We start from the raw sequence: 57,671 nt of genomic DNA, 5'->3' as shown, positions 1-57,671 counted from the left end.
TACAATGATACAAAAGTTCTGATACATTTATCAAAATATAAATATATTAGAACAAAACTGCTTATTATCGTATATCATAACACGTTTTCATGCAGATTGTCTATGTAAATACATTTTATTTTTATTTTTTTATTGAAAATGACAGGAGGGGTGGAGAGAGGCGAGAGGAGTAATTACTCGGTTAAGCAGGAAGTTTGGTTACTTGTAGTTCATAGCTACTTATACATCTCTGGGAGATGTGAGCAGTTCACATGGATGAGGGAGTCGAAGACGCCAATTTCAACCCACACATCTGCCAAAAACGGCAGCCGGAATTATATTTCAACTCACACATCTCCACGAGATGTGACTGCTGTACTGAATGTGCTGGCAGCTCCTGGATGATTTCTACTCACACATCTCTACGAGATGTGACTAATGTGGCGGATCTTCTGGCACAGCGGTTCAAGATTTCTACTCACACATCTCTATGAGATGTGACGACTGGAGGAGAAGAAATGAAAGTATATTTTGAAATTTCAACTCACACATCTCTATGAGATGTGACGATATTCTCCATAACCCCATAGACATCTAAGCCATTTCAACTCACACATCTCTATGAGATGTGACAACGCAATCCAAACGGATACGGCTGCGTTACGATTTCAACTCACACATCTCTATGAGATGTGACCCGGCCATTAAATTCATACTCTTTATTATTGAAATTTCAACTCACACATCTCTATGAGATGTGACTGCCACCTATCCACCAGGTAGCCTGCTGAGGTGTATTTCAACTCACACATCTCTATGAGATGTGACAATCTTTCTGGCTCAGCTGCCGGCACACATCGGCATTTCAACTCACACATCTCTATGAGATGTGACTTCGGTGTCGTGCATATGCTCCATGCAATTTTCGATTTCAACTCACACATCTCTATGAGATGTGACAAGACACACCTTTGAAACCAACCTTGATAATGCCATTTCAACTCACACATCTCTATGAGATGTGACTGATCTGGTTGAGTCGCCTAACCGGTTAAGCCCCATTTCAACTCACACATCTCTATGAGATGTGACATGTCACAGCACAGATTATTGACGCACAATATTTATTTCAACTCACACATCTCTATGAGATGTGACCGCTATATATGGTGAGAGATAATTTTCAAACTACAAAATATTCGAATAGCAAGCAAAATATTGTTAAATTAATCACCAAAGTTTCTAAAATAATTGCAAAAAGATTAATTTTTTCGGCGAAAGCCTTAGAGAAAAAAGCATCATTACAGGTTCGCCATAACGTATTCAAATGCGTTTTCTGCCTGTTTAAAATCCTCCGTTATTATAAGCTCTTGTAATCACATAAGATGGTTCATAATATGCACTGCTGTTGTAATTATCTATCGTATTGCATATCGCATCATTATATACACGGATCATTCCGTCTATATAATCTTCGTCCGGCTGAAGCGTTGACAAGATCAGCCGTGTATATACCTTTCCTATCTGTGTTTCTGATGGGATTTCATCCACTAATTCTGGGTCAACATCTGTTATATCATAATTGCCTTTTTTCAGTTTGTACTCATCAATCCATTCAGCTTCAATCTTCAGAGGATTTTCACAGTGAAGTACATTAGCCAGGCTAATCAGACACATCCACTCATCTTTGGATATAGAATTGACAACATATTTATTCTTCTGATGTAATTTTCTCGCTACACGTTCTATCATATAACACAGAAAATAAAGATCATTCTCTGTTATTTGCTCATCCGTGAAAAATATATTTGTCATAGTGAATAACTCCCTTCAAATCTTATAGCCTGTAATGCTTTCTCTGCACAGAACACCATCTGATGTGTCGGATACTTAAACTTAACCAGTTCCCAGAAAGCCTCTTTCGAAATTCGTCCAGCCATATAATCCTCAACATAATCCCAGATTGTATCATCCGCCATTGGTCCCTCGACAATATCATAATCATGTTTTAAACCAAGTCGGCAGTTTACAACAAACTGCAGCCATTCCTCTATCATCTCACTAAACTTTTTAATATTCTGGCCCTCATCAGGTGAATATTCATACAAATTTACAATATGCTTTCTGCGCTTTGCCTGATTTTCTAAAATTGTACAATAAAATCCATAGCCAAAATCTTCGTAAAAACCGTTTTCCAAAATTTGCGGTTCTTGAACTATAACATTACTTCCATGATATCAAGTCATATACTTTTTACTCCTTCACAGATTAGGATTTAGTATACATTCAAAAATCTTTTCAGTTCCTCCACAAACTGTCCGATATGCAGACCATCTACAAATGAATGATGCGCCTGCACGGAAATTGGAATCATGATTCTTCCATCTTTTTCATAATATTTTCCCCAATCAAAAAGAGGTGTTGCATTATCTTTCTTTCCTGAGTTTGTGTGCGATATATGAGTATATGTAACCCAAGGCATTGGAGAACATTGGAAAACATCATTTCCTAATGGCCCTGTAAAATATTCTTTCTGTTCTTTTGCTGTTTTTGCTGCTAACTCACAGTATTCTTTCAAATCATCTAACATCGGAACATTTACCACTTTGAACAAACCCGTATTTTTGTTCAAATAAGTAAAGGCGGTATCTATTTTATTATAAAGGGCAACTTGCCCATCTACAAAACGATAGCGAAAAGCTTCTATACGATTGGCACATTTGCATATTGCATATACCATAGCTAACGTAAAGGATAATTCTTCTTCTTTAACCATATGCTTAAAATTTGTAATATCCACTTCAAATGTCACGCAAAAAGCAGGCTCAACACTGTTTCGAAATACAGCACAATGAATTGCCCTTTCCCATGTTTTTTCATCTATTATCTGATATGAATTAGCCATATATTATCCCTCCACTTCCAATCTGTTGGCCTGATTTTTATTTATTATATCATTCGTTTATTTCCCTTTCATTCGATTTCTCTCTCATGCGAAAAGGGAGCGGAACATCCTCTGCCCACTCTCCTTCAAATACTCTACATAATTCATTTCTTCACACTATATCATACCCAAATGCGAAAAAACCGCACTTACTTGTGATATGTTTCGCTTTCAAAAACATCTACTTTTTCAAAAAGTGAAGCGGCCTTCCTGTCGGTATCTGTCACATCTTCCGCAGGAAATAATCCCCGGGCACGACGAATCCGCAATCGTAATTTCCGTTCTTTCTTTTATAATAATACACGCTTCCTCCGTGAAGCTTCACGATCTGCCGGGTCAGGCGCATGCCCATGATGTGAGGCTGGCTGACGGCTTCACGGCGTTCGCTGGCTTTCTGCCTGTGATTTTTATCCTCTTCTTCGGCGTCCAGGCAGGCAACGATTTCATCCGGGATGCCCGGACCGCTGTCCTCAAAAAGATAATGGAGGTTCTGTCCGTCGGACGACAGGCGGACATTGACCTGGCAACCTTCGGGATTATGGCGGATGCTGTTTCCCAGCACATTATGAATGGCCCGCTTCATGAGAGGTTCGTCCGCCAGAAGGCGGAATTTTTCTGCTTCATCGGTAACGGCAATTTCAATGGAATACTGTGACTGCAGTCCACTGTTATAAATATCTGCGATACATTCCCGGAGGGTCTGTGCCGGGGCACAGGTTTTCAGATGAAGTGGAAATGTATCGTAACTGAGTTTTGAGGTAAGATTCAGATCCTCGATGAGCTGTTTAATCAGACCGCTCTGCCGCTGGATAGTCTGAACCATTTCTTTTTCTTCTTCGCCGAGAAGCGGATTATCCATCAGACGTTCTGAATATCCTACAATCAGCGTCAACGGCGTGCGAATATCGTGGGAGACGCCGGCAATCCAGTCGGCTCTCGCCTGGTCTCTCCGGGACAGCTTTTCCTCCTGATCCATCAGAATATTGGAAGCGGCATTTAATTTTTCTGCCAACTCCCGCGCTGACCCTTTTTCTCTTAAATGCACCGGTTCTTTTCGGGATAGTCCCTCAATCCCCTCGGAAATCGGTCTCACCGAGACATAGAAACGCCATCCGAAGATCACAACAAATAACAGGATTACCGCCAGATTCACTATCACAAAAAGCTGTATACAATAAGGAAAATTGACAATCTGCTGCACAGACACAGGCAGGTTCAATATGGCAATTTCATCCGGAGACTGTGCACAAACAAGAAGCATATTATTGACATTCCAAACTCGAACCGGATAATCATTGAGGTACCACCTGGAAAAGGATGCCACATCAAAAACCGAATATTGCCGTGGAATATCATCAGGCAATTTCCATTCCCAAATTACTTTGCCTTCTTCATTTAATGCCATTGCCCAGACAAATCCATATTCTTTCAGAGCATTTCTTCCTTTCTTTGACATTCTATACCCATTTTCTGTCAAAGAAATGTCCTGTCCCGCGCTTTCCAGCGTATTGCGAAGCGTAATACTGCTGGTACCGTCCCCGCCTGTCGTTGAATACATCATATAAAACAGCACGACAAAATTGCTGACAAGAATCAAAACAATGATAAGAAAGGCGGACGCCAGATAACGCCGTATACCACGAAAAAAAGTTTTCATTATATATTTTCCTCTACCATAAATTTAAAATAAAATCCCATTTTTTGCGGATGCAATCGTGTTTTTTAGCAAACAGATTATTTTGCCAGACGGTAACCAAGCCCTCTCGCCGTCAGCAGCCATTTCGGATGAGACGGATCTTCCTCGATTTTTTCCCGCAGATGCCGGATATGTACCATCAGAGTATTTTCATAACCATAATAAGAATCCTGCCAGGCAGCGTTGCACAGAGCGTCAAATGTAACGATGCGCCCCCGGTTCTCGTAAAGTTTCTTTAAGAGAATCAACTCCTTTGCCGTTAGCGGAATCTCCTGTTTTCCAGTCTTTACCGTTCCTTCCGCAAAAGAAATCAGACGATTTCCCAGCTGGAAACATTCCTCTTTCTTTTCTGTCTGTTCCTGTCTGGCATAAGTTCTCTTCAGAATCGCACCCACCCGCAGCACAAGCTCCTGAGATAAAAACGGCTTTGTGATATAATCGTCGGCCCCGAGGCCCAGACCAAACAGCCGGTCATTATCTTCATCTTTTGCTGAAAGGAAAAGAATAGGGATATTGGACGTCTCACGGAACTTCCGAAAAAGTGTAAAACCGTCCCCGTCAGGCAGCATAATGTCAAGAATCGCCATCTCCGGCTCCTCTCTCTCAAAACATTTCACAGCTTCTTTTACATTTTCTGCCGTAACGATACTGGAGTAACCATTTCTACGAAGTGTATCCGCAGTCATGACCAGAAGCTCCCGGTTATCATCCACCAAAAGAATCTTTTTATCGTATATATTCATAAAATATTTCCCCTTTTCTCTATTTGCCGGAAATCCAACTCTGTCAGCCATGCGGTATTTTCGCGCCGCATGAAAAATGATTTTATTCGATTCATTTCCGACCATGCTTTTATATGTATTATATCATTTTATGAGTGTGGGGAAGCTTATTTTTACCTTAAATTTTAAGAATACCAAAAGTACCGCGCATCTGTGCGCTGAGAGTAATTATAGCGCATAAATACACGGTATTTAGAAAAACGAAGTATTCTGTTCACTTTGAAATTGCTTAATATTCTTCATGCTGATCATGAAAGTAAATCTTCAATACAGATAGAAAAGTCTTTGAAGATTGCAGACGTGATAGAATCAGAAAAGGAGGACTGTGTCGAATCTTCTTCACTCTCAAATGAATATAGTTGTACGGTTTCCTTGATTGGATTCACAATCCAATATTCCCGAACGCCGGCTGTGCGATACTTAAACAGTTTCGTCAAATAGTCCATTCGCTGGGAACTCGGGGAGACAATCTCGATGATCCAATCCGGAGCACCAACACAGCCTTTGTCATTGAGTTTATCATGGTCGCATATGACAGAAATATCCGGTTCAACATAATTCTTATCGTCAGCATTTAAAAAGACGGCGAATGGAGCAATATAAACTTCGCAGGAATGATTCTTGGATTTGATGTAATTACTAATAGTGATGGATAATTCCATAACGAGTTCCTGATGTATCCGATTGGGCATCGCCATCATATACATATCACCGTCAATCAGCTCCGCGCGCTGCCCTTCCGGGAGAGAGTAGATATCTTTAATGGTGCGATTTTTTTCTCTTGGTAATGACATGGTGCTACACTCCTTTCCCTAATCATTTATTACATAACTTTAATATGAATCTCAATTTAAAAGGAATTTTATTTGTTAGATACGCTTTAAATATAGAATAGTTTATATCATATATCAATAAAAAACAATCGAAAAGTGTAAAATGTATCAAAAGAGACGGACGGACAAATCAGATAAAAAAGACTGCAAAATCAACGGATAAAAACCGGCCACAAAGGCCGGTTTGGGGAGAAAGGTATGAAAAAAATCTACAAAGACAACAGCTTTGCTGTTGATGTGGTTTATTCTACAAATTTTTTGTGAACGATCTGTGAGGGAAAATTGAAGACTTTTTGAGAAAAAAGTGGAGAAAGTGTGAAAATGAATCTGATTTATTTATAAATGGGCAGTAAAAAATGGAGCATACGGGACTTGAACCCGTGACCTCCACACTGCCAGTGTGGCGCGCTCCCAGCTGCGCTAATGCCCCAGTGAGAAAATTATATCACAAGCAGGAGATTTATGTAAAGGAGAAATAGCGAAAAAACAGGACTTGTTCAAAATTAAGGTAAAAATAAGCTTCCCTTCAGCCCCTTCTAAGGTCCCCGTTGTATGATACTTTTCGAAAGGAGTTGAAGGATATGAACAATATTATCACAACAAATGCACTGACTAAAGAATATGACCATAAAAAAGTAGTAAACACATTAGATCTGCATGTGCCGGAGGGCAGTGTCTACGGATTTCTGGGGCCGAATGGCGCCGGGAAGTCCACGACTCTCAAGATGCTTCTGGGGCTTGTGAAGCCCACCGGCGGGGAGATTCGTGTTTTTGGCAAAAAGCTATCGCAGGAGAACCGGCTGGAGATTCTTAAGCAGACCGGCTCGCTCATTGAGGCGCCTTCCTATTACGGGCATCTGAGCGGCAAGGAGAATCTACGGATCATCTGTAAGCTAAAAAATGTGCCGGAAAAAGATATTATGCGGGTGCTGCATCTGGTGCGGATGGAAAAACAGATGGATAAGAAGGTAAAGAATTATTCGCTGGGTATGAAACAGCGTCTGGGTATTGCCGCCGCGCTGCTGGGAAGTCCGCGGCTTCTGCTTCTGGACGAGCCGACCAACGGTCTGGATCCGGCTGGTATTCAGGAGATTCGGGAGCTGATCCGGGACTTGCCGGAACATGGCATCACTGTGCTTGTTTCCAGCCATCTTCTGGCGGAGATCGACCAGATGGCCACGGACGTGGGAATCATCGACAAAGGGCATCTGATCTTTCAGGACAGCCTTGTGATCCTCCATGAACACAGCCGTTCCAGGATTCTGTTTCAGACTTCTGATAATGAGGCGGCGTTTCGTCTGCTGAATACCGCAGGAATGTCTGTCAAATGGGAGTCGAACAGTTTTTATCTGGACCATGTATCTGACGATATCGTCATGGATGCCGTCGGGCAGTGCGTAAACGCCGGTATTGGCGTCTTCCGCGTGACGGAACAGCAAAAGAGTCTGGAGGACATTTTCCTCTCTCTTACAGGAAAGCAGGTGAGCTTATGAAAATGCTGACGGCTTTAAAAGCAGAACAAATGAAACACCGGCGCCGGATGCTGCTCCTGCTGCCTGCCGCATTGATTCTTTTTGAGTTTCTGTGGGCGCTGTGGAGTCTGGAGCCGAGAAAGGCGTCGGATCTGGCGCAGGGATATCTGAGTTCCTTTTATCTGTTTCCGATATTGAATTCATTGATATATCCGATTTTTCTCGCTGTGCTTGTAAACCGGGTCTGTGATATGGAGATAAAGGGAGATACTTTTAAGCTGCTCTATACGCTGCAGGATAAAAAGCAGTTTTATAACTGCAAATATCTCATGGCATTAAAATATGTCGCTCTGTCGGCTCTCGGTTCGTGGCCGATCATCTGGGTGACAGGCAGGATCTACGGCTTCACAGACATGCTTGAACCACATATGGTTTTGCAGCTTTGTCTTTCCACCTTCATTGTGAGTACGCTTCTGCTGAGCATCCAGCAGGTCTTATCCCTGCTGTCATTCAATCAGATACTGCCGCTGGTGGCAGGGCTGGCCGGTTCTTTCCTGTCGCTGTTTTCCATGTTTTTCCCTCCGGCGGCGGCAAGGCTTATCCTGTGGGGATATTACGGAATCTTTGGCTTTGTGTGGATGGACTGGGATCGGTCGACGAGGATCAGCACCTATTATGAGCAGAACTTCGACTGGATAGGGCTGCTGTTATTCGCCGTTGTTTCTCTGATCGTTTATTTTGTATGCCGGTCCATTGCTTTAAGAAAGGAAGTGTGATTATGCTGTACCGTTGTATTCAGGCAGAGAATCTGAAATTAAAACATTCCGTCATTTACCTGGCGTTTCTTGTGATTCCAATCATTCCCGCCATCATGGGAACCTTTAATTACATGCAGAATCTGGAACTGCTGAAAAGCGGCTGGTATTCTCTGTGGACGCAGGTTACGCTGTTTTACGCTTCCTTTTTCTATGCGCCCCTCATCGGCATCTACTGCTCCTATACCTGGCGGCTGGAGCATACCCATAATAACTGGAATACTTTTATGAGCATGCCGGTTTCCATCGTGAGCAGCTATCTGGCAAAACTTGTCTGCATCATGAAGGTGACGGTTCTGACACAGCTCTGGATCAGCATTCTGTTTTTCATTGGCGGAAAAATGTGCGGGCTGCCGGGCATTTTTTCTCCGGAAATTATCCTCTGGCTTCTCAGAGGAACACTGGCGGCTGTCACCATCGCTTCGCTGCAGCTTCTTTTATCTATGCTGATACGTAACTTTGCCATCCCCATCGGCATCGCTCTATTTGGAAGCATCGCAGGCATGTTCATGACCAATGCAGATCTGGGCAATTTCTGGCCTTACTCACTTATGATGCTCGGCATGAATTCCAATCAGAACGAAGACGTACTCTCCTCTTTTGCAGGCACAGCTTCTTTTTTTGCTTCCGTCATCCTCTTCTTTCTTCTTTTCTTCGGCTGTGCCGTCTGGTGGCTCAGGACAAAAGATGTACGTTCCTGATAAATGTATTTCTGACCGGAAAATGTATCCGCTGTCAGAAAAAGCCGGGGAGGCCTTTATAGACAAAGACCTCCCCGGTTCCCGTATCATAAGATTATTCTATCTGCTGTATTGCGGCACACTCTCTTCATAGTCGTCGTCTTTGTGACATTTTTTCTCTCCGCAGATTGCATACTCCAGTTTTTCCTTCAGAATCTCTTCCAGATTGGTCACCGCCTCCAGAAGTTTGCGAACACTACAGTTCAATTCAAATAATTCCTTTGTGGAAACCTCCTGCATGCAGATGATTGCCTGCATTTTTTCGCCCTCCGCATTCAAAATGTGCGCCAACGCAGTTTCCTGCAGAGCAATTGATTCAATGATATCTGTAAGGGCCTGTTCTTTTGTCCCTGTTCCCGGTGTGATGATCGGCATTCCCATGTTATATTCTCCTGATTTCTATTTTTTATCAGTCAGGCTTTGCATTTGCTTCATTGCCTTTCTGTACTTTATATTATGCAATCTTCGCCGTTTCGTCACAAATCTCTCCAAAAATCGAGGAATTACGCCAGATGCCAGATATCCCTATTGTACTCCTCGATGGTTCTGTCTGAGGAGAAGAATCCCGCCTTTGCGATATTGACCAGCGCCTTTTTCGCCCATTCTTTCTGATCCGTATAGGCAGTAAGCGCCTGTTCTTTCGCCTTCTTATAGGAATCAAAATCCAGCAGAGTCATAAACCAGTCTTTATTGATCAGCTCATTTTTCAGCCGTTCCAGATGTTCTTTCTGTCCCACCTGAAGCATGATATCACTGGTGATAAAGTCAATAGCTGCCCGGATGGCCGGATTATTTTCATAATAATTCCTTGCGACATAGTCTCCTTTGGCGTAATGTTCGATCACCTCTCCGCTGGAAGCGCCGAATACAAAAATATTATCATCACCGACCTCCTGATGAATCTCCACATTTGCTCCATCCTCTGTTCCAAGGGTTACCGCGCCGTTTAGCATGAATTTCATGTTTCCGGTGCCGCTTGCCTCCTTGGACGCCAGAGATATCTGCTCAGAAATGTCACAGGCCGGAATCAGTTTCTCTGCCTTTGTCACGTTATAATTTTCCACCATAACAACTCTCAGATATTTGTTGGCTTCCGGATCGTTGTTAATGATTTCCTGCAGACAGAGAATCAGATGGATAATATCTTTGGCGATAGTGTATGCCGGAGCTGCTTTTGCGCCAAAGATGGCTGTAACAGGAGCTGCCGGAATCTTTCCTGCCTTTATCTCCAGATATTTGTCAATGATATAAAGAGCGTTTAACTGCTGGCGCTTATATTCATGAAGACGTTTTACCTGAATATCAAAGATAGTGTCCGGGCTGATGGTCACATTCTGTGTTTCTTTCAAGTATGCGCAAAGATTCTCTTTGTTCCTGTGCTTGATTTCCATCAGTTTCGTGAGCACAGCGTCATCATCTTTATACTGAAGCAATTTGGAAAGCTCAGAAGCATCCTTTTTGAAACTGTCTCCAATGAGAGACTCGATGTAATCCGACAACATCGGATTGCAGTGAAGAAGCCAGCGGCGGAAAGTGATTCCGTTTGTTTTATTATTAAATTTTTCCGGATAGATCCGGTAAAAATTGTTCAGCTCGGAGTTTTTAAGAATCTCTGTGTGAAGCGCGGCCACGCCGTTTACACTGAAACCATAATGGATATCGATGTGCGCCATATGAACCGTATCATACCGGTCGATGATGGCAACGCTCTCATCCTCATATTTTCTTCTTACTTTATCATCCAGCACCTCGATGATCGGCACAAGCTGCGGCACCACTTTTTTCAGATAGGCAACCGGCCATTTTTCCAGCGCCTCCGCAAGAATAGTGTGGTTTGTATAAGCGCAGGTTCTTGCTGTCACGTCGATGGCTGCATCCATATCCATTCCTCTTTCCACCAGAAGACGAATCAGCTCTGGAATCACCATGGTCGGATGAGTGTCGTTAATCTGGATCACCGCGTAATCCGGCAGATCGTAGAGGCTGCATCCCTTTGCCACGCACTCATCCAGAATGAGCTGAGCGCCGCTGCTCACCATAAAATACTGCTGGTAGATTCGAAGCAGGCGGCCATTCTCATCTCCATCGTCCGGATATAAGAATAGGGTCAGGTTTTTCTTTATGTCTTCCTTATTAAATTGAATTCCATCTTCCACAATGGATTCATCCACAGAATCTATATCAAAAAGATGCAGCTTATTGGTCTGATTATTATAGCCGGTTACTTCCACATCATACATTCTTGCTTTTACATCAAAGCCGTTGAAGGACACCGGATAGACCACGTCGGTTCTCTGCAGCCAGGATTTCTCTTTGATCCACGGATTCGGCGTCTCTTTCTGCAGATGATTTTCAAATTCCTGTTTAAACAGCCCCAGATGATAGTTTAAACCAATACCATCGCCGGAAAGCCCCAGAGTGGCGATAGAATCCAGAAAACAGGCTGCCAGACGTCCCAAGCCTCCGTTTCCGAGGGACGGCTCCGGCTCCACTTCCTCAATATCAGTCAGATTTTTCCCATTGGCCGCGAGAATTTCTTTGATATCTTTGTAGATACCCAGATTGATCATATTGTTGGAAAGCAGTTTGCCAATCAAAAATTCAGCAGAAATGTAATACAATTTCTTTTTGCTTTCTGCACTCTCTTTCTGTACCGCCATTTCCTGCACCATGGAAAGCAGCGCGTCATATATTTCCTCGTTGGACGCCTGAGCGATTTCCTTTCCGAGAAGCTCTGTCAATGTCTCCTGTAATTGTTTTGCCTGATACATTCTATTTTCCTCCTTCAATCATTTCCTTTTCAAATGTTTGTTTATACTACGCATTATAATCAGATTTTCGCCTTTTCTCTTGCAAAATACACTTTATTTATTGTACAATACTATCATTCACAGTTATCAAAAGGGAGTTTCAATTTATGAATATCAGCGAATACCAGAATTATCACGAAACCAAAAGCCACACCAGCTCCGAGTTTCCCTACAATACATATCTATGCTCCATCCCCCTTGATTTTGCCCTGGTTCCCCTGCATTGGCATTCAGAACTGGAACTGATCGTCATCAAAAAAGGACGCGGCATCGTCTCTGTGGATCTGGAGCGCCGCCCGGTCTGCGCCGGCGATATTGTGTTTATCCGTCCCGGACAACTCCATTCCATTGAACAGGATGACCGCCAGTCCATGGAATATGAAAATATACTTTTTAAAGAAAATCTTCTGATCACAAGTCGAGCTGATCTTTGTGCCCGGCAGTTTTTATACCCGCTTCTGTCCGGGGAAATTCCATCGGCCACTTTTTTTACCCCTGCTCTTTCATGTTATAAAGCAGTGACAGATTGTTTTCAGCAGATTGATCTTCTCTGCGCCGCCCGGCCGGAAGGATATCAGCTGGCGGTCAAGGGCGTTTTATTCCATTTTTTCTTCATCCTCATCTCCAATCAAAAAAACATGGAAGAAAAAACGGCTCCCCAGTCCAAGGCTCTGGAAAAGCTGAAAACCATCCTCAAATATGTGGAAGAACACTATGACGAACGCATCACCATCGATCACATGGCAGAACTGTCCTACTACAGCAAATCCCACTTTATGAAATTTTTCAAAACACATATGGGCAGCAGTTTTATCGAGTATCTCAACGATTACCGGCTTACCATGGCGGAACGGATGCTCCGCAGCAGCGATGATTCCGTCCTGGAAATTGCCGGAAAAAGCGGTTTTGAAAATCTTTCTTATTTTAACCGTATGTTCAAAAGAAAATACGGGTGCTCTCCGGGAAAGTGGAGAAACCGACTGACAGAAGAATATACGGTGAACTAAAAAAAGACAGACACCCTGCCGTCAGCCGATGGCTGACGACAAAACGTCTGTCTGTATCCCTCTATTTTTTATGTTGTTACTGCTATTTCGCCCGTCCGTACCGCTTTGTGATGGCCGCAAACTTCCCGCGGACTTCCTGGGAAAACTCACCCGGCAGCAGCCGCCATTTCCAGTTATTTCCCGTGGTGGACGGAGTATTCATTCTGGTTTCGTTGCCATAACCGAAAATATCCTGCATTGGAATAACGCAGAGCTTTGCAACACTGCGCATTGCTCCACAGATGAGCGGCAGATACATTTTCTCATCAGCGATCTGCTCAGCACAAAAATATTCTCTCACCATCTGCTTTTCTTCCTCCTGCAGTCCATGGCAGAACCAGCCTGTCACCGTCTCATTATCATGGGTTCCGGTGTACACCACACAGTTCTCCTGGTAATTATGCGGCAGATAATCAGAAGCGCTTCCTGTATCTCTGGAATCAAAAGCAAACTCCAGGACTTTCATACCTGGAAATCCGGTATCCTTTACCAGTTTCCGAACAGAATCTGTCACATACCCCAAGTCCTCCGCGATAATTTCCTTGCCCGGCAGCACTTCCTTTGCCTTTAAGAAGAGCTCAAGCCCCGGTCCTTTCTCCCAATGTCCGCCGACTGCGGTGGTTTCTCCATAAGGAATAGAATAATATTCATCGAATCCGCGGAAGTGGTCAATACGTACCACATCATACATGGAATAGCAGAAAGATAACCTTTCCATCCACCAGCTATATCCCGTCTTCTTATGGTATTCCCAGTCATAAAGCGGATTGCCCCAGAGCTGTCCTGTGGCGGAAAATCCGTCCGGCGGACAGCCGGCCACAGCCAGAGGATACCCGTTCTCATCAAACTGGAACAACTCTTTTCCTGCCCAGGCATCGGCGCTGTCCAGAGACACATAGATTGGAATGTCTCCGATGATCTTGATTTCCTGGTCGTTGGCATATTTTTTGAGCGCTTTCCACTGCCGCTGAAATTCAAACTGGAGAAATTCATAAAAACAGATATCTTCCGAGAGCGCCGCCTTTTTCTCTTCCAGCAAATGTACATCACGGAAGCGGAGACCGTCCTCCCACTCTGTCCATGGCTTCTCTCCATTTTCTTTTTTTAACGCCATATAGAGAGCATAATCCGGCAGCCACCGGACATTAGCTTTTACAAATTCCTGAAAATCCGCATCTTTTTCGATATGACTTCTGTGAAATGCTTTCCGCAGCAGAGGTAAGCGGTTCTCATATAATTTCTCATAATCCACAAATCGCAGATTGTCTCCAAAGGAAACCGCCTCACATTCCTCCTTTGTGAGCCAGCCGCGGGCGATAAGAGTATCCAAATCAATAAAATAAGGATTGCCCGCAAAAGTAGAAAAGGACTGATACGGAGAATCTCCGTATCCCGTCGGTCCCAGCGGCAGAATCTGCCAGCAGGACTGCCCCGTTTCTTTTAGCTGATCCACAAATTCATAAGCCTCCGCAGAAAAACAGCCGATGCCGTATTTCGACGGAAGACTGCTCACCGGGAGCAATATTCCACTTTCTCTCATGACAGATTCCTCCTTATTACGAATCATATTCTTCTATTTCAACCGCTACCCCAAAATGATCAGATATTACCGGTTCTTCTCCTCCGGAAAAGACAACCTTCGAAGAGAGTACACGCATCTCCCCGTCGGTCCAGATGTAATCAATTCTCATTCCTCTGGTCTTCTCATTTTCCCAGCCGTCGATGGCGCCCGGCACTGTGATTCCATCGTCTTTTGTCTCCGCAATCTCCCAGGTATCTTTCCACCCGAGATCTTTTACCATAGAATACCCTTCTCCGTGCACATGAGCCGGACTGTTAAAGTCTCCCATGAGCAGAACACAGGGCTTTTTTTCCGGCAGCGCATCGTCGCTGTCGGAAGTCCGGTAATCAATCTTGCAGGAACACAGTCCGGGAGGGAATACAGAATTCTTCGCAGGCTCTGTACAGAAAATATGCTCCTGCAGCCGCTGCATCTGCTCCCGGAAAGGCTCCTCCTCGTCCTGCCACCATCCCAGATGTACATCATAAAACCAATAAATATGTTTCTGAAGTTTCACTGACACCCCAAGTACTTTGCGGGTTTTCCAGTTATCAAAGGAATCCTGCCGGGAAACTGTAAAAAAATCTGTTTCCCGGATCGGACGACGGCTGAAGATTGCAAGTCCCTCATCATATTTTCCATATCCCTGTTTGATCCCGCCCCAGGTCCAGTGATAGGGTTGCCCGGCTTCGGCAAGGACTCCGGCAAGAAGGCTGGCCGCATTATCTTCTTTCAGTGCAATGCCGCTATTACAGGGATGATATCCTGCAGGGATCTCCCCCTGCCAATGCGCCGCTTCAGAGGTTTGCCCGCATTCCTGCAGCGCTGCGATATCCACCTGATTCTTCCGCATGTACTCTGCCAGGAAATGTATGGTTTTATCAAGCTCTTCCCGCCTGAAATCACGGGCATGGCTGTTCATATTTAAAGTTAGTATTATCATTTTTCACACTCCTGCTATGATTGATTTCTTTCAATAAATTACAGCATAACACTCCCGCCGGAATATGGCAATATCAATGGAACGGTTATAAAATATCGTTAATGTCAGATTTCAAAACATCGGCTTTTGGTCCGTAGACAGCCTGGATACCGTTGTCTTTCTTGATCAGACCCATGGCTCCCTCCGCTTTCCATTCCGGAAGTTCCGCTACTTTATCCACATCTTTGACGGTCACACGAAGTCTTGTCATACAGGCATCCACGAGGGTGATATTTTCTCTGCCACCCAGGAGCGCGATAATCCTCTCTGCTTTCTCGCTTCCCTGTCCGGCGGCCGCTTTTCCGCCTTCTTCTTCCTCTTCTTCCATGTAATTTCCAAGACGTCCCGGCGTCGCATATTTAAATTTGCCAATCATAAAGTAAGCGACAAAATAACCAATGATAAAGAACGCTACCACACAGATGATAAAGTGGATGATATCTCCTCCAAGCCCCGCCTTTATGGACATCGGAATTCTTGTGAAGAACTCCAGATTACCAAAGGAATGAAGTCTCAGATCGATAATTCCTGCCATCGCAAAAGCACATCCCTGTAACACTGCATAAATCACATACAACGGCAGCGCCGCAAACATGAACATGAACTCCAAGGGTTCCGTAACACCAGTCAGGAATACAGCGGCAACGGTGGAGAAAAAGATGGATTTATATTGTTTCTTTCTGTCCGGTTCCACTCTTCTGAACATAGCCAGTGCGATACCAAGAAGAAGTCCTGTCGCACCAATCATCTGTCCCACTTTGAAACGAGCAGGAGTTACCGTTGTTAAAAGGTTCTGGTAAGCCGCCATATCACCGGCGTCTTTCAAATTGATCAGATCAGTGACCCATGCGAGCCACAGCGGATCTTGTCCAAATACCTGTGTTCCGGCATTGGCTCCTGTGAGAATAGTATAAGTACCTCCAAATGAAGTATAGTTCATCGGTATAGTCAGCATATGATGAAGGCCGAACGGAAGCAGAAGTCTTTCCAGCGTTCCGTATACAAACGGAGCAAGAATCGGGGAGGTATCGGAAGAATTGGCAATCCAGATACCAAAGTTATTGATTCCTGTCTGTACAACCGGCCAGATAATACTTAAAATAATGGCTGTCACTGCGGAATAGAAAACAACAACCAGCGGCACGAAACGTTTTCCGTTAAAGAAGGAAAGCGCATCCGGCAGCTTACGGAAGTTGTAATATTTATTATAGGCGTTAGCGCCAACAAAACCGGAGATAATACCTACAAACACGCCCATATTTAAAGCCGGTTTTCCTAAAATATCAACAAAGTAATCAGCTACTAAAATTTCCTGTCCAAATAATGTATGAGTCACAGCCGCAGGATCTGCCAGCATATCGCTGGATACACCCAAAACCGCACCGGTGATTACATTGATCAGACAGAAGGCAATAACCGCAGCAAAAGCTCCGCCTGCCCGCTCTTTTGCCCACGAACCACCGATGGCTGCAGCAAAAAGAATATGCAGGTTGTTAATGATTGCCCATCCGATTTCTGCCACCGTAGTACCAATGGTATTTACAACAGAAATATCTCCTCCGACAATAACAATCAGGTTACCAATACTGATCATAAGACCTGCCGCCGGCATAACGGCAATGACGGTCATCAGCACTTTTCCAAGTTTCTGCAGAAAGTCGAAATTAATAGGAAACTTTTTCTTATTTCCATCTTTCTTCGCTCTTTTTTTCGTTTCCTTTGCCACTTCTTTATTTTCTTTTACCACGTTACTGCTGCCGCCCTTCTGGTTACCTTCAGCAGACAGGGCAATTTTTCCTTTTTCAGCCTCCGGCGGCGTCTGCGGCTCTTTTGAACGAATCAATACTTCTTTTGCATTTGTTTCGCCATACTGAAACATGAGTTCATCGTATTCCACCCCGCCGCAGACAATCACTGGCGTGATGGTTTCCACATGATTGTTTTTCAGGTAATCCAGATCTACCTCTGCCACCAGGTCTCCGGCTTTTACTTTATCGCCGACTTTCACTTTTGAAACAAAGCCTTTACCCTTCAGGTTCACTGTCTCCAGACCAAAATGTACAATCATCTGGATACCGTCCTCAGTTTCAAAACCATAGGCATGCAGAGAATCCGTGATCGTTGTGATGGTTCCATCCACCGGACTGTAAATTTTTCCTTCTTCCGGAATAATTGCCACGCCATCCCCCAGGACTTTTTGTGCAAACACTTCATCCGGAACCTGCTCCAGAGGAATGACTTTTCCTTTTACCGGAGCTAAAATCGTCATTTTTTTCATTTTCTTTCCTCCATTTTGTTTACAAAGCTTTTTGTTGCATTATGTTTGCGTTATTTTTGCGCTTTTGTTGCATTAAATATACTCCACAAACCTATATTTTGCAATTACATTTTTCGCAATTTTCACAGATTCTGTGTTTTTCACAAAAAATAATAAGCATTTTTATTCAAAATATCCAACGCCTATTATTTACGCAAATTCTGTGCAAACATTACGCAAACCACTTTATTGACATTTTCTTTTGTTTTTTTTATAATCAATCCTATAAAGATAATCATAATACAGGAGGCATTTATGAACGTTACCATAAAGGAAGTTGCAAAGCTCGCCGGCGTCTCTCCGTCAACCGTGTCCCGTACCTGTTCCGATCATCCTTCTATCAGTGCCCAGACAAAAGAACGAGTCCGCAAAGCCATGCAGCAGCTGGGCTATGAGCCAGGCAATACCGGGCTGTCCATGCAGAACAACAAAACCATAGGTATTGTTCTCCCTGTTTCCGAAGACGATACCTATGAAAATGCATTTTTTCTGGAAACCATGCGCGGCATCAGTCTCTTCTGCAACCAGAAGCAGTATTTCACTACTCTGATTACCGGTTCTTCCAACGAAGAGCTTCTTTCCGCCATCCGAAGTATGGTCAAAGAAAATCACCTGGACGGCATTATTTTACTTTACTCCAACGAACAGGATCCAATTATTGATTATTTATACGAAAATGGTATTCTTTTTGTACAGATCGGCAAAGCTTCCCAGTATCCGGGCGAGACCATCTGCATTGATAACGACAATATCCTTGCGGCAAGGGAAGCCGTCAATCACCTGTATAAATTGGGACACCGGAAGATCGGCTATGTCGGCACAGATTTAAAACGTATTTTTTCTGCCGACCGCAAAGCTGGATATATGCTTGCTCTGGCAGAAAATAATGTTCCTTTTCAGGAAAACTACTATCTGGAGATGCCGCAGGTCCCAAAAAATAAGACTGACAGACTTCTTCGCTTTCTTTCCCGTGAAGACCGCCCCACCGCAGTGCTTGTCAGCGACGATATTCTTGCCATGGTTCTGGAAAAGACGGCGTTCGAGCTTCATCTTCAGATTCCGGAGGATTTATCTATTATTTCCTTCAATAACTCTCTTTTTTCCAAGCTGTCTTCTCCACAGCTGACGTCCATCGACATCAACTCCCGCCAGCTTGGCATTGAAGCAGCCTCACAGATGATCAACCATATCGAAAATCCGGGACTGCTGGCCACCAAAATCATTGTGCCGCATTTTATGATCGAGCGGCAAAGCTGTGCGCCGCCTAAGGCGCCCCGATAAAAGAGGTACTCATGAATATTTATATTGACGAATCCGGCTCCATCGACCGGCACGCCCTGCCCAACCATCACTTTATCATCGCGATGATACATGTACTGGATATTGACAAGCTTTCCAAATCGTTTAAACGATTTGTGTCCGCCAATTATGCCCGCCTTTTGGAGCTGGATCAGGATAAGACCGAACCGCACACCGGAAAAATATTAAAGACCGGAGGAAAAATGTTTCGCAACGGGAAGTTCCGGGAACTGAAAGGCGTACAATTCGACCGTGATATGAAGCTTCGGTTCGTAGATTATTTCACCCGCAGCAGATATTTTGAAATCTACTACATAAGAATTGCCAACCATGAACTGCAGGAACATTTATTTGACAACAGCGCCCGCATTTTTAACTACTCCGTCCGGCTTGCTCTGGAACATTTTATCACCGCCGGACTGTTGCCCGATGAAGATTGTCATCTGCAGCTTGATGAAAGAAATGAAAAAAAGGAAGCGCGGCATTTTCTAGAAAATTATCTGAATACAGAACTGGTCGTCGGAGGCTCCGCCCGCGGGCGGTTCAGCGTCGCCTATTTTGATTCTGCGGAAAACCGTCTGATACAAGTTGCGGATATCTTTGCCAATCTTCTCTATTCTCAGGAACAGACCGGTCAATATGCAAAAGAACTTGGCATGCTCCGCAAAGCCGGAATGCTTCGGTACATTTTTGATTTTCCGCCTGCGGACAGCAAAAAATGCATTGACATTCCCGAGTCGCTGTGTTAATATGATTATAACAACAGTAAGTCCTGTTCCAGCGCCGTTTTCTAGGTAAATGTCATGTGTTGGCATCGCTCCCAGGCAATTGAAGAAAAGAGTACGACCAGTCGTTGACTGGTCTATTTTTTTGCTTCTCAGAAAGCGGCGTTTCTTTTTCCTCTCCCATCAAATTCACCTGTCATTATTTTATTCCTGTATTTTTTTATATAAGATGCCCATTGACGTGTGATAACCACAGGATGTACAATGAGCATGCATAAAATAATTTACTTTTTTTACAAAATTTTTTGCATGATACAGCAGATATAGCTAATATTTTTATTTTTTTAAGGAGAACACCATGAAGCTGAAGATGAAATATTTTACGCTGCTGACACTGAGCACTCTTCTCATGGCTGTCGGTATATACTTCTTTAAGTTCAGCAACAACTTTACTTTTGGCGGTATTACCGGTCTGGCTGTCTTAGTCGCAAAGACAGGTCTGATTTCTGCCAGTGATTTCTCTTTTTTGGCAAACATTTTTTTATTGCTGCTGGGACTGGTCGTACTCGGAAAAGAATTCGCCGCCAAAACAGCATACTGTACCATACTGCTGTCCGTCGCTCTGTCGGCTCTGGAACGAATTTACCCTATGACGGCTCCGTTGACCGACGAACCGATGCTGGAGCTTATGTTCGCTATCGCTCTCCCGTCTCTGGGATCCGCCGTCCTGTTTAATCTGGGCGCATCAAGCGGCGGAACGGATGTCATTGCCATGATTGTTAAAAAGAACACCAGCTTTGATATAGGAAGCGCCCTGATGGCCTCGGACTTCTTTATCACTCTTGCCGGCTGTTTTGTTTTCGACATCAAAACAGGTCTTTATTCCTTCGTGGGACTGGCAGTACGCTCTTTCATGATCGATGGATTTATCGAGAGCCTGAACCTGTCCAAATATTTTAATATCGTCTGCTCTGATCCGGAACCTATTTGTGACTATATTGAACACAGCCTCCACAGGGGCGCAACAATCGTTAATGCAAAGGGCGCCTTCACCGGTAAAAGCAATTACATCATCATGACCGCTTTAAACCGGGTGGAAGCTGTGAAACTTCGTAATTACATAAAAAGGAATTCCCCAGATGCTTTTCTGCTCATCTCCAACACCAGCGAAATCATCGGAAAAGGATTCCACTCTGTATGACGAACCAACAGACAAGACACAGACATTAATGCTGGACGTTATCCGCCTTTAACCGGGAAGCCCCGTCAAAATATTGTTCATGAAGCGCAATCAATTTATGATCGTAGTTTACACGAACCTCGCACTTTCTGTCGAATATCATAACATTTTCTTCATCGGCTGTACACGCAGGCCATACCGGACAGATTGCCTCTGGTGAATCTTCACCGGCTTTCAGTTCCGGTTCTCCGGTGCGGGCGAACTGAGCCCACGCAGAACTCATCTGCTGTTCCAGTATTTTTGCTTCTTTTGAATCGTTGCACACCGGAACTTTCTCGATATTATGGAATACAAACGGAATCTCCGAACAATGCCATGCCGGCTTGCCGCCGTCAAGAGCAAAATTATATGTGAACATATACGAATAAGTTTTGCTTTCCACAGATTTGCCTCTCTCCTTGATGATCGCAATCTCCGGTGAACGGATAAAATTGTCAAGCGACAGCAAGTCCAGGATATGTTTGTCCGGATATGTTTCCCTGAATAAGGCTTCCAGTTTTGAGGCTCCCTCTCCAAGCTGCTCTTTTAGCATCTGCTGAATCTTTTCCTCTGGATATTCCCATTTACCGTTAATACCATGATCAAAATCGAACTCGCCAAACACACTGCCTACCATAAGCGGGATCTGTTTGGCCCTCTCGCAGAAACCGTGCTCAAGAGGATTGCCCAGATAATATTCATTTTTCACCGGACAGCGGGCAGTTTCATAACCTTCCTCTGCCAGTTCTTTCTCAATCTTTGTATATTCTTCCACCAGCTGCCGATAAGGCATATTCTCCAGCGTACCTTTATCTGCCAGTCCTTTTTCACGCATCTTCTCCACAAACACATGATTGACCGTCTTATCCTGATCAAACATATCAGCTACCACACCGCTTTGTACAATGCCCCTATGGAACAGAGTATTTGCTTCCGGCGTCTGCATCAATGTGAGAACCTTCATGCCGCCGCCGGACTGCCCGAACAAAGTGACATTATCCGGGCTGCCGCCAAAGGCTGCGATATTATCCTGAATCCAGCGAAGCGCCGCCACAATGTCTGCATTGCCAAGATTGCCCGTGTTCCAGTAGCTTTCGTCAACTTCTGACAAATCCCAGTAACCAAGAATATTCAACCGGTGATTAAGAGAAACCACCACTATATCCTCATGAACGGAAAGGTTTCTTCCCTCATAAGCCAGCTGCTCAATAGAAGAACCATCGTCAAAAGCTCCCCCGTGAAGCCATACCATAACTGGTTTCGCCGCAGTTTTGTCCATACTCGTCGTCCAGATATTCAAATATTGGCAGTCTTCCCGCGACGGCCAGTACTGATGCGGAACCATGATCTCATTATTAGCCACCGGCTTTTTCATAATCTCTGCCACATATCCGTAGGACAGCGCGTCCTTTATTCCTTCCCAGGATTCCGGTTCTTCGGGCATTTGAAAACGCCGGGCATCAGCGTATTTAATCCCCTGAAAGGTGAAGCAGCCATCCAGATAAAATCCCCTCACCTTTCCATATTTTGTTTCAGCCACCGGATAATCATCTCTACATACAAACATTTCCTGTCTCCCTCCATTTTTCTATGCCTTTCCCACTGTTCCTTTGCGCGCAGCTGTTAACAGCCGCACAACAGCTGTTTTTATTATACGAAGTTGTTTTTTTTATGTCAATTTCTTTTATTGTGAGACAACTAAAAGAAACATCAGAAAATACATGCCCACAAAAAAGAATCCTGCACTGCAGGATTCCGTCAAAAATCTATTCTGTCAACTTTTTTTCTGTTTCACTCCGTTTTGCCTCCCGCAGCTCTCTCCTCCGTTCCTGCAGCATGGCATCCAGTTCTTCAAGCACTTCTTTGGACGGTTCTTCCATATATCCGGGATAGACTTCATATCCAAAACCGAACCAGTTGCCGATACCAGAAAACAAGGCGCCTGCAATCAGGAATAAAACAGTCAGCACCTGCGCCACTCTCCTCCCGCCATGCAGGAATGCCGTCACATGAGGGGCGAACAAAAACATCAGGACAAATAAAAAATATGACAAAAAAGACAGGGCAATATAAAAATCCGGGTTTTTCCATCTTCCCGTTTTTTTTCGTTCTTTGAAAAAAGAGTACATTAGCATACCTCCTGGAGTCTGAAAATTATCTTTGGCTAAATATCTGGTTATATAAAAAGACAGCGTAAAATAACAAAAAGAATCAGTTGCCGGCAAAATAATTCATATCTTTTATTAGTATTTTATATCTTTTTGCTGTTTATGGCAATAGCTTCTTTAAAAAGATTGCCATTTTATATAAAAATTTTCATTTTTTCCATATGCTCTTTATGGAAAAAAACGCCTTGGCAGCATTATCTTTCCAATCTGACAAACTGGCATTTTCCTCCATTGCCTGATACACTTTCGTTCTCTCTTCATAAGTGAACACACTCTTATCAGCATATACAAAAAATGCAAACAGCACTGCACAGAGCGCCAGGCGGATTCGAAAAAAAACTGCATACGGAAGATACTCCTCTTCCGTCTTATCCAGATATTTTTGTTCCTGCCAGGACAAAGCTCTCCTTCTTCTGTCGTATTGATTTATTTTTCCGGATTGTCCCGTTCTGACAGATTTGTTCCGGACTGCGGCATTATTTCTCCGGATATTGTACTCTTTTTGAGTCATAGCATCTTCCCTTTTTTCATCGTCAATTACTACATCCTATGAAAAAAGGCAAAAAAATATGTGCCAGACAATATCGCTCTGGCACATATATCTTATGCAAAAAGTTTCCTGCAGATCAGTTTTTGAAACTGTGGATAGGCGCCGGGATTCTTCCTCCGCGGTTGATAAACGCCTCACAGCCGAACGGATTCACCGGCATGATCGGCGCGTATCCGAGAAGTCCGCCGAATTCCACCGTGTCGCCGACTTTTTTGCCGATGACCGGGATGATGCGGACGGCCGTTGTCTTCTGGTTTACCATACCGAGGGCCATCTCATCGGCGATGATACCGGAGATGGTTGCCGCGCTGGTGTCACCCGGAATGGCAATCATGTCAAGCCCCACGGAGCAGACACAGGTCATGGCTTCCAGCTTCTCCAGAGTGAGAGCGCCGGCTTCCACCGCATCGATCATCCGCTGATCTTCGCTGACCGGAATGAACGCACCGCTCAAGCCTCCCACATAGGAAGAAGCCATAACGCCGCCTTTCTTCACCTGATCATTGAGCAATGCCAGCGCTGCCGTAGTTCCCGGTGCTCCGGCATATTCCAGGCCGATCTCTTCCAATATCTCTCCCACGCTGTCGCCGATGGCCGGTGTCGGAGCCAGAGAAAGGTCGATAATTCCAAAAGGCACATCCAGACGGCGTGACGCCTCCTTGGCCACCAGCTGTCCCACACGTGTCACTTTGAAAGCTGTCTTCTTGATGGTCTCGCAGAGAACCTCAAAGTTCTCGCCGCGCACCTGCTCGATGGCTCTCTTTACCACGCCAGGGCCGCTGACACCTACGTTGATGATGCAGTCCGCCTCGGTCACGCCGTGGAAAGCGCCCGCCATGAACGGATTGTCATCCGGTGCATTGGTAAATACCACAAACTTGGCGTTGCCGATGCCATCCTGGTCCCTGGTGCGCTCTGCTGTCTCAAGAATGATCTCGCCCAGACGCTTTACCGCATCCATGTTGATGCCGGTCTTGGTGGATCCCACATTGACGGAACTGCACACCCGCTCTGTCACAGCCAGTGCCTCCGGGATGGAGGACAACAGAAATTCATCCGCTCTGGTCATTCCCTTATTGACAAGGGCGGAATATCCGCCGATAAAGTTCACGCCCACCTCGCGGGCACAGCGGTCAAGCTCCTTCGCGATGCGCACGAAATCTGCCGGTTCCTTGCAGCAGCGTCCGCCCACCAGAGCAATCGGGGTCACGGAGATACGTTTATTGACAACCGGGATTCCGTACTCCCGCTCGATCTCGTTTCCCACCTGCACAAGATTTATGGCTTTGGATGTAATCTTTTTATGTATATTCTCACATACTTCTTCCACATTATCTCCCACACAGTCAAGGAGACTGATTCCCATGGTAATCGTACGAACATCCAGATTCATCTCATGAATCATCTTATTGGTTTCGATAACCTCATTAATATTCAGCATAATATCCTCCTGTATTTACGACAGCCGTATCTGTCCGGCCGCCGGCAGCCGCCGGTTTCCGGCAATCTGCTGCTCCTTTCTTTTATCCGGACAGCTGTTTCAGATCCGATGCATCATTTCAAAAATTTCCGCATGCTGTGCCTGAATCTTTACGCCGATTTCTTCTCCGATCTGCTCCAGTTCCATCGCCATATCCGGAAATGTTTTATGCACCTCGTCGGATTCCACAATCATCATCATATTAAAATAACCACCGGTGATCGTCTGGTTGATATCGAGAATATTGATTTTATTATTAGCCAGATACGTACATACCTTTGCGATAATTCCCACAGAATCCTTGCCAATTACAGTGATAATCGTTTTTTTCATTGTCTTTCCTCCATATATTTTAAAGCGGCTCTCCGCCGCTTTTTTACAGTACAAAGGTAGGTGCATATCTGTCCGCTACCCGCATTGTAAAATTCTCTTTTTCCATGTCAATATTATGGGCCAGCAGCTCAACCTTTACAGTCTCATAAGCAAGCTCTCCATAATTATTTTCTTTACTCAAATGTCCCAGGAATACATTCCGGCAGTTTTTACCGATAACCCTTGACAGAAACTGCCCGGCACGCTCATTGGACAGATGTCCGGTATTGCCCATGATCCGCCGCTTAAGAGGATAAGGATACGGTCCCACCATGAGCATATTCAGGTCATGGTTTGCCTCCACCAGCAGCGACTCGCATCCCTGCATCTTCTCCACCAGATAATCATCATAGGTGCCAAAATCCGTGGCGATTCCCACCTTGGAATTCTCATCCTGAAAGGTGTAGCAGACCGGGTCCGCCGCGTCATGCAGGATGCTCGACGCCTCCACCTTCACGCCGTCGATCGTAAAAGGCTGATCCGGTGTTACGGAGGTAAACAGATCCGGATTCATACTGCCCAGAGACTTGGTTTGCAGGATCCGGTCGATGGTCTTTGCCGTGGCATACACCGGCACCGGATATTTCCTCAGAAATACGCCGAGACCGCTGATGTGATCCACATGCTCGTGGGTTACAAAAATCCCGTCAATATTTTCCGGTTTTATCTCCATCTCCGCCAGTCCTTCCACAATCCTCTTCCGGCTGATGCCTGCATCCACCAGAAAATGAGAAGACTGATTCCCTATGTAAATACAATTGCCGCTGCTTCCGCTGGCAATACTTGCTAATTCCATATATATTTCATCCTTCTTTGCTCCGCCGCAAAAAGGGCGGTCCTTTTTCATCCATCCGACTTGTCCGTACGGACGCTTCGGAAGGTCACAGCTGCTCTCTTCCGCCTCTGCCGTAAACCAGTACAGACGCTCAGAGATGTTCATTATACATCAAAACTTACCGCACGTAAACCTTCCTCACGAAAAATCTTTACAAGCTGCTCCCGCAGGCTTTCCACATCGCCGTTGTTGTCTATGATCCGGCTGCAGTGGCTGCGAAACGCCTCTTCTCCAAGCTGCTGCGCCATGATGGAGCGGCTTTTCTCTTCAGTATATCCCCGGCCTTCCATGAGCCGCCTGATTCTTATCTCTTCACTGACATACACATACCAGAGTTCATCGAGAATCTCCTCGTACCCGCTCTCAATGAGAAGCGCCGCCTCCAGCGCGATGACCGATACATTTCCTTCCTCCCGAAAACGGGCGATGCGGGACAGTATCTCCTGTTTCACATTGGGATGGGTGATAGCATTGAGTCTCTGCAGCTGTTCCGGATGCCCAAACACGATCCGGGACAGGGCGGGACGGTCAATACGTCCCTCCCCGTCGAGAATCTCCGTGCCAAACTCCGCGACTATCTGTCGGTAGCTGACTGCTCCCGGTTCCATGAGGTCATGGGCCACCAGATCCGCCAGAATCACCCCGGCGCCAAACTCTTTTTCCAGAAGTTCCATGACGACGCTTTTGCCGGAGCCCACGCCGCCGGTGACGCCGATGACAGGAATCCGGCGCTTTGTATCTGCTTCTTTGCTGTTATTTTGCCTCATACCACGTCTTACCCTTCTCTATATCTACAACCAGCGGTACGCTTAAGTCCGCGGCTCCCATCATCTCTTCCTTCAGTATCCTGTACACTTCCTCCGTCTCCTCTTCCTTCGTCTCGATGAGAAGCTCATCGTGAATCTGCAGAATCAGGCGGGAAGACAGCTGCTCTCCCCTGAGACGGCGGCTCACCCGGATCATGGCAATCTTGATAATATCCGCCGCCGTTCCCTGAATGGAAGAATTCATGGCCGCCCGCTCGCCGAAGCTTCTCTGCATGAAGTTGCTGGAAGAAAGCTCCGGTATCGGACGAATCCGTCCGTACAGCGTCTTCACATAACCGTGTTCTTTGGCAAAGGCCACGTTGCCGTCCAGATAGGTCTTGATACCCGGATAGGTGGCGAAATACCGCTCAATATATTCGTTGGCCTCTTTTCTTGTGATATTCAGATCCTGACTGAGCCCAAAAGCGCTGATGCCGTAAACAATCCCGAAGTTGACCGCCTTGGCGCTTCTTCTAAGAAGCGGAGTCACCTCATCCACCGACACCCCGAATACCTGAGAGGCCGTCGCCGTATGAATATCCGCATTATGGCGGTAAGCGTCAATAAGATTCTGGTCATTGGCCATATGAGCAAGCACCCGCAGCTCAATCTGCGAGTAGTCCGCGCTGACAAACACATATCCCGGCTCCGGCACAAAGACCTTGCGGATGGCCCGGCCAAGAGGCATCCGGATCGGGATGTTCTGCAGGTTCGGATCAGAGCTTGACAGACGTCCCGTGGCAGTCACCTTCTGATGGAAAATGCTGTGAATTTTTCCGTCTTCTTCGATAAAGGCCGCCAGCCCGTCGGCGTAGGTAGATTTCAGTTTTGTAAGCTGCCGGTACTCCAGAATATCCGACACGATCGGATAATCCGGCGCCAGCTTCTCAAGAATATCTGCGCTGGTGGAATAGCCGGTCTTCGTCTTTTTGGCAAAAGGCATCTTCAGATCTTCGAACAAGATGACGCCCAGCTGTTTTGGAGAATTAATATTAAAGTCTTTCCCTGCCTGCGCATGGATAGACGACTCCAGCTCCGCAATCCGTCCGGTGAGCTGCTCGCCGTACTCTCTGAGTGCTTCTTTCTCCACAGAGATACCGTATTTTTCCATATCGTAAAGGGTCACCGTGGTCGGGCGCTCGATGGTTAGATAGAGTTCTTCCATGCCGTGCTCCGCCAGCTTTTCTTTCAGAACCGGGCAGGCCTTCCACGGAACATAAGAAAGAAGTCCTGCAAGATAAACAGTCTTTTCATTCTCCGGAGAGAAACATTCTTCCAATGTCTGCTTGCCGCAGACCTCTTTCCTGGCCGGAACAACCAGATCCAGGTAATCTCTCGCAATATCCTCATAATCATAATCGGACTGCAGTGGATTCAGGAGATACGCAAGAACCCCGGCGTCCTCGATCTGTTTCTCATATATCCGGAACCGCTCCTCAAAATGCAGCAACGCCTTATAGTCAAGCACGGCAAATGTGAAGCCTTTTTCCAGCAGATCAAGAAGGGACTCCTTTAGCTGATCCTCGGTCAGCATCCCGCCGGTCAGAAGGAGCACCGTCTCCTCCCGGTAGCTCAGTGAAACGCCCCGGCAATCGCCCGACCGGCCGATGACGCCAAGACCTGCCGTGCGGTCTTCCTCATCAGCATCTGTCCTTTCTGCCGCCGCTCTCATGGCGGCAAACAGCTGATCCGCCTCCGCCAGATCGCTGGTCACACGGATATTCAGTTCATTTTTTTCCTTCTGGTCTTCTTCAAAATATTTAAAGAGACTCTTTAACTCCAGTTTTTTAAACAGATGATAAGCGTCTTTCGTAAAGATATCTCCGGTCACCGCATCCCTGAACTGATATTCCAGCTCGCAGTCAGTTTTTATGGTGGCAAGATCTTTACTCATGAGCGCCTGCTCATAGTATTCTCCCAGATTATTCTTCGCCTTTGCAGGCTTGATCTCATTCAGATGTTCATGAGCATTTTCGATGGAATGATAGCTCTGAATCAGCTTTGCCGCCGTCTTCTCACCAATACCCGGCACACCTGGAATATTATCGGAGGAGTCTCCCATCAGACCCTTCATATCAATAAATTCCGTCGGCGTCACGCCGTACAGCTTCTCCACATCGACGGCATAATAATCCTCCGTCACGGTGCCGCCGGCTTTGGTCTTTGGAATCTTTATCTTTGTATGGTCCGTTGCCAGCTGCAGGAGGTCGCGGTCGCCGGATACGATGACTACCTCAAAATCTTCCTTTTCTGCTTCCCGGCCGATGGTACCCAGAATGTCATCCGCCTCGATGCCTGCCTGAGTGACCACCGGGATACCCATGGAAGCGAGAACTTCTTTCATCAAAGGTACCTGCTCCCTCAGTTCTTCCGGCATCGGTTTTCTCGTTCCCTTATATTCTTTATATTTCAGATGCCGGAAGGTAGGCTCCTTTCTGTCAAAAGCCGCCAGAAGATGAGTCGGTTTTTCCTCCTCCATATAACGGAGCATGATATTTAAAAATCCGAGCACTGCATTGGTATGCTTTCCTTCTGCATTGGTCAGTGCCGGCAGCCCGTAAAAGGCGCGGTTCAACAGGCTGTGCCCGTCCAGAAGCATGATTTTATTATCCGCCATGATGCTGTGTCCTTTCTTCTATATAATAAACGCAAGAATTCTGCCCAGAAGCCATAAAGCCAGAGAAACGATAAATGCGATGACTATGACCCGGAAAGAATGAGAGCGTTCCTCCTCCCTGACTGCCTCGTCATATCGTTTATCAATATCTTCTTTTAATTTTTTCCGGAAATCCACGGACAAAATCTCTCCATCATCCAGCTGCTGCATACCGATCATCACGATATAATTGATCTCCAGCTCATCCTGACAATCCGGACAGGTACGGATATGTTCGATAAACTCTTTTGTCTCTTCGTGATCCAGATTATGATTGATATAATTTAATATCTTTGACTGTGCTTCCTGACAATTCATCCTATTCCCCTCACGCCATCACTTTTTTACAACCCTTTTCTTCTCACGCCTCTTTTAAGAAAGCGGCGTAACCTTTCTTCGCCTCGTACAGATCCGCCTTGCTGATGATCTCGCAAGGAGCGTGCATGCTCAGCACCGCCACGCCGCTGTCAACCACTTCCATGCCGTAGAGAGCAGCGATATAGGCGATGGTGCCGCCCCCGCCAAAATCAACCTTACCAAGCTCGGCGGTCTGGAAAGCAACTTTGTTGTCGTCAAAGATCCGGCGAAGCTGCGCCAGATACTCGGCATTGGCGTCGTTGGAACCGGATTTGCCCCTGGCTCCGGTATATTTATTTAATACAAGACCTTTGCCAAAAAAGGCACAGTTCTTTTTCTCAAAGGCTTCACTGTAAGCCGGGTCGTAAGCCGCGCTCACATCGGAGGACAGCATCTTTGACCGCGCCAGCGTGCGCCGCACAGCCAGGTTGGAATCCATGCCCATGAGCGCCAGGAGCTCTGCCACAGTATTTTCAAAAAACATGGACTGCATGCCGGTGGCGCCCACGCTGCCAATCTCCTCTTTATCTACCAGGATACAGCAGGAAGTCTTCTCCGGCGCTTCAGTCTCAATCATCGCCTGAAAAGACGGAAACGCACATACCCGGTCGTCGTGGCCGTAACCGGCGATCATGCTCCTGTCAAGACCGCAGTCTCTGGCCGGTCCCGCCGGAACCACCTCGATCTCTGCGGAAAGGAAGTCATCCTCTTCCATATCATATTTTTCTTTTAACAGGCGAAGAATATTGGCCTTGACCGCATCTTTTTCTTCACCCTCCAGCGGACGGCTTCCCACCAGAATATCAAGATTCTCGCCGGTCACCACCTCGCTGCCTTTCTTTGCCAGCTGTTTTGACGCCAGATGTACCAGCAGATCCGTCACATACACGATAGGATCCTCCGGACTTTCTCCGATATTGACTTCCACCACGGAACCGTCTTTCTTGGCAATGACGCCGTGGAGTGCCAGCGGAATGGTCACCCACTGATATTTCTTGATACCGCCGTAATAATGGGTATCCAGAAAAGCCAGCTCCGTATCCTCATATAACGGCACCTGTTTTAAGTCAAGTCTCGGCGAATCAATGTGGGCGCAGAGGATGTTCATGCCGTCTGTCACCGGTTTTCTGCCGATCTGAAAAAGAGCGATGGTTTTCCCCATGCCCACGGCGTACACCTTATCTCCTTCTTTTAAGGATACTCCCTCACTGATCAGAGTATCAAGAGAACGGTATCCCGCTTTCTCTGCCTCCTTCGTAAAGTAAGCGGTACATTCCCGTTCCGTCTTGCACCGGCTTAAAAACGCCTTATATTCATCGGACAGTTTCTCAAGTTCCTCTACATCTTTTTCATCATATGTTAACCAGACATTATCTTTCATCTGTATTTCCTCCTATCCAGAATTATACTCAAAAAAGCTGCCGCCAGCTTTTTCCATTCCCCATCATACCACAAGCGGGTAATTCCGTCAAAACAGAGTAAGCGGCGGCAGTATAAAGCCTGCACGGTGTTTTATTGTTACCGTTCACGCAGTGAACAGCAACGGTTTACTGTCCCTTGTCTTCCACTTCAATATCAAAAGACACGGTCTTAAAATCATCCTCATACAGCGAGGCCAGATCCATCTCCGGCAGTTCCGGATGAGTCACATTTTTAAGCTCCTCCTCATCCAGAATAAAGGATACCAGCAGAGCGTCCTGATTGACCTCATCGCCCTCGGCGACATAAATCTTATCGACAATACCGGAAACTTTGGATGTGACTGTGGTTTCCATCTTCATGGCCTCAATAGTCATGAGCGGCATGTTCTTCTTCACCACATCGCCTTCCTTAATTCTGATATCACAGATGGTACCCGGCATAGACGCGCCCAGATGACCAGGGTTTCTCGGATCCATCTTCAGACGGCGGTCTGCCTTGACCTCAAAATGTTTATCCAGAACACGGGTCTCCCGGTAAAAGCCGTTGACTTCAAATTGCAGCGTCCGGTAACCCTTTTCATCTGGCTCGGACATCTGCACAAACTTAATCAGGATGTCATTACCCTCCTCAATCTGGATGACCGTCTCTTCGCCGGGACGAAGACCATAAAAGTAAATGTGACTCTCCAGTTTGGACACATCGTTGTACGCCTGGAAATGCTCGCAGTAATCCTCATACACCCTCGGATAAAGCGCGTAACTCAACACTTTCTGCTCCATCACTTCCGGTTTTTCCATGGTATCCATATAGTAGTTTTCCCGCAGAAATTCCGCGATCTTATCAAAATCCACATCCGGCAGCAGCGCACCCGGTCTTCCTTCAATTGGTTTCCGTCCTTTCAATACAATCCGCTGAAACTCTTCCGGAAAACCGTCTTCCGGCTGTCCCAGCATGCCCTGGAAATATTCCACCACTGAATCGGGATAAGAAAGCTCCCTGCCCTCTGTAAAAATATTTTCTTTGGTCAGATTGTTTCGCTGCATGAAGATGGCAAGGTCACCCACCACCTTGGAAGTCGGCGTTACCTTGATGATGTTGCCCAGCAGTTCATCCGCTTCTTTATATAATTTGCGGATTTCCTTAAAATTATTTACCACACCCATCTCTCTCAGCTGAGCGGTAAAATTGGAATACTGTCCGCCCGGCATTCCATACTGATAAATGGCTGTATCCGGTGCGTCCATACCACTTTCGAACACTTTATATACCTTTCGCTCATGGGCATAATATTCATCCAGCACCAAAAGTCCCTCCGGATCGATCTGCGTATCACGCTCTGTCCCCCGCAGCGCTTCCACCAGCGAATTCATGGACGGCTGACTGGTCATGGAACTCATGGAACCGATCGCACAATCCACGATATCCACGCCGGCCTCAGCTGCCATCAGATACGTGCCGATACCGTTGCCCGCCGTATCATGGGTATGCAGATGAATCGGCACATGTACCTCCTTTTTAAGCGCTTCCACCAGCTTCTTCGCAGCATACGGCTTCAGCAGCGAGGACATGTCCTTTATGGCAATACAATGACACCCCATCTGTTCCAGCTCCACCGCTTTCCGACAGTAATAATCGAGAGTATAGGTTGTCTCTTTCGGATCCATCATATCGCTGGCATAACAGATAGCCCCTTCCACGATCTTTCCTGTTTTGAGCGCCTCCTCCACCGGCAGCTTCATGTTTTCTGTCCAGTTCATGCTGTCAAAAATCCGGTACACATCCACGCCGTGATCGCTGGATACCTTGATAAACTTACGGATCACATTATCCGGATAGGTGCTGTATCCCACCACATTGGAAGCCCTCAGCAGCATCTGGATGAGCACGTTCGGCATACGTTCCCGAAGAATATCCAGCCTCTTCCACGGCGATTCTTTCAGAAAACGATAAGCTGTATCATAGGTGGCGCCGCCCCACGCTTCAATGGAAAATGCATCCTTTAAATACAGGTTTGTGGCTCTCGCCGCTCCCGCCACTTCTTTTGTACGCATCCGGGTCGCAAGCAGAGACTGCTGGGCGTCACGCATGGTCGTGTCCGTCACATATAATTTTTTACTTCTGTATACTTTCTGCGTGAATTCTCTGGCTCCCAGCCGCAGAAATTCATCTCTGGTTCCCCGAATCTCTTTTTCCGTATCAATGACCGGCACTCCCCGGTCTTCCAGATCCGGCTTCGGTCCCGGATTAACGTTGACCATCTTGTTGGCCAGGAACTCCAGAATCTTTGTGGTCCGGTCCAGTTTGCTGTGCATCTCAATCAGTTCCGGAGTCTCACTGATAAAAGTCGTATAACATTTTCCCTGACGAAATACTTCATGATTCAGCACATTGATAAGGAACGTCATGTTAGTCTGCACCCCGTGAATCCGGAACTCCTTCAGAGCACGAACCGACTTGCGGATAGCCCCTGCAAAAGTCCGGTCATGAGAAACAAGCTTTACAAGCAGGCTGTCATAATGAGCTGTGACCACCGCGCCGGTATAAGCCACGCCTCCATCCAGGCGGATTCCGTTGCCTGCACTGGAACGGTACAGGTCAATCTTTCCGTGATCCGGAAGAAAATGGTTGGACGGGTCTTCCGTGGTGATGCGCACCTGAATAGCGTGTCCAATGCTCTTCACCTCATTCTGAGAATAAATATGAATATCCGGACTGTTAAGCGGATATCCCTCCGCAATAAGAATCTGGCATACTACGATATCAATACCCGTGATCATCTCTGTCACCGTGTGCTCCACCTGAATCCGCGGATTCATCTCAATGAAATACGGATGCTCCTCCTCGTCTACCAGAAACTCCATAGTGCCCGCATTGGTGTAGCCTACCCTTCTCGCCAGCCGCTTAGCGCTGTCAAGAATCTTTTTTCGAATCTCCTCCGATATGGTCCATGCCGGAGCGAACTCGATAACCTTCTGGTTATTTTTCTGTACAGAACAATCTCTGTCATATAAATGTACGATATTGCCGTAATTATCTCCAAGAATCTGCACCTCGATGTGCTTTGGACGAAGAAGATATTTCTCCAGAAATAGTTTGGACTCACCAAAAGCTCTTTTTGACTCATTTTCTGATTTTGCAAAAGCTTCTTCCATATCCTCTCTGCGTTCCACAATGCGCATACCACGGCCGCCGCCGCCGTTGGATGCCTTAAGCATCACAGGATAACCGATGCGGTCTGCCTCTGCCATGGCCGCTTCCGCATCCGGCAGAATATAATCGCTCCCGCTGATTATTGGTACATTACTGTCATATGCCGCCTGCTTCGCCGAAAGTTTGTCTCCCATAATATTCATGGCTTCTACTGTAGGCCCGATAAAAACAATGCCATTCTTGCGGCATGCCTCGGCAAAAGCCGGATATTCGGAAAGGAATCCGTAGCCCGGATGGATGGCGTCTGCCTTTTTCTCCCGGGCTATGCGGATAATAGTCGGAATATCCAGATAAGCATCCACCGGACCCTTATCCGGGTCCAGAGGGTACGCTTCATCCGCTTTGGAGCGGAAAAGCGCATACCGGTCTTCTTTGGAATACACAGCGATCGAGCTGATTCCCAGCTCTTCAAGGGCACGGAAAATGCGAATCGCGATCTCACCGCGGTTCGCCACCAGTACCTTTTTAAACTTATGTACCATTACATGCATATAGTTGCGTACCTCCTCACTTGCCCTGTTTATTGAATTCTTTTACTCTCCATCCTTCATAATGACAAAAAAGTATCCCCTGTGTTTTTCCAGTATATATAAAAATACACAGAAACACAAGGCATATTCATATTTTTTTCATATACATTTCCAGCAATTCATGATATAATTTTTCACAAACTATGAGATTCGGAAATATCATGCCACATAATTACCTTTTTATGGCTGGAAAGGATGAATACTATGAAGGTATTATTGATAAACGGAAGTCCTCACCCGAAGGGCTGCACGTGGAGAGCGCTTCTTGAAGTTGAGAAGACTTTGCATATGGAAGAAATAGAGACAGAATGGCTTCACATCGGTCTTGACGCCATCCGCGGATGCATGGGCTGCGGCATGTGTCGTAAAAACAAGCTCGGCAAATGTATTTTTGGCGAAGACGCTGTCAATGTCGCCATCGCCAAAATGGAAAGCTGCGATGGACTGATCGTTGGTTCCCCGGTGCACTATGCTTCTGCTGCCGGAGGCATCACATCTTTTCTGGACCGGATGTTCTATTCAAGCGGAGGTTTCCCGTACAAACCGGGCGCCGCTGTGGCCAGCTGCCGCCGGGGAGGTTCCATCGCCGCCCTTGACCAGCTTAATAAATATTTCACTATCAGCAATATGCCTCTGGTTCCATCAGCCTACTGGAACATTGTTTTCGGCAATACACCGCAGGAGGTGGAGCAGGACAAGGAAGGCATGATGGTCATGCGCACCCTCGGACGGAACATGGCCTGGATGCTCAAGGCTTTCGAGGCGGGACGTCAGACCGGTCTCACAACTCCTCTTCCGGAGAAAAAGGTCCGCACCAACTTTATCCGGAAGCTGGAATCAGACCAGAAAGACTTCGCACCATACTTTACTTCTTATAACAAAGTCGATAAAAGATTTCAAGAAGAGGATTAAGTGTACATAACTCCGGGCAGAGGCCTGCCGTCGCTGCATTGCGGCAGGCCTCTGCCCGGAATCTTTGTATCCGGATCTCTTTCATAACACGATCAAATCCCGTCGTCTTTCTTGACAAACTTTTTTCTTTTTCCGTATAATAAATACATCTGGTAAACACATCTGGAGGTGAATCTATGAACGACAGACCAGAATCTCTGTCCAAAGCAGAAAAGATACATAGTTCCGGCAGCGGACACACCCATAACGGCGCATCCGGTCACTCCCACGGACATTCTCACGAAAACGTACAAAACCTTTCCCACGGGCATACCCACACGGAGACCAAAGCGGTCGTCAATCGGCTGTCCCGGGCCATCGGCCATCTGGAGTCGGTAAAACGAATGGTAGAAAACGGACAGGACTGTTCCGATGTTTTGATTCAGCTTGCCGCCGTGCGTTCTGCTCTGACCAATACGGGAAAGATCATCTTAAAGGATCATCTTGATCACTGTATTGTCGATGCTGTTGAACATAATGACATGGAGTCATTGGAGCAGTTCAAAAAAGCTATTGAACAATTTATAAAATAAATACAAGACGGACCGTTCTGATCTTGAACAGTCCGTCTTTTTTATTGATGATAATATTGGAAGAAATCCGCCATTTTTTCCACAGATTCTTTCAAAACTTCAATCCGCGGCAGAAATACAACCCGGAAATGATCCGGCTGCTTCCAGTTGAATCCTCCGCCATGAATCAGAAGAATTTTCTTATCTCTCAGCAGATCCAGGGCAAATTTCTCGTCATCGACAATATTGAACTTTTTCACATCAATTTTCGGGAAAATGTAGAAAGCCGCCTTTGGTTTCACCGCGCTGATTCCCGGAATGTCTGTGAGCGCTTTGTAGATAAAATCTCTCTGCTCCCGGATTCTTCCGCCCGGAACCACGTAGCTTTTCACACTCTGATGGCCTCCCAGCGCCGTCTGTACGATGGACTGGGCCGGTACATTGGAACACAGCCGCATGTTTGACAGCATCTTGATACCTTCCACATAATCTTTCGCCATATCTTTGTTACCGCTCAGAATCATCCATCCAATACGGAAACCGGCGATCATATGAGATTTGGACAGTCCGCTGTAAGTAACGCAGAACAGATCCGGCGCCATGGAGGCGATAGAAATATGTTCCTCCCCGTCCATGACCAGACGGTCGTAGATCTCATCTGAGAAAATGATCAGCTGATATTCTCTGGCAATATCCACGATCTGCTGCAGCACTTCTTTCGGGTACAGCGCACCAGTCGGATTGTTCGGATTGATAATGACGATTGCCTTCGTGCGGTCTGTGATTTTCTTTCTGATGTCCGCCATATCCGGATACCAGTCTGACTGCTCATCGCAGATATAATGCACCGCCGTCCCTCCTGCAAGAGTTGCGCATGCAGTCCACAGCGGATAATCCGGAGACGGGATCAGAATCTCATCGCCATCATCCAGCAGCGCAGACATGCAGATATTAATCAGCTCACTGACGCCGTTTCCAGTGTAAATATCATCCATTCCCACATTGGGGATCTGTTTGAGCTGTGCATACTGCATAATGGCCTTTCTCGCAGAAAACAAACCGTTTGCCGGCGAATATCCTTCACATTCTGTGAGCTGGCGGCGCATATCGTAAATGACTTCATCCGGCGTCCGAAACCCAAACGGCGCCGGATTACCGATATTCAGCTTCAGAATCTGCGTCCCGGCTTCTTCCATTCTGGCAGCCTCATCCACCACCGGTCCTCGCACATCATATAATACATTGTTCAATTTTGAAGATTTTCTGAACTCTCTCATTGGTCTGTCTCCTGAACTTCCTGCTTTTTTTATCTCTCCAGCGCCGTCTGTCACCGGGAAAACACTTTTTGCAGCGCTTCCGCCTGCCTGTATCTCTCCTGCCGGATGCACGGCTCGGGTATTGGCGTCCTGCGCACCGGCAGCTTCATCTGCCGGTGCATCGGAAGCCTTGTTTCCGTTTCTCAGCCATTCTTCATCAACGCCGAGCACCTCCGCCAGACAATGAAGAATGTCAGTACGCGGTATATTTTTACCGCTCACGTACTGACTGATATGGCTTTTTCCAAGCTTCACGCCCTGTTCGGCTGCCGCACGGATAATGTCAATCTGTTTTTTTCCCTTCTCATCCATGGCCTGTTTTAACCGGTCTGCGAAAGTTTCCTTTGCCATTTTTGTTCCTCCTGATAAAAGTTCAATTTAATATGCCTATTTTCTTATGTGACGCCTCAAAACGTTTTTCGGTTCAATCTCAATTGAAGGCATTATATCACAGGAACAGCAAGAGTTCAATATATTTTTTCATTTACAAAACAGCGTCAATCAGCTGTCTGGTATATTCTTTCCGGGGATTGCCGATTACGGCATCCGGCTCGCCCTCTTCCACAATTTTTCCATCGTGCATGACAAGAATGCGGCTGCAGAATTTATGGACAAGGGCCAGATCATGACAGATAAACAGATAGGATAATCCATAGGTTTTTTTTACGCCGGAAAGCAGCTCCATGATTTTTTTCTGCACTGTCATATCCAGAGCACTGGTCGCCTCGTCAAAAACAATAATTTTCGGCCGAATAGCCAGAGCTCGGGCAATAGCCGCTCTCTGGCACTGACCTCCGCTGACTTGCCGCGGATACTTTGCTGCGAATTCTTCCGGCAATTCACAGCTTTGAAGAAGTTTTTTCACTTCCGTCCGCACTTCCTTACGCGTCATACCATTATTCTTTAAACTTTCTCCAATACTGTACCCCAATGTCTTTCTTGGATCAAAAGAATCAGCCGGAGACTGAAACACCATCTGTATTTTTTTGTATATCATTCTCAGATCTCTGCCTTTTTTATCTGTGATCTCTTCTCCGTCCAGCACAATGCTTCCGGACGATATCGGAATCAGTCCGGCGACCGCTCTTGCCACCGTACTTTTTCCCGATCCTGATTCTCCCACAATTCCCAGTATCTCATCAGGATACAAACAAAAATTCACGGAATCCACCGCCGCAAATTTTTTTCTCTCCTTTTTTTCAGAAAACCGCGTTCCCTCTCTTTTTTCAAACTGCACTGTGAGATTTTTTACTTCCAGCAGGGGGTTCATCATTTCCTCCGTTCTACTTTTTACTTTGCCGGCCGGTTCCACTTTTCCGTTCCGCTGTTTTTCCGTATCCTTGGTACGGCGGCCAGTAATTCTTTTGTATAAGCATTCTCAGGGCTGCGGAGCACCTGATCTGCCGAACCGTATTCCACAGCTTTTCCCTCATGAAGCACAAGTATCGTATCCGCCATGGCAGATACGATACCGATATTGTGGGTCACAAGAACAATAGCGGTACGATACATGTTCCGAAGCTGCAGGAATTCTTCCACCACCTTTTTCTGAGCGATCACATCCAGCGCGCTGGTCGGCTCATCCGCCATCAGAACTGAAGGCTGCAGCAGCATCGCCATGGCGATGCCCACACGCTGATTCATTCCTCCTGATAATTCAAAAGGATAACTGGAAAGAATTTCCTTCCCGCGCTTTAATCCAAATTTATCAAAAAGATCCAAAGCCTGCGCTTTTATTTTTTCCCTGGAGATTTTTTTATGTGCAGCCACACTCTCAACAATCTGATCTTCTATCGTTCGAATAGGACAGAGAGCGGCTCTGGTATCCTGAAAAATCATTCCGATTTCGCTTCCTCTGAACTTTCGCATTTCTTTTTCTTTCAGGAGCGAGAGATCCTGTCCATGAAGACAGATCGTTCCTCCGGCGACTGTTCCCCCGTTTCCCAGAATTCCGAGAGCCGCCCGGATTATCGTACTTTTTCCGCTTCCCGATTCTCCCACAATTCCCAGAATCTCTCCTGGCTTCACCAAAAAACTGACATCTGACAAAACCGTTTTTTCTCCGTAACATACGGAAACATCATTGTAAGACAGAACAGGCGCTTCGTCGCTCTCCTTTCCGTAAAGACAAGAAGAATTCCCGATATGCTCCGTCTTTTTTTCTGCGCATGATTTCCGGCCTTTATGAAACATTTTTATCAACTTCTTTTTTATCATTCTATATCCAAATCAACTGTAATCTCATAATAATCACACGGGTGAGCCGTAAGTCCTGTCACATTTGCCTTGGAGATCATACTCATTCGCAAATGCGAACAGAAGACATAGGCATTATCATCAAGAATCACCTTCTGCATCTGTATGGCAAGTTCCGCTCTTTTATCCGCATCAAAAGTTTTTGCCATCTCCTGCGCCAACTCTTCCAGCCGGTCGCTGTGATAATGCCCGTCATTATTACTGGAGCTGTCAAGGCAGTGATACTTGAAAAAATATTCCGGATCTCCGGTCGGGGCGGTGACCATGGCGCTGACATAGATGTCCCAGGCGTCGCTGTCCGTCCGGATGCGATTGTGATCCGCTGTATTGTTGATTTCAACCTGAAATCCTATTTCTCCCAGAGTGGCCTGTGCTGATTCTGCCAAGAGCGGCTGTTCCTGACGGCTGGGATACGTCAGCCAGCGCAGTACGAGCGACGTCCCGTCTTTCTCGCGGATGCCATCTCCATCTGTATCAACCCATCCCGCTTCCTCTAATACCTGTTTTGCTCCTTCCGGATCATAACTTTCCGCAGAAACCACATCGCCGCCAAATGAAACATTGTCCGGGTAAACCCCTGCCGCCGGATAACCGTTTCCACCCAGGAGCGTCTCCACAAATCCTTCTTTATCGATTCCCATGGCAATCGCCTTTCTCACGGCAGGATCGCTGGTTACAGGGCTTTCAAAATTCATGGCTCCAAAAAATACACGGCTGGTCTCACAGCTGGTAAAGGTATAATTATCATTTTCAAAAAGCGGGTAGCTTGCGTAAGGCATACCGTACGCCGCATCAATCTCACCTGACTGAAGCGCCATGGTCAGAGTATCTCCGTCTGATATTGTCCGCACAGTGATCTTGTCAATCTTTGGCTCACCATTCCAGTAGTTTTCATTTTTTACCAGTTCCATTTCCGAATCTGTCGTAAGAGAGACAGCACGGTACGGGCCTGTCCCCTGCACGATTCCCTCTTCCGTCACGCCTGCCTGCACATCATAAATACAACCGTAAGGATCTGCGAGATAATTGATAAGAGCCGGAACCGGGATACTGGTGCGGATAGTCAGAGTCATATCCTCAGCAGTAATCTCAGCAATAGAAAGATTTTCCGCCGCGCGCGGATGATTTTTTACCAGGTCTTCCAGACACTCTTTTACCGCTTCTGCATCCATGACGCGACCGCTTGTAAAACTGATTCCTTCTCTCAAAACAATCTTCCAGGTATATTCATCCACATTTTCACAGGATTCCGCCAGCCATGGTTCCATTTCCATTTCGTCATTAAAACGGAACAAGGTTTCTCCCACTCCATATCTGATACATGCCCATCCGCTGTTATCATTATGAGGGTTAATGTCCGGTTCCCCGTTTTCCGCATTAAATGTAGTATCTCCGAAAACAAATGTTTTCTGTCCTTCTTCGTCTCCGGAACTTCCCGTCTCATCGGATCTCTGCTGACTGCCGCATCCGGTTATACCGACGATCAGCAGAACAAGGATCAGCAGACCGCTCATTATTTTTTTCTTCATTGTAATCTCCCTCCTACTATCTCCTTTGTCTGTGCCTTTTTCAGCAGAATCATTATGAATTTTTCACTGTCTCCCGTCTGTTCCGGGGATCCATATAATCCCGCAGAGTATCTCCCAGCAGGTTAAACAGCGCCACCGATATGAAGATTCCTATTCCCGGCGTCAATACAACCCAAGGATAAGTTTGCAGCATGCTTCTCCCTTCACTCATCATACTTCCCCATTCCGCCGTGGGCGGCTTTGCTCCAAGCCCCAGGAAGGAGAGCGCCGCGATCTCCATCATCATGGTTCCGATATCCAGCATGGCAGTCACAAGAATCTGTCCCATTATATTTGGCAAAATGTGCCTCAGAATCATCTGAACCGGCGTATTTCCCGCCAGACGTGCTGCCTGTATATAATCAGACTGTTTCACTGCCAACGTCTGGCTTCTGGACAATCTGGCATATTTAGGCCAGCTCACCGCCGCCAGAGCTATGACTGCATTTTCTACTCCTCCATTCAGAACCGCCGCTATGGCCAAGGCAAATATCAGCCCCGGAAAAGCCAGACAAATATCAGAAATCCGCATAACAACGGCATCCAGCTTACCGCCGGCATAACCGGCTGCTACCCCAATCAGGGAACCGGCTGCTGTAATCACCGCCACGAGAATCAGCGCAGAGAAAATACTGATGTGAGCTCCCACCAGCACCCGGGAAAGCATATCTCTTCCATATCGGTCCGTGCCAAATAGATGCGCCGGTCCCGGCGGTTCCAGCGCAATAGCAAAATTCTGCTGCGCCGGATCATAAGGACAGAGTTTCTCCGAAAATAACGCCAGCAGCAAAAGAAGCGCGACCAGAACAGAAAATATGATCAATCTTTGTTTTATACGATTCTTTCCTGACCGCTTTCTTAATCTATTTTTCACTCTTTCTATCATCTTCTCTCACCTTCCAGACGAATTCGCGGATCGATCAAACGATAGATCACATCTGTAGCAAGATTGACTATCACATAGATCATTGCCATCCAGACCACATATGCCTGAATTACAGGATAATCCCGCATATTGATGGCGTCCACTGCCAGTTTTCCCACGCCGTCCCACATAAAAATGGATTCCACGATGGCTGTTCCTCCCAGAAGGCTCCCTATGGAAAGTGCCATCAGAGTGAGAATCGTCACCAGACAAGAGCGCAGTACACTTTTCCATAACGTAGCTGAAAACTCAATACCCCTGGCTTTCTCTCCGGCAACATATTCTTTTCCCAATTCTTCGAGAACCGCCGCCCGTATCTGACGCAGATATCGGGCGGACATGGCAATTCCCAGCGTGAGAGTCGGCAGCACAATACTTTTGAGATTGATTCCTTCCGAAATGACCGGAAAAACCGGCAGACGAATCGACAAAAAATACATCAGAAGCAGCGCCACAAAGAAATTAGGCAGACTACTGCCAATAAAACTGCTCGTCCGAATCAGGTAATCTGTAAATTTATTTTGTCTGACAGCTGCCAAAATCCCAAGAGGAAGTGAAATGATCACTGTAAGAAGCATTGACGACCCCGTCAGGAATAAAGTGGCGGGCAGTTTGGAAACAAAAGTGGAAAACACATCATTTCCCGAAATATAGCTGACCCCCAAATCTCCTGTGAGAAATCCTCCCAGCCAGCGCACATATTGAATCAAAAAGGGCTGATTGAGACCAAGTTCCTCTCTTCTGGCATCAATGACCTCCTGGGACAATGCGATTCCTGTGGCATCGACCTGCTGCAATATTGCATCGCTGCCGGCAATTCTCATCATGGCGAAAGATAAAAATGTGATTCCTAATACAATAGGAATTAAGAGCAGCAATCTTTTGAATATGTATCTCTTCATTTCTTTTTCCTGTTTATTTTGCTTTCACCGCTTTGATCCGGAATACCGGATATGGCGTGCAGAACTGGTCATCGTGCAGAAACAGCCGCTTTCCGATGGCGGCGTCCGTCTCCACCTGAGCAAAGCCCAGATGTTTTAGTTGAAAGACATCCCAGTCCGGACGTTTCCAAGCGCTGATCGGCAGCATGCCGTATATCTCCATGCAGTCATCCATCTGTCCACGGGAAAGCATGGCGTGAGCCTTCTCTCCTTCCAGTCCGCGGCTGAAATGATACCGGGCATGTTCGGCGTCATAATTAATCAGAATACCGCCCGGCTTCAATACCCTCATCCATTCCTCATAGGCCTTCGCCGGATGCGGCAGCGTCCAGGTGAGATTCCGGCTCACAATCACATCAAAAGTATCGTCAGGAAAATCCGGCTTCTCCGCATCCATCTGCAGAAACTCCACAGAAAGATCATATTTTTCTGCCAGTTCCCGTCCCTCAAGAATCATATTTTCTGTCAGATCGATGCCGGTCACCCGATGACCGTTCTCCGCCAGCAGAAACGAAAAAAATCCGCAGCCACAACCCACATCCAGTATCCGCAGGCTGTCACCCTGCGGCAGATGAGACAGCAGTTCCTGCTCCCAGACCTCATGCTGCCCGCTTTTTAATTCCGCCTCCCGCTGGACGCGAAAACTGTCGGCTCTCCCGTTCCAGTATTCTTTGACTCTGCCCTTTACAAGAGCCGTCTCTTTCCATCTATTTCTTTCCGGACGAATTGCCATCCTGTCATCACCTCTCGTTTTCTTTTATTAATTCATGCCTGACGTTATCTCCCACAAAAAAATACCTTTATGCAGAGACAAATCTATCTATTATCACATTAACCCTTTACTATAATAAAGAACCCCCGCCGTCTCCACAAGCCGGGGTGGGGGATATTTTTCTGTTTTTCCGGATGTTTTTTCGAAACACGGAATTTTTCCTTCCTCCTTTCAAAAAATGTAAAAGAAACTTGTCATTTTATATTTCATATGCTATACTAAAAATGTAAAGAAAACTTGTCATTTTGCACTTTGCGCCAACCATGGCCGCAACCTGAAGAAACTTTAGCAAAAAGGCGGTGATTGTTTGGAAAACCGGGTAGAACAGCTCCGAAAGGAGCGGGGACTGAATCAGGAAGAATTTGCAAGGATGCTAAAAGTATCCCGGCAGACCATCAGCTCCATTGAGCGCGGAAAATACAACCCGTCGCTGGATCTGGCGTTTGCCATCGCTGATTTTTTTGAACTGACTATCGAGGAGATTTTTATCAGGGAGAAAGGGGTTGTGAAATCATGAAAAGAAGTCATCTTATCTACGGAATTGTTTATACGTGTATCGGCGTCGCATTTCTGCTTCTGGCTCTGTTTACGGAGTACCGGCTGGAGAGTCTTTTCTGGGGTCTGGCCGGTGGTATAGGATTTTCCGGAATCCAGATGATCGTCCGGTATGTTTACTGGAGCGCGCCAGGCCGGCGGGAGATCTATGCGCAGCGCATGGAACAGGAGCGGATTGAACTGCACGATGAACTGAAAGAAAAAATCCGGGATAAGTCCGGCAGATATGCCTATATTCTGGGATTTATCATCATCACCTGCGCCATGTTCGTCTTTTCCATCCTAGGTCTTCTGGATGTCATTGAAAATGCAGAGATTTTCGTGGCATTTTTGGGAATATACTGGATCATTCAGCTCGTTTCCGGAAGACTGTTTTTCCGGCGGCTGATGAAGAAATATTAATTCTGACAACATTAATTCTGACAACGAATATTCAAAAGCAACAACAATGCCCGGTTCTTGCGTTCGAACCGGGCGTCGCTTTCATTTATGGCATCTGTTTATTCAATTGCCTTCTTTTATGTCCACAGCGGTCTTGATGAGTTCCACCGTACCGTCAATGCCGAGAATGCTGCTGTCAACAGTCAGATCATAACTCTGTAAATCTCCCCATTTGCGGGAAGTATAATAGTTATAGTAGCTGGCACGCTGCTTGTCAATCTTAACCGCTTCATCCTTAGCCTTCTCCAGCGGAACATTATATTGCTCGTTGATCCGGTGCTTTTTGAAGGACATCGGCGCATGAATGAACACATTCAGCTTGTTAGCATAATCCTTGAGAGCATAATCCGCACAGCGGCCGACAATCACGCACGGCCCCTTGTCTGCCACCTTTTTGATGGCGTCGAAGGCTGCCAGAAACACCTTCTGGTTAAGCGGCATGTCAAAGGAGGCTGCGTTATAGCCCAGCGCATAGGGATCCATAACCAGAGAATACAGAAAACTGGTAGTTGGCTTCTCATCGTAATTCTCAAACATCTCCTCACAGATGCCGCTTTCTCTGGCAGCAACTTTTAAAAGTTCCTTGTCATAGAAAGGAATGTCATAATACCCTGCAAGTTTCTGGCCAATCTCTCTTCCTCCGCTTCCATACTGTCTCCCAATTGTGATAATCGTATTCATAACATCACTCCTTTTTATGTCGTCCGGTTTTATCCGGAATTGCAGTTGATGATTCAAGAATATTATACCACAACATGACGAACTTGGATATATTTTTATCTGTTTTTTTGAGCATATTGAACAGCACCAGCGTCAAAACGCCGGATGCTCCTCTGCATATTGCACGGCGGCAGCCACATCTATTTCTATCCGTGCCCGCAGTTCATCCAGGGAGGCAAACTGCATCTCCGGACGGCGGTAGTGAAGGAGCTCCACCTTGATGGTTTTTCCATATATATCTCCGTCAAAATCCACAATATTGGTTTCCACATCTTTGGCGGCATGTTCTTCCACCGTCGGTTTTACTCCCACATTAGTGATGCCGTAGTGGCAGCCTTCTTCCCCGCTGATATAAATACGGGAAATATAGACGCCGTTTGGTGGCATCAGTTTATTTTTATCTGCTTTCTGATTAGCCGTTGGAATCTGGATAGTGCGTCCCAGCGCCTTTCCATGAACAACTTCGCCGATGACTGCGTACGGTCTTCCCAGAAGCCTTGCGGCTTCTTCCATCTCTCCTTTTTCCAGATGCGCGCGAACTCTTGTGCTGCTGACATCTTTATGCTCCATCTGAAGCTTCTCTATGACGATCAGCTCATAGCCGTATTTAGGCGCCAGCTCTTTTAACAGGCCGACATCACCGGATCGTTTTTTCCCAAAACGGAAATCTTTTCCGACTACCACCTTTTTTGCACCGGCTCTTCCCACCAGAATATCCCGGACAAATTCCTCCGGTGTCTGCGCAGCAAATTCCTTTGTAAAAGGATGCTCAATAAGAATGTCAATCTGCATCTCTTCCAGAAGCAGACGCCTTTCTTCTTTTGTGTAAATCTGCTGATAGGATTGGTCGCCGCTCAAAGCAGAACGAGGAGGCATATCAAAGGTAAATACCACACTTTTCAGTCCCTCTGCCTTTTGTTTTTTTATTTCTTCAAATAAAAGCTGATGCCCCCGGTGCAGTCCCTCAAACTTTCCCAGAGCCACCGCTGTATCTTCCAGTTGAAAATCCGGGTCTTTAATGTATTCCATGTCTCTTTCTCCTGATGATAATTTTATCCGTCAATAACACCCGAGTACTGCCTCGGCCGGATCTGAAGATATCCGCACTATATTACGGCATATCAAAAAACAGTTTGTCGGGATGCAATATATCGGATTGCGCTGCTTTCCTGTAAATACCGATAAAATGTCCTTCTTTGTCATATACCCGGTACATACCGGACGCATCGCCCTCCGTTACTGTGCAGGCGTTCCACGGAAGCGGGTTGCCATTATAGAGCTTCTTTTCCGCTTTTGCCGATACGGTCACTGCCGGATAGTCTGCGAAAACAGAATCTATGGAACGAATGTGCTCAAAAAGCGTTCCGGAATCCCGCAAAGATTCCACCTGCTTGAGCGTCAGCGCATCATTTATATCAAAAAACGCCACCTGTGTCCGTGTAAGAGCCGCCATACAGCCACCGCAGCCGGCTTTTTCCCCGATATCCCTGCAGAGACTCCGAATATAAGTCCCCTTGGAACAACGTACAGAAAATGTTACGTACGGAAGACAAACCTCCTGAATATCAATAGAATGGACAGTGACCCGACAGGGTTTTCGTTCAATGACAACACCCTCTCTTGCCAGCTCATAAAGCTTTTTTCCCCGCACTTTTTTAGCGGAGTACATAGGTGGAATCTGTTCGTACTCTCCCACAAAAGAAGAAATGATTTCTCTGACAGATTCTTCATCAATCTTCACCGGTTTTTCTTCCAGAACAGTTCCCGAGGTATCTTCTGTATCAGTGGTCACGCCCAGGCGCAGCGTTGCCTGATACGTTTTATCCCAGTCCCCTATTTTATCACAAAGGCGGGTAGCTTTTCCAAGACATACCGGCAGAACACCCTCTGCATCCGGATCAAGAGTTCCCGTATGTCCGATTTTTTTCTGATGCAGAATACCCCGGAGCTTTGCCACCACATCATGTGAGGTAAAGCCCTTCTCTTTCTTTATGTTCAAAATACCGTTTATCATACATCTTTTCCCTGTTCGAGCTGCTGATCGATCAGCGGAGAAATGCTGTTTACAATATCACGTACATTTCCTTCCACAGTACAGCCGGCTGCTTTCACATGGCCTCCGCCGCCAAATTGTTCCGCAATCTTTCTAACATCAACTTTTCCGTTAGAACGGAGGCTGACCTTAAACTGTCCTTCTGTCTTTTCGTATAGAAACAGGGCGCATTCCACTCCTTCTGTCACCCGAAGCTGATCGATAACTCCATCCAGATCTCCACTCTCAATACCGTAAAAGTCCATATCTTTTTTCTTTATGGCTGAAAAAATAATACGGCCATCCAGAAGAAGGATGCTCTCCATCAGAGCACGTCCCAGAATCTGATTCTGAATGTATGTCTTTTTATAAAAAGTCTCGTCGATAATAAAATCCGGACGCACTCCTTTGTCAATCAATGCTCCCGCAATTTCCATAACTTTTCTGGTAGTGTTGCTGTGTTTAAATACCCCTGTGTCATGCACGATGCCCAGATACAGGCACTGTGCCGTGTCAAAAGAAATCTTTTTTTCCTCAAGAATATCATACAGAATCTCACAGGTAGAAGAAGCGTCGGCATCAATAAACCGCAAATCACCAAATCCCTGATTACTGATGTGATGATCCACGCATATGGTGAATCGGGCTTCTTCAAAAAGTTCCTGAAATGCGCCGAGGCGTTCCTTGTCTGAACAATCCAGCGAAAAATAGAGATCGTAAGGCTCTTCCTCCGTTTTTTCCTGCATAATATGATCTGCATACGCTAAAAAACGGAACTTTTCACTGATTGGTTCCAAAAGAATATCCACCTTTTTTTTCGGATCCAGATCAAGAATATAAGCGCAAAGTCCAAGGCAGGCGCCGACGCAGTCGCCATCCGGGTTGATGTGCCCGGAAATAGCGATGCGTTCTGCCTCTTTGATCTTGCGGTGAAAGAGACTCACCGCCTGCCTGGTTATTTTTTTATTGGAAGTCACAGTCAGGCCTCCTCCCCATTTGCTTTCTCTCTCTCATGCATCTCTGCGTTGATCATGTCGATTTTTTTCGACATATTTACTCCATACGCGATGGATTGATCCAGAATAAACCGGATATCCGGCGTATTGCGCAGATTAATGCTGTGGGCCAGCTCCCTTTTGATATACCCGTGGGCATTTTTCAGTCCCTCCAGTGTACTCTCCTGCTCCTCTTCGGAGCCAAGAACGCTGATATACGCCTTGCAGGTCTTTAAATCAGGAGCCACCTCTACGGCAACGACCGTTGTCATGGCAGAGATGCGGGGATCTTTGATTTCCCTTGAAATAATGCGGCTCAGTTCCCGCAATACCTCGGAGTTTATCCGGGTATTTTTTACACTGTTTTTTCTCATATTTCAATATCTCCTGTCAGTTTTCTTTTTTATCTCGGAACTTCCTCCATCACAAAGGCTTCAACCTGGTCGCCTTCTTTGACATCGTTGTATTTTTCAAATACAAGACCACATTCGAATCCTGATTTTACTTCTTTCACATCGTCCTTAAAACGTTTTAAAGATGCAAGAGTTCCTTCGTAGATTACAATGCCGTCCCGGACAATTCGGGTCTGGGAGCTTCTTGTAATCTCTCCGTCTGTCACATAACAACCGGCGATAGTTCCTACGCCGGAAGCTTTATAAATCTGGCGGACTTCCAGATGTCCGGTCACTTTCTCTCGGAATACCGGATCCAGCATACCTTTCATAGCCGCCTCAATATCTTCAATAGCGTTGTAGATAACACGATACAGACGCATGTCGACTTTTTCTCTCTCCGCTACGGATTTAGCCATGGCATCCGGGCGGACATTAAAACCGATGATAATGGCGTTGGACGCAGAAGCAAGCGTTACGTCAGACTCATTGATCGCGCCGACGCCGCCATGGATCACCTTAATCATAACCTCCTCATTGGAAAGCTTGGTGAGGCTCTGTTTCACTGCTTCCACGGAGCCCTGTACATCTGCTTTCACAACAAGATTCAGCTCTTTTACATTACCGGCCTGAATCTGATCAAACAGGTCATCCAGAGACAGCTTGCTCTTCGTTTCCTCCAGCATCTTCTCTCTGCTGTATGCCACAAAAGCTTCTGCCGTAGTACGGGCTTCTTTCTCATTGTCATGAGCCATCATGACCTCGCCGGAAAATGGCACATCGTTTAATCCGAGAATCTCCACAGGTACGGATGGGCCTGCAGATTTCACCCGGTTTCCTTTATCATCCAGCATCGCACGGACACGTCCGTAGGCGTGACCAATATTGATGCAGTCTCCTACGCGCAGAGTACCTTTCTGAATCAGGATGGTCGCCACCGGACCGCGTCCTTTATCAAGTTTCGCCTCGATAACAAGCCCCCTTGCCTTTCGGTTCGGATTGGCTTTCAGCTCCATCACTTCCGCTGTCAGAGAAATCATTTCCAGAAGTTCCTGAATACCTTCACCGGTCTTTGCGGATACCGGAACAAATACGGTGCTGCCGCCCCAGTCCTCGGCGATCAGACCATACTCGGTGAGCTCCTGTTTTACTCTTTCTACGTTGGCGCCTTCTTTATCGATCTTGTTGACAGCCACGATAACCTCGACCTCTGCGGCTTTCGCATGGTTGATGGCCTCAACGGTCTGCGGCATCACGCCGTCGTCAGCCGCTACCACGAGAACGGCGATATCTGTCGCCTGTGCTCCACGAAGACGCATGGAAGTGAACGCCTCATGTCCCGGCGTATCCAGGAAGGTGATTTTCTCATCGTTGATGTTTACCACGTAAGCACCGATATGCTGGGTGATTCCTCCGGCCTCGCCCTCAGTCACGTGGGTGGAACGAATGGCATCCAGCAGTGAAGTTTTACCGTGGTCAACGTGACCCATAACGCAGACAACCGGCGGACGGCCCACCAGAGTGCTCTCATCGTCCTCTTCCTCTTTGAGAAGCTCCTCGATCACATCCACCTGTACCTCTTCCTCAGCGATACAGTTGTACTCCAGAGCAATCTCCGCCGCCTCGTCAAAAGTAAACTCGGTATTGATAGTAACCATCTGTCCTGCCAGGAACAGCTTCTTAATGATTACCGCAGGGGTTACTTTACATGCCTCAGCCAGCTCTTTTAATGAAACCGGGTTCGGCAGGGTAATATTACGGATAACCTCTTCCTTTGGCTCCTCCTGTTTTACCGGCTGCTGGATCACAGGCTGTTTGCCTTTATTTTTATTCCGTTTCTGGTTATTGTTATTATTAAAGTTATTATTCCGGTTATTATTCCGGCGGTTGTTGCGGCCGCCGCGTGAATCTCTAGAATCTTCATTCCTGTTCTGATTCTCCCGACTGTGTTCTCTGTTAATGTCGTGACGGTTTTCTTTCCCGTTTCTTGTTTCCTTTGCATTGATTGGCGTATCTCCGCCCAGCATGGATTTATTGCGGTTTTTTCTGTCGTTATTCCGGCGATTTCCGTCACCGCCACGGTTATTCTGGCTGCGACCGCCGTCATTACCCCGACCGCCCTGATTGCGGCCGCCATCGCGGTTTCCGCGATTACCTTCGTTATTCCGGTTATTATTGCGGTTGTCATTACCACGGCCATTGCGGTTTACGTCGCCGCGGTTATCCCGGCCGCCGTCCTGACGGCGATTGCCGCTGCGATTATTTCTGTCGCCGCGATTGTCATTTTTTCCGTCACCGCGATTGTCCCGGCCGCTGCGGTTTCCATCATTATTTCTTCCGTTATCATTATTGCGGCCGCCGCGGTTTTGCTGCGGTTTTTCCTTCGCTTCCTCTCTGCGTTTTCCATGTTCTGCCACGGTCTTCTCCTGTGCCGGAGCAGCTTTTTTCTCCGCGCCGGACGGCTGGAAGACTCCCTTTAATTTTGAAACATTTTCCTCTGTAACTGTGCTCATATGGCTCTGTACTTCTACTCCCTGCTGCTTTAATGCAGCAATGACTTCTTTACTGCTTTTATTATATAACTTTGCTACTTCATGTACTCTCATTTTTGGCATCCGCTACACCTCCATATTTAGATTAATTTTTTTCAACACTGCCTTTGCAAAACCTTCATCTAAGATACAGATGGAAGCCCTGTATGCTTTCCCGATCCAATGCCCTAATTCCTCTTTTGTGCCAAAGACCACAAGGGGTACTTTGTAATAATCACACATATTTTTAAACATTTTTTTCGTATTGTCGGAGGCATCTTCCGCCACAATCACCAGCCGCCCGCGGCCGGACTTCACAGCTTTTTCTGTTGAAAACTCGCCGCTCTCAATCCTGCCGGCCCTCGCGGCCATTCCCAGCATGGATAATACTCTGTCTCTCTGTGTCAAATTGCTTCAACTCCTCCTCTAAACGATGATAGATTTCTTCTGGAATGGCAATTTTCAGGGAACGTTCCAGTCCTTTTGAACGCTTTGCTTTCTGAAGACACCCGGTGGAAAAACAAAGATAAGCCCCACGGCCGTTTGTCTTGCCATTCACATCAAGGAGAACTTCGTTTTCCGGCGTTTTAATAACGCGTATCAATTCTTTTTTCGGCTTCATTTCCCGACAGCCCACACACTGTCTTAACGGTATCTTTTTTCCCATACTCTGTCACCAGTCAGTCATTCTTATTCTTCGAACTTCTTTTCTTCAGACTCATTGTCCGCAGCGGTCTCGTCGTAATCCTCGTCGCCGTACTCGTCGCTGTCAGCTTCGTCATACCCGTCGTCCGCATACTCATCACTGTCTGCATCATAATTGTCATCAGCGTAATCGTCTGCGCCGTCGTAGTTCTCTGCGCCGTCAGCGGCTTCATCTGCGTACTCATCAGAATCATCCATATCGTCAAAGGAATCGTCAAAATCCAGCTCTTCCTGCAGCTCGGCTGCCTGACTCTCGCTCTTGATATCGATCTTGTATCCAGTCAGCTTCGCAGCCAGACGGGCGTTCTGTCCCTCTTTACCGATGGCAAGGGAAAGCTGATAATCCGGAACAACCACGCGGGCGCTCTTCTCCTCTGTATCAACGTCCACAGAAACAACGTTAGAAGGGCTTAACGCATTTTCAATCAGAACAGCCGGATCATCGCTCCATGTGATAATATCGATCTTCTCGCCCTTTAAGTCGTTGACGATGGCATTGACACGGGCGCCGTTGATACCAACGCAGGCACCGACCGGATCCACATTCGGGTCGTTGGACGCCACCGCGATCTTAGTACGTGAGCCGGCCTCCCTGGCTATGCTCTTAATCTCCACAGTTCCGTCATAAACTTCTGCAACCTCTTTTTCAAAGAGACGTTTTACCAGTTCCGGATGCGTTCTTGACACAAGAATCTTCGGTCCTTTGTTAGTATCCTTTACCTCTATAATATATAACTTAATCCGGTCTGTCGGATGGAAGACCTCACCTTTCACCTGCTCTTTCTCGGTGAGCACGGCGTCAGTCTTGTCATCCAGACTGATGCAGATGTTCTTTCCATTATACCGCTGTACCACACCGGTCACGATATCTTTCTCTTTATGGGAGAAATGTTCAAAAAGGACTCTCCGCTCTTCTTCTTTGATCTTCTGGACAATAACGCTTCTGGCGTGCTGGGCAGCAATACGTCCGAAATTCTTCGGAGTCACCTCGATGTTTACCACATCTCCCAGATCATAATGGAAATCCCTCATCTTTGCGTCTTCAAGACTGATCTCTGTGGCCGGATCTTCCACTTCTTCCACAACTGTCTTCTCCACGAAAACAGAAATATCTCCGGTTTCTCTGTCCATATTGACCTTCACGATGGCATTTTTTCCAAAGTCTCTGTTACAGGCTGCCACCAGCGAATCCTCGATTGCCTGCATGATCACTTCTTTTTCGATATTTTTCTCTTTCTGTAACTGATTAAGAGCATCGATTAATTCACTCATTTTGTCGTATCCTCCTGCTATACGTATCGTCAGAAATCAATGGCCAGACGTATGGCCGCAATATCACTTCTGTTTATAACCACATCCCCGCCGTCCGTGGCAAGGGTCACTGTCTCTTCCGTAAAATCCTTGAGAATCCCCTCGAATTCTTTCTGTTTATCAACGGCTTTGTACAGCTTACATTCCACCTTTTCTCCCAGACTCCGTCTGAAATCTTTATCTTTCTTAAGCTGTCTGCCCAGTCCCGGAGAGCTTACTTCCAGAATATACGGGTCTTTGATAAAGTCCTCCTCATCCAGTTTCTGCTCCAGTGCACGGCTGATGAGTACACAGTCATCAATAGTAATGCCGCCTTCCTTGTCTGCATAGACCCGCAGATACCAGTTGGCGCCTTCCTTTACATATTCTACATCGACAAGCTCAAAATCATTCTCATCAATGATCGGCGCCGCCAATTCTTCTGCTCTTGCAACAATCTCTGTTCTTTTCATGTTGATCTCACCTCTTTCCACACAAACAATAAGAGTGGGCCTGTGCCCACTCTTATCATCTACCGTTATCCTCTATACTATAACACCGATATTTTGATTAAGCAAGTATTTTTTTCTATTATTTGCCTGCATCCGTAATTTGTGACTTAATGTCTTTGCGCCAGCTCATCTGTAATATCCTTCCATGTGACGCCCCTGTCCGCCATGAGTACCATCATATGATAAAGAAAATCACAGATCTCGTATTTCAATTCTTCGGCGTCCGGATTCTTGGATGCGATCACAATCTCCGTCGCTTCCTCTCCGACCTTTTTAAGAATCTTGTCGATTCCCTTGTCAAACAGGTAGTTGGTGTAAGATCCTTCCTTCGGATGCTCTTTCCGGTCCAGGATCGTGGCAAACACATCCTCGAAGACAGCCAGCGGATTGCGGTCGTCATATTCCTTCCGGACAAGTTCTTTAAAGAAACAGGTACGGCTGCCTGTATGGCAGGCTGCCCCAATCTGCGCCACCTTCGCCAGAATCGTATCATTGTCGCAGTCAAGCGTCAGTGATTTCACATACTGATAGTGACCGGAGGTGTCGCCTTTGGTCCAAAGCTCCTGCCGGCTGCGGCTGTAGTAAGTCATCTTGCCGGTGGCAATGGTCTTCTCAAAGGATTCCTTTGTCATGTAAGCAAGCATCAGCACCTCTCCGGTTTTATAGTCCTGGGTGATGACTGGAATCATGCCGTCACTGTTTAATTTAAAGTCCTCAAAAGCAATGGCCGTCTCAAAGGTGTTAACCGGGAGCTTTTGTGTTTTCAAATATTGTTTTATCTCCATGAAATCCGATACCTTCTCCGGGCATCCCAGCACCACTCCCGACGCCATGCTCATTTTCAGCAGATCCGCCGTAACAACAGCATCCACAGTCTCAGCCATGATAAAGACCGGCACGTCAAGCTTTACTTTCAGGAAATCCGCTGCCTGGACATAACTGCTGTCCATAAAGTCTCCGGCCAGTACGATACCGCCGAAGCCTTCCTCTTCCACCGCTTTTCTGGAGCGGAGCAGACAAGATTCCATATCCGGCGAATTACCCATCTCCAGATACAGATAGATTCTGTCAGCCCCGAACCGGTCGGAAGCTTCCTTCACCGCGTCAAGATTATCTTCGCTTTCTGTCTTTATGAACACTCTCTTCGCACCGGCGTAGATCATTTTCTTCACGTCCTCAAAACGTTTCACTTTCGCACAGACATTCAGCGGGATATCGGCGCTGCGGCAGATGGCCTGCATGATTTTTATGTCTTCTTCTTTTCCTTCTTCAAAGGACTGCGCGTCATAATAATACAGTTCATCGGCGCCGCAATTGTCAAAGTACCGGGCTGTTTCTTCTGTCTGCTCCGGACTGGCGTCCGCCGGCATCCGTGCAATCAATTTAATATATTCCATCGTACATTTCCTCCGTATCAATTAAAGGGAACCTTTCGTGGACAGCACATCAGTGATCCGGCTGTCATAGGACACCGCCTCATCAAGAGCCTTGGCGAAAGCCTTGAAAGCCGCTTCCATGATGTGGTGGTTGTTCACCCCGTGCATCAGTTTCAAGTGCAGATTCATGGCAGCGCTGTAAGACACCGCATAGAAAAACTCCCGCACCATCTCTGTGTCAAATCCGCCGACCTTTTCCACTGTAAACGGCAGGTCGCAGACCAGATACGGCCGTCCGGACAGATCCACCGCAGAGAGCACCAGCGTCTCATCCATGGGCAGAAGGAAATTACCGTAGCGGCGGATGCCCTTCTTATCTCCGGCAGCCTCCGCGATGGCCTGGCCCAGCACGATGCCGGTATCCTCGATGGTGTGATGGCAGTCCACTTCCAGATCTCCCTCCACATGACAGGTCAGGTCAAAAAAACCATGGCGGGCAAAACTGTTCAGCATATGGTCAAAAAATCCGATGCCCGTATGGATATCTGCCTGTCCGCTGCCATCCAGATTCAGATCCATGACGATCTTTGTCTCTTTGGTTATTCTCTCAATATGCGCCCGTCTCTCACTCATTGCCCTCTTCCTCCTCAAAACGAACAGCGATGGAATTGGCGTGAGCCGTCAGATGTTCCGCCTTGGCAAATGTTTCGATATCTTTGTGGATTGGCTGGAGCGCTTCCTTTGAATAGTAAATGATACTTGATTTCTTGATGAAATCGTCCACGCTCAACGGGGAGAAGAACTTCGCCGTGCCGTTGGTCGGCAGCACGTGATTCGGCCCCGCAAAGTAATCGCCCAGCGGCTCGGAGCTGTAAGAGCCAAGGAAGATGGCTCCCGCATTGCGGATTTTTGTCATCACTTCAAACGGATTGGCTGTGACGATCTCCAGATGTTCGGAGGCAATGTTGTTGGTCACCTCAATGGCCTCTTCCATGGTGTCCGCCACCAGCATGTAGCCGAAATTATCCAGAGACTTCCGGATGATGTCTGCCCGGGACAGAGTCTGTAAGAATCCTTCAATCTCTTTTTCCACCTGAGCGGCCAGTTCTTCGCTGGTGGTCACCAGTATGGCGCTGGCCAGCTCGTCATGCTCCGCCTGGGAAAGCAAATCCGCCGCCACAAAACGTGGGTTGGCAGTCTCATCGGCAAGTACCAGAATCTCACTTGGTCCCGCGATGGAATCAATACTCACATGACCGTACACAGCTTTCTTGG

The 57,671-nt window shown here is 46.6% G+C and carries 52 protein-coding genes, 1 tRNA gene, 2 pseudogenes and 1 CRISPR repeat array (1 of these 56 only partly in view); of the genes and pseudogenes, 11 read left to right on the top strand and 44 right to left on the bottom strand.

The genetic code is table 11. From position 1 onward, the window contains the following. Positions 1–318 precede the first annotated feature (318 nt). Positions 319–1,137: direct repeats of the CRISPR family, unit length 32 nt; unit sequence ATTTCAACTCACACATCTCTATGAGATGTGAC. A 186-nt stretch (positions 1,138–1,323) separates the two neighbouring features. The 7 genes and pseudogenes from B5F87_RS08690 to B5F87_RS08660 all read right to left on the bottom strand — a co-directional run bounded on the left by B5F87_RS08690 (position 1,324) and on the right by B5F87_RS08660 (position 6,664). Continuing rightward, positions 1,324–1,794, bottom strand: a complete 471-nt coding sequence (locus B5F87_RS08690) for a hypothetical protein (RefSeq protein ID WP_087279820.1) — start codon at positions 1,792–1,794, stop codon at positions 1,324–1,326. Beyond that, positions 1,791–2,204 (bottom strand): annotated as a pseudogene (locus tag B5F87_RS08685) (DUF3990 domain-containing protein); the annotation flags it as partial. The pseudogene B5F87_RS08685 and the gene B5F87_RS08690, both read right to left, overlap by 4 nt. A gap of 50 nt (positions 2,205–2,254) precedes the next feature. Continuing rightward, positions 2,255–2,884: a CatA-like O-acetyltransferase gene (locus tag B5F87_RS08680; protein ID WP_087279814.1), complete on the bottom strand. Its 630-nt coding sequence runs from the start codon at positions 2,882–2,884 to the stop codon at positions 2,255–2,257. 262 nt (positions 2,885–3,146) lie between these two features. Next, positions 3,147–4,580, bottom strand: coding sequence for a HAMP domain-containing sensor histidine kinase (locus B5F87_RS08675; protein WP_087279811.1), 1,434 nt, complete (start codon positions 4,578–4,580; stop codon positions 3,147–3,149). A 77-nt stretch (positions 4,581–4,657) separates the two neighbouring features. Then, positions 4,658–5,362, bottom strand: coding sequence for a response regulator transcription factor (locus tag B5F87_RS08670; RefSeq protein ID WP_087279869.1), 705 nt, complete (start codon positions 5,360–5,362; stop codon positions 4,658–4,660). 287 nt (positions 5,363–5,649) lie between these two features. Continuing rightward, positions 5,650–6,195 (bottom strand): Uma2 family endonuclease, encoded by a 546-nt coding sequence (locus B5F87_RS08665; RefSeq protein ID WP_087279808.1) that lies wholly within the window; start codon positions 6,193–6,195, stop codon positions 5,650–5,652. Between the two features lie 396 nt (positions 6,196–6,591). After that, a tRNA-Ala gene (locus B5F87_RS08660) sits at positions 6,592–6,664 on the bottom strand. Between the two features lie 151 nt (positions 6,665–6,815). On the opposite strand from B5F87_RS08660, the gene B5F87_RS08655 reads away from it, so the two are divergent. The 3 genes from B5F87_RS08655 to B5F87_RS08645 are packed head-to-tail and all read left to right on the top strand — an operon-like array spanning position 6,816 to position 9,222. Further along, positions 6,816–7,727 (top strand): ATP-binding cassette domain-containing protein, encoded by a 912-nt coding sequence (locus B5F87_RS08655; RefSeq protein WP_087279805.1) that lies wholly within the window; start codon positions 6,816–6,818, stop codon positions 7,725–7,727. Then, positions 7,724–8,482: an ABC transporter permease gene (locus B5F87_RS08650; RefSeq protein ID WP_087279802.1), complete on the top strand. Its 759-nt coding sequence runs from the start codon at positions 7,724–7,726 to the stop codon at positions 8,480–8,482. The genes B5F87_RS08655 and B5F87_RS08650 overlap by 4 nt, the downstream gene beginning before the upstream one ends. Positions 8,483–8,484: 2 nt before the next feature. Further along, positions 8,485–9,222: an ABC transporter permease gene (locus B5F87_RS08645; RefSeq protein ID WP_087279799.1), complete on the top strand. Its 738-nt coding sequence runs from the start codon at positions 8,485–8,487 to the stop codon at positions 9,220–9,222. Positions 9,223–9,321: 99 nt separating this feature from the next. Here the strand turns inward: B5F87_RS08645 and B5F87_RS08640 are convergent, their stop codons facing one another. Further along, on the bottom strand, positions 9,322–9,642 hold the full coding sequence (locus B5F87_RS08640) for a hypothetical protein (protein WP_087279796.1): 321 nt from the start codon (positions 9,640–9,642) through the stop codon (positions 9,322–9,324). Positions 9,643–9,764: 122 nt separating this feature from the next. Next, positions 9,765–12,032 (bottom strand): glycogen/starch/alpha-glucan phosphorylase, encoded by a 2,268-nt coding sequence (locus B5F87_RS08635; RefSeq protein ID WP_087279793.1) that lies wholly within the window; start codon positions 12,030–12,032, stop codon positions 9,765–9,767. A gap of 146 nt (positions 12,033–12,178) precedes the next feature. Here B5F87_RS08635 and B5F87_RS08630 point away from each other — a divergent pair, with 146 nt between their 5' ends. Next, positions 12,179–13,078: an AraC family transcriptional regulator gene (locus B5F87_RS08630; RefSeq protein WP_087279790.1), complete on the top strand. Its 900-nt coding sequence runs from the start codon at positions 12,179–12,181 to the stop codon at positions 13,076–13,078. An 82-nt stretch (positions 13,079–13,160) separates the two neighbouring features. Here the strand turns inward: B5F87_RS08630 and malQ are convergent, their stop codons facing one another. The 3 genes from malQ to B5F87_RS08615 all read right to left on the bottom strand — a co-directional run bounded on the left by malQ (position 13,161) and on the right by B5F87_RS08615 (position 17,938). After that, on the bottom strand, positions 13,161–14,657 hold the full coding sequence (gene malQ / locus B5F87_RS08625) for a 4-alpha-glucanotransferase (protein ID WP_087279786.1): 1,497 nt from the start codon (positions 14,655–14,657) through the stop codon (positions 13,161–13,163). Positions 14,658–14,673: 16 nt separating this feature from the next. Continuing rightward, the gene (locus B5F87_RS08620) at positions 14,674–15,621 is read right to left on the bottom strand and encodes an endonuclease/exonuclease/phosphatase family protein (protein WP_242964342.1); all 948 of its coding nucleotides are present in this window, start codon (positions 15,619–15,621) and stop codon (positions 14,674–14,676) included. Between the two features lie 85 nt (positions 15,622–15,706). Beyond that, positions 15,707–17,938, bottom strand: a complete 2,232-nt coding sequence (locus tag B5F87_RS08615; protein ID WP_087279782.1) for a PTS transporter subunit IIBC — start codon at positions 17,936–17,938, stop codon at positions 15,707–15,709. 294 nt (positions 17,939–18,232) lie between these two features. Between B5F87_RS08615 and B5F87_RS08610 the strand changes: the two genes are divergently transcribed. The 3 genes from B5F87_RS08610 (at position 18,233) to B5F87_RS08600 (ending at position 21,202) form a co-directional block, all read left to right on the top strand. Continuing rightward, on the top strand, positions 18,233–19,258 hold the full coding sequence (locus B5F87_RS08610; RefSeq protein WP_087279779.1) for a LacI family DNA-binding transcriptional regulator: 1,026 nt from the start codon (positions 18,233–18,235) through the stop codon (positions 19,256–19,258). A gap of 11 nt (positions 19,259–19,269) precedes the next feature. Next, positions 19,270–20,025: a DUF3800 domain-containing protein gene (locus B5F87_RS08605; RefSeq protein ID WP_087279776.1), complete on the top strand. Its 756-nt coding sequence runs from the start codon at positions 19,270–19,272 to the stop codon at positions 20,023–20,025. A 334-nt stretch (positions 20,026–20,359) separates the two neighbouring features. Next, entirely contained in the window at positions 20,360–21,202 is an 843-nt protein-coding gene (locus tag B5F87_RS08600; protein ID WP_087279773.1) for a YitT family protein, read from the top strand. A gap of 25 nt (positions 21,203–21,227) precedes the next feature. Here B5F87_RS08600 and B5F87_RS08595 read toward each other — a convergent pair whose 3' ends face one another. The 11 genes from B5F87_RS08595 to B5F87_RS08545 all read right to left on the bottom strand — a co-directional run bounded on the left by B5F87_RS08595 (position 21,228) and on the right by B5F87_RS08545 (position 35,558). Beyond that, on the bottom strand, positions 21,228–22,787 hold the full coding sequence (locus B5F87_RS08595) for a carboxylesterase family protein (RefSeq protein ID WP_087279770.1): 1,560 nt from the start codon (positions 22,785–22,787) through the stop codon (positions 21,228–21,230). Between the two features lie 199 nt (positions 22,788–22,986). Then, entirely contained in the window at positions 22,987–23,349 is a 363-nt protein-coding gene (locus B5F87_RS08590; protein WP_087279768.1) for a hypothetical protein, read from the bottom strand. A gap of 187 nt (positions 23,350–23,536) precedes the next feature. Continuing rightward, positions 23,537–23,899, bottom strand: a complete 363-nt coding sequence (locus B5F87_RS08585) for a hypothetical protein (protein ID WP_087279765.1) — start codon at positions 23,897–23,899, stop codon at positions 23,537–23,539. 115 nt (positions 23,900–24,014) lie between these two features. Beyond that, positions 24,015–25,379, bottom strand: a complete 1,365-nt coding sequence (locus tag B5F87_RS08580) for a PFL family protein (RefSeq protein WP_087279762.1) — start codon at positions 25,377–25,379, stop codon at positions 24,015–24,017. A gap of 99 nt (positions 25,380–25,478) precedes the next feature. Beyond that, positions 25,479–25,751 carry an ACT domain-containing protein gene (locus tag B5F87_RS08575; RefSeq protein ID WP_087279757.1) on the bottom strand — a complete coding sequence of 91 codons (273 nt, stop codon included), beginning with the start codon at positions 25,749–25,751 and terminating at the stop codon, positions 25,479–25,481. 43 nt (positions 25,752–25,794) lie between these two features. After that, a complete protein-coding gene (locus B5F87_RS08570; RefSeq protein ID WP_087279866.1) occupies positions 25,795–26,586 on the bottom strand; it encodes an MBL fold metallo-hydrolase in 792 nt (263 codons plus the stop codon). Between the two features lie 143 nt (positions 26,587–26,729). Beyond that, complete coding sequence (coaE, locus tag B5F87_RS08565) at positions 26,730–27,392, bottom strand: dephospho-CoA kinase (RefSeq protein ID WP_087279755.1); 663 nt, start codon at positions 27,390–27,392, stop codon at positions 26,730–26,732. Then, the gene (polA, locus tag B5F87_RS08560) at positions 27,379–30,048 is read right to left on the bottom strand and encodes a DNA polymerase I (RefSeq protein ID WP_087279752.1); all 2,670 of its coding nucleotides are present in this window, start codon (positions 30,046–30,048) and stop codon (positions 27,379–27,381) included. The genes coaE and polA overlap by 14 nt, the downstream gene beginning before the upstream one ends. Positions 30,049–30,066: 18 nt before the next feature. Beyond that, a complete protein-coding gene (locus B5F87_RS08555; protein WP_087279749.1) occupies positions 30,067–30,405 on the bottom strand; it encodes a zf-HC2 domain-containing protein in 339 nt (112 codons plus the stop codon). Positions 30,406–30,448: 43 nt separating this feature from the next. Beyond that, positions 30,449–31,825 carry an aminopeptidase gene (locus B5F87_RS08550; RefSeq protein WP_087279747.1) on the bottom strand — a complete coding sequence of 459 codons (1,377 nt, stop codon included), beginning with the start codon at positions 31,823–31,825 and terminating at the stop codon, positions 30,449–30,451. 166 nt (positions 31,826–31,991) lie between these two features. Then, positions 31,992–35,558, bottom strand: coding sequence for a pyruvate carboxylase (locus B5F87_RS08545; RefSeq protein ID WP_343215752.1), 3,567 nt, complete (start codon positions 35,556–35,558; stop codon positions 31,992–31,994). A 252-nt stretch (positions 35,559–35,810) separates the two neighbouring features. Here B5F87_RS08545 and B5F87_RS08540 point away from each other — a divergent pair, with 252 nt between their 5' ends. After that, positions 35,811–36,518 carry a flavodoxin family protein gene (locus B5F87_RS08540; protein ID WP_087279740.1) on the top strand — a complete coding sequence of 236 codons (708 nt, stop codon included), beginning with the start codon at positions 35,811–35,813 and terminating at the stop codon, positions 36,516–36,518. A 215-nt stretch (positions 36,519–36,733) separates the two neighbouring features. Further along, positions 36,734–37,090 (top strand): metal-sensing transcriptional repressor, encoded by a 357-nt coding sequence (locus B5F87_RS08535; RefSeq protein ID WP_343215751.1) that lies wholly within the window; start codon positions 36,734–36,736, stop codon positions 37,088–37,090. Between the two features lie 41 nt (positions 37,091–37,131). Here B5F87_RS08535 and B5F87_RS08530 read toward each other — a convergent pair whose 3' ends face one another. The 8 genes and pseudogenes from B5F87_RS08530 to B5F87_RS08500 form a co-directional block, all read right to left on the bottom strand. Beyond that, the gene (locus B5F87_RS08530) at positions 37,132–38,346 is read right to left on the bottom strand and encodes an aminotransferase class I/II-fold pyridoxal phosphate-dependent enzyme (RefSeq protein ID WP_343215750.1); all 1,215 of its coding nucleotides are present in this window, start codon (positions 38,344–38,346) and stop codon (positions 37,132–37,134) included. A 195-nt stretch (positions 38,347–38,541) separates the two neighbouring features. Beyond that, positions 38,542–38,697: pseudogene (locus B5F87_RS21710) on the bottom strand (aspartate aminotransferase); the annotation flags it as partial. Between the two features lie 172 nt (positions 38,698–38,869). After that, the gene (locus B5F87_RS08525; RefSeq protein ID WP_343215749.1) at positions 38,870–39,658 is read right to left on the bottom strand and encodes an ATP-binding cassette domain-containing protein; all 789 of its coding nucleotides are present in this window, start codon (positions 39,656–39,658) and stop codon (positions 38,870–38,872) included. A gap of 17 nt (positions 39,659–39,675) precedes the next feature. Further along, the gene (locus B5F87_RS08520; protein ID WP_242964340.1) at positions 39,676–40,434 is read right to left on the bottom strand and encodes an ABC transporter ATP-binding protein; all 759 of its coding nucleotides are present in this window, start codon (positions 40,432–40,434) and stop codon (positions 39,676–39,678) included. 164 nt (positions 40,435–40,598) lie between these two features. After that, positions 40,599–42,170 (bottom strand): ABC transporter substrate-binding protein, encoded by a 1,572-nt coding sequence (locus B5F87_RS08515; protein WP_087279718.1) that lies wholly within the window; start codon positions 42,168–42,170, stop codon positions 40,599–40,601. A gap of 52 nt (positions 42,171–42,222) precedes the next feature. After that, a complete protein-coding gene (gene nikC / locus B5F87_RS08510; protein WP_087279715.1) occupies positions 42,223–43,095 on the bottom strand; it encodes a nickel transporter permease in 873 nt (290 codons plus the stop codon). Continuing rightward, on the bottom strand, positions 43,092–44,036 hold the full coding sequence (locus tag B5F87_RS08505; RefSeq protein ID WP_087279714.1) for an ABC transporter permease: 945 nt from the start codon (positions 44,034–44,036) through the stop codon (positions 43,092–43,094). Before B5F87_RS08505 ends, nikC begins: the two co-directional genes overlap by 4 nt. Before the next feature lie 13 nt (positions 44,037–44,049). Further along, positions 44,050–44,808, bottom strand: a complete 759-nt coding sequence (locus B5F87_RS08500; RefSeq protein WP_087279711.1) for a methyltransferase domain-containing protein — start codon at positions 44,806–44,808, stop codon at positions 44,050–44,052. Positions 44,809–45,154: 346 nt separating this feature from the next. Between B5F87_RS08500 and B5F87_RS08495 the strand changes: the two genes are divergently transcribed. Continuing rightward, positions 45,155–45,364 (top strand): helix-turn-helix transcriptional regulator, encoded by a 210-nt coding sequence (locus B5F87_RS08495; RefSeq protein ID WP_087279709.1) that lies wholly within the window; start codon positions 45,155–45,157, stop codon positions 45,362–45,364. Then, entirely contained in the window at positions 45,361–45,804 is a 444-nt protein-coding gene (locus tag B5F87_RS08490; protein WP_087279706.1) for a hypothetical protein, read from the top strand. The genes B5F87_RS08495 and B5F87_RS08490 overlap by 4 nt, the downstream gene beginning before the upstream one ends. Positions 45,805–45,906: 102 nt before the next feature. Here B5F87_RS08490 and B5F87_RS08485 read toward each other — a convergent pair whose 3' ends face one another. The 13 genes from B5F87_RS08485 to hisD form a co-directional block, all read right to left on the bottom strand. Next, the gene (locus tag B5F87_RS08485) at positions 45,907–46,524 is read right to left on the bottom strand and encodes a cytidylate kinase-like family protein (protein ID WP_087279704.1); all 618 of its coding nucleotides are present in this window, start codon (positions 46,522–46,524) and stop codon (positions 45,907–45,909) included. 132 nt (positions 46,525–46,656) lie between these two features. Beyond that, positions 46,657–47,592: a bifunctional riboflavin kinase/FAD synthetase gene (locus B5F87_RS08480; RefSeq protein WP_087279700.1), complete on the bottom strand. Its 936-nt coding sequence runs from the start codon at positions 47,590–47,592 to the stop codon at positions 46,657–46,659. A gap of 82 nt (positions 47,593–47,674) precedes the next feature. Next, positions 47,675–48,577, bottom strand: a complete 903-nt coding sequence (truB, locus tag B5F87_RS08475) for a tRNA pseudouridine(55) synthase TruB (protein WP_087279697.1) — start codon at positions 48,575–48,577, stop codon at positions 47,675–47,677. Then, a complete protein-coding gene (locus B5F87_RS08470; RefSeq protein ID WP_343215748.1) occupies positions 48,574–49,572 on the bottom strand; it encodes a bifunctional oligoribonuclease/PAP phosphatase NrnA in 999 nt (332 codons plus the stop codon). The genes truB and B5F87_RS08470 overlap by 4 nt, the downstream gene beginning before the upstream one ends. Before the next feature lie 2 nt (positions 49,573–49,574). Further along, positions 49,575–49,964 (bottom strand): 30S ribosome-binding factor RbfA, encoded by a 390-nt coding sequence (gene rbfA / locus B5F87_RS08465; protein WP_087279694.1) that lies wholly within the window; start codon positions 49,962–49,964, stop codon positions 49,575–49,577. A 29-nt stretch (positions 49,965–49,993) separates the two neighbouring features. Further along, the gene (gene infB, locus B5F87_RS08460) at positions 49,994–52,597 is read right to left on the bottom strand and encodes a translation initiation factor IF-2 (protein ID WP_087279691.1); all 2,604 of its coding nucleotides are present in this window, start codon (positions 52,595–52,597) and stop codon (positions 49,994–49,996) included. Between the two features lie 3 nt (positions 52,598–52,600). Further along, a complete protein-coding gene (locus tag B5F87_RS08455) occupies positions 52,601–52,894 on the bottom strand; it encodes a ribosomal L7Ae/L30e/S12e/Gadd45 family protein (RefSeq protein WP_087279689.1) in 294 nt (97 codons plus the stop codon). Beyond that, entirely contained in the window at positions 52,860–53,180 is a 321-nt protein-coding gene (locus B5F87_RS08450; RefSeq protein WP_087279686.1) for a YlxR family protein, read from the bottom strand. Before B5F87_RS08450 ends, B5F87_RS08455 begins: the two co-directional genes overlap by 35 nt. 23 nt (positions 53,181–53,203) lie before the next feature. Further along, positions 53,204–54,490: a transcription termination factor NusA gene (gene nusA, locus B5F87_RS08445; protein WP_087279683.1), complete on the bottom strand. Its 1,287-nt coding sequence runs from the start codon at positions 54,488–54,490 to the stop codon at positions 53,204–53,206. 29 nt (positions 54,491–54,519) lie between these two features. Continuing rightward, positions 54,520–54,981: a ribosome maturation factor RimP gene (gene rimP, locus B5F87_RS08440; RefSeq protein WP_087279680.1), complete on the bottom strand. Its 462-nt coding sequence runs from the start codon at positions 54,979–54,981 to the stop codon at positions 54,520–54,522. Between the two features lie 146 nt (positions 54,982–55,127). Then, a complete protein-coding gene (gene hisIE / locus B5F87_RS08435; RefSeq protein WP_087279678.1) occupies positions 55,128–56,417 on the bottom strand; it encodes a bifunctional phosphoribosyl-AMP cyclohydrolase/phosphoribosyl-ATP diphosphatase HisIE in 1,290 nt (429 codons plus the stop codon). 21 nt (positions 56,418–56,438) lie between these two features. Next, positions 56,439–57,029, bottom strand: coding sequence for an imidazoleglycerol-phosphate dehydratase HisB (gene hisB, locus B5F87_RS08430; RefSeq protein WP_087279675.1), 591 nt, complete (start codon positions 57,027–57,029; stop codon positions 56,439–56,441). Beyond that, positions 57,022–57,671 carry the final stretch of a histidinol dehydrogenase gene (gene hisD, locus B5F87_RS08425; RefSeq protein WP_087279671.1) on the bottom strand. The gene runs 658 nt beyond the window's last position, so only the last 650 of its 1,308 coding nucleotides appear in the window; its start codon lies beyond the right edge, outside the window — the gene reads right to left on this strand; its stop codon occupies positions 57,022–57,024. Before hisD ends, hisB begins: the two co-directional genes overlap by 8 nt.

It is taken from the genome of Eubacterium sp. An3 (genome assembly GCF_002159465.1).
Classification (GTDB): domain Bacteria; phylum Bacillota; class Clostridia; order Lachnospirales; family Lachnospiraceae; genus Anaerobutyricum; species Anaerobutyricum stercoris.
The sequence above is the reverse complement of the archived record's forward strand: the minus strand, read 5'-3'. Positions and strand labels throughout refer to the sequence as shown.

Excerpts from the sequence above, each read along its gene's own strand:
- B5F87_RS08690 (WP_087279820.1), bottom strand. The coding sequence starts at position 1,794 with ATGACAAATATATTTTTCACGGATGAGCAAATAACAGAGAATGATCTT.
- B5F87_RS08680 (WP_087279814.1), bottom strand. The coding sequence starts at position 2,884 with ATGGCTAATTCATATCAGATAATAGATGAAAAAACATGGGAAAGGGCA.
- B5F87_RS08675 (WP_087279811.1), bottom strand. The coding sequence starts at position 4,580 with ATGAAAACTTTTTTTCGTGGTATACGGCGTTATCTGGCGTCCGCCTTT.
- B5F87_RS08670 (WP_087279869.1), bottom strand. The coding sequence starts at position 5,362 with ATGAATATATACGATAAAAAGATTCTTTTGGTGGATGATAACCGGGAG.
- B5F87_RS08665 (WP_087279808.1), bottom strand. The coding sequence starts at position 6,195 with ATGTCATTACCAAGAGAAAAAAATCGCACCATTAAAGATATCTACTCT.
- B5F87_RS08655 (WP_087279805.1), top strand. The coding sequence starts at position 6,816 with ATGAACAATATTATCACAACAAATGCACTGACTAAAGAATATGACCAT.
- B5F87_RS08650 (WP_087279802.1), top strand. The coding sequence starts at position 7,724 with ATGAAAATGCTGACGGCTTTAAAAGCAGAACAAATGAAACACCGGCGC.
- B5F87_RS08645 (WP_087279799.1), top strand. The coding sequence starts at position 8,485 with ATGCTGTACCGTTGTATTCAGGCAGAGAATCTGAAATTAAAACATTCC.
- B5F87_RS08640 (WP_087279796.1), bottom strand. The coding sequence starts at position 9,642 with ATGGGAATGCCGATCATCACACCGGGAACAGGGACAAAAGAACAGGCC.
- B5F87_RS08635 (WP_087279793.1), bottom strand. The coding sequence starts at position 12,032 with ATGTATCAGGCAAAACAATTACAGGAGACATTGACAGAGCTTCTCGGA.
- B5F87_RS08630 (WP_087279790.1), top strand. The coding sequence starts at position 12,179 with ATGAATATCAGCGAATACCAGAATTATCACGAAACCAAAAGCCACACC.
- malQ (WP_087279786.1), bottom strand. The coding sequence starts at position 14,657 with ATGAGAGAAAGTGGAATATTGCTCCCGGTGAGCAGTCTTCCGTCGAAA.
- B5F87_RS08620 (WP_242964342.1), bottom strand. The coding sequence starts at position 15,621 with ATGATAATACTAACTTTAAATATGAACAGCCATGCCCGTGATTTCAGG.
- B5F87_RS08615 (WP_087279782.1), bottom strand. The coding sequence starts at position 17,938 with ATGAAAAAAATGACGATTTTAGCTCCGGTAAAAGGAAAAGTCATTCCT.
- B5F87_RS08610 (WP_087279779.1), top strand. The coding sequence starts at position 18,233 with ATGAACGTTACCATAAAGGAAGTTGCAAAGCTCGCCGGCGTCTCTCCG.
- B5F87_RS08605 (WP_087279776.1), top strand. The coding sequence starts at position 19,270 with ATGAATATTTATATTGACGAATCCGGCTCCATCGACCGGCACGCCCTG.
- B5F87_RS08600 (WP_087279773.1), top strand. The coding sequence starts at position 20,360 with ATGAAGCTGAAGATGAAATATTTTACGCTGCTGACACTGAGCACTCTT.
- B5F87_RS08595 (WP_087279770.1), bottom strand. The coding sequence starts at position 22,787 with ATGTTTGTATGTAGAGATGATTATCCGGTGGCTGAAACAAAATATGGA.
- B5F87_RS08590 (WP_087279768.1), bottom strand. The coding sequence starts at position 23,349 with ATGTACTCTTTTTTCAAAGAACGAAAAAAAACGGGAAGATGGAAAAAC.
- B5F87_RS08585 (WP_087279765.1), bottom strand. The coding sequence starts at position 23,899 with ATGACTCAAAAAGAGTACAATATCCGGAGAAATAATGCCGCAGTCCGG.
- B5F87_RS08580 (WP_087279762.1), bottom strand. The coding sequence starts at position 25,379 with ATGCTGAATATTAATGAGGTTATCGAAACCAATAAGATGATTCATGAG.
- B5F87_RS08575 (WP_087279757.1), bottom strand. The coding sequence starts at position 25,751 with ATGAAAAAAACGATTATCACTGTAATTGGCAAGGATTCTGTGGGAATT.
- B5F87_RS08570 (WP_087279866.1), bottom strand. The coding sequence starts at position 26,586 with ATGGAATTAGCAAGTATTGCCAGCGGAAGCAGCGGCAATTGTATTTAC.
- coaE (WP_087279755.1), bottom strand. The coding sequence starts at position 27,392 with ATGAGGCAAAATAACAGCAAAGAAGCAGATACAAAGCGCCGGATTCCT.
- polA (WP_087279752.1), bottom strand. The coding sequence starts at position 30,048 with ATGGCGGATAATAAAATCATGCTTCTGGACGGGCACAGCCTGTTGAAC.
- B5F87_RS08555 (WP_087279749.1), bottom strand. The coding sequence starts at position 30,405 with ATGAATTGTCAGGAAGCACAGTCAAAGATATTAAATTATATCAATCAT.
- B5F87_RS08550 (WP_087279747.1), bottom strand. The coding sequence starts at position 31,825 with ATGAAAGATAATGTCTGGTTAACATATGATGAAAAAGATGTAGAGGAA.
- B5F87_RS08545 (WP_343215752.1), bottom strand. The coding sequence starts at position 35,558 with ATGGTACATAAGTTTAAAAAGGTACTGGTGGCGAACCGCGGTGAGATC.
- B5F87_RS08540 (WP_087279740.1), top strand. The coding sequence starts at position 35,811 with ATGAAGGTATTATTGATAAACGGAAGTCCTCACCCGAAGGGCTGCACG.
- B5F87_RS08530 (WP_343215750.1), bottom strand. The coding sequence starts at position 38,346 with ATGAGAGAGTTCAGAAAATCTTCAAAATTGAACAATGTATTATATGAT.
- B5F87_RS08525 (WP_343215749.1), bottom strand. The coding sequence starts at position 39,658 with ATGATGAACCCCCTGCTGGAAGTAAAAAATCTCACAGTGCAGTTTGAA.
- B5F87_RS08515 (WP_087279718.1), bottom strand. The coding sequence starts at position 42,170 with ATGAAGAAAAAAATAATGAGCGGTCTGCTGATCCTTGTTCTGCTGATC.
- nikC (WP_087279715.1), bottom strand. The coding sequence starts at position 43,095 with ATGATAGAAAGAGTGAAAAATAGATTAAGAAAGCGGTCAGGAAAGAAT.
- B5F87_RS08505 (WP_087279714.1), bottom strand. The coding sequence starts at position 44,036 with ATGAAGAGATACATATTCAAAAGATTGCTGCTCTTAATTCCTATTGTA.
- B5F87_RS08500 (WP_087279711.1), bottom strand. The coding sequence starts at position 44,808 with ATGGCAATTCGTCCGGAAAGAAATAGATGGAAAGAGACGGCTCTTGTA.
- B5F87_RS08490 (WP_087279706.1), top strand. The coding sequence starts at position 45,361 with ATGAAAAGAAGTCATCTTATCTACGGAATTGTTTATACGTGTATCGGC.
- B5F87_RS08485 (WP_087279704.1), bottom strand. The coding sequence starts at position 46,524 with ATGAATACGATTATCACAATTGGGAGACAGTATGGAAGCGGAGGAAGA.
- B5F87_RS08480 (WP_087279700.1), bottom strand. The coding sequence starts at position 47,592 with ATGGAATACATTAAAGACCCGGATTTTCAACTGGAAGATACAGCGGTG.
- truB (WP_087279697.1), bottom strand. The coding sequence starts at position 48,577 with ATGATAAACGGTATTTTGAACATAAAGAAAGAGAAGGGCTTTACCTCA.
- rbfA (WP_087279694.1), bottom strand. The coding sequence starts at position 49,964 with ATGAGAAAAAACAGTGTAAAAAATACCCGGATAAACTCCGAGGTATTG.
- infB (WP_087279691.1), bottom strand. The coding sequence starts at position 52,597 with ATGCCAAAAATGAGAGTACATGAAGTAGCAAAGTTATATAATAAAAGC.
- B5F87_RS08455 (WP_087279689.1), bottom strand. The coding sequence starts at position 52,894 with ATGCTGGGAATGGCCGCGAGGGCCGGCAGGATTGAGAGCGGCGAGTTT.
- B5F87_RS08450 (WP_087279686.1), bottom strand. The coding sequence starts at position 53,180 with ATGGGAAAAAAGATACCGTTAAGACAGTGTGTGGGCTGTCGGGAAATG.
- nusA (WP_087279683.1), bottom strand. The coding sequence starts at position 54,490 with ATGAGTGAATTAATCGATGCTCTTAATCAGTTACAGAAAGAGAAAAAT.
- rimP (WP_087279680.1), bottom strand. The coding sequence starts at position 54,981 with ATGAAAAGAACAGAGATTGTTGCAAGAGCAGAAGAATTGGCGGCGCCG.
- hisIE (WP_087279678.1), bottom strand. The coding sequence starts at position 56,417 with ATGGAATATATTAAATTGATTGCACGGATGCCGGCGGACGCCAGTCCG.
- hisB (WP_087279675.1), bottom strand. The coding sequence starts at position 57,029 with ATGAGTGAGAGACGGGCGCATATTGAGAGAATAACCAAAGAGACAAAG.